Source organism: Streptomyces sp. NBC_00388, assembly GCF_036061255.1.
Lineage (GTDB): Bacteria > Actinomycetota > Actinomycetes > Streptomycetales > Streptomycetaceae > Streptomyces.
In genome coordinates this window covers 6,406,098-6,463,439 of sequence record NZ_CP107948.1, presented here as the reverse complement: position 1 = coordinate 6,463,439, position 57,342 = coordinate 6,406,098, and the positions used below count along the sequence as shown (strand labels likewise).

Annotated in this window: 51 protein-coding genes (2 of these 51 running past the window's edge); 16 read left to right on the top strand and 35 right to left on the bottom strand. The window is 71.0% G+C overall.

Going from position 1 to position 57,342, the window contains the following annotated elements; translation table 11 throughout:
• The 8 genes from hpnC to OG917_RS28725 all read right to left on the bottom strand — a co-directional run.
• Window positions 1–131 carry the start of a squalene synthase HpnC gene (gene hpnC / locus OG917_RS28760; protein WP_328321074.1) on the bottom strand. It extends 790 nt beyond the left edge of the window, so 131 of the gene's 921 nt are visible here — the first part of the coding sequence; it begins with the start codon at window positions 129–131; its stop codon lies beyond the left edge, outside the window.
• Window positions 132–599: 468 nt separating this feature from the next.
• Window positions 600–1,370 carry an ABC transporter ATP-binding protein gene (locus tag OG917_RS28755; protein WP_443059107.1) on the bottom strand — a complete coding sequence of 257 codons (771 nt, stop codon included), beginning with the start codon at window positions 1,368–1,370 and terminating at the stop codon, window positions 600–602.
• A gap of 7 nt (window positions 1,371–1,377) precedes the next feature.
• Window positions 1,378–2,307: an ABC transporter permease gene (locus tag OG917_RS28750; RefSeq protein ID WP_328321070.1), complete on the bottom strand. Its 930-nt coding sequence runs from the start codon at window positions 2,305–2,307 to the stop codon at window positions 1,378–1,380.
• Window positions 2,308–2,401: 94 nt separating this feature from the next.
• Complete coding sequence (locus OG917_RS28745) at window positions 2,402–3,247, bottom strand: glycosyltransferase family 2 protein (RefSeq protein ID WP_328322259.1); 846 nt, start codon at window positions 3,245–3,247, stop codon at window positions 2,402–2,404.
• A 50-nt stretch (window positions 3,248–3,297) separates the two neighbouring features.
• On the bottom strand, window positions 3,298–4,077 hold the full coding sequence (locus OG917_RS28740; RefSeq protein WP_328321068.1) for a CDP-alcohol phosphatidyltransferase family protein: 780 nt from the start codon (window positions 4,075–4,077) through the stop codon (window positions 3,298–3,300).
• Window positions 4,055–5,116, bottom strand: coding sequence for an iron-containing alcohol dehydrogenase family protein (locus OG917_RS28735; RefSeq protein ID WP_328321066.1), 1,062 nt, complete (start codon window positions 5,114–5,116; stop codon window positions 4,055–4,057). Before OG917_RS28735 ends, OG917_RS28740 begins: the two co-directional genes overlap by 23 nt.
• A complete protein-coding gene (locus tag OG917_RS28730; protein WP_328321064.1) occupies window positions 5,104–5,856 on the bottom strand; it encodes a phosphocholine cytidylyltransferase family protein in 753 nt (250 codons plus the stop codon). Before OG917_RS28730 ends, OG917_RS28735 begins: the two co-directional genes overlap by 13 nt.
• Entirely contained in the window at window positions 5,853–7,628 is a 1,776-nt protein-coding gene (locus OG917_RS28725; RefSeq protein WP_328322257.1) for a DUF5941 domain-containing protein, read from the bottom strand. The genes OG917_RS28730 and OG917_RS28725 overlap by 4 nt, the downstream gene beginning before the upstream one ends.
• 253 nt (window positions 7,629–7,881) lie before the next feature.
• Between OG917_RS28725 and galE the strand changes: the two genes are divergently transcribed.
• From galE to idi, 3 genes are all read left to right on the top strand, one after another.
• Window positions 7,882–8,865, top strand: a complete 984-nt coding sequence (gene galE, locus OG917_RS28720; RefSeq protein WP_328321063.1) for a UDP-glucose 4-epimerase GalE — start codon at window positions 7,882–7,884, stop codon at window positions 8,863–8,865.
• 140 nt (window positions 8,866–9,005) lie between these two features.
• Entirely contained in the window at window positions 9,006–9,947 is a 942-nt protein-coding gene (locus OG917_RS28715) for a cation diffusion facilitator family transporter (RefSeq protein ID WP_328321061.1), read from the top strand.
• Between the two features lie 270 nt (window positions 9,948–10,217).
• Window positions 10,218–10,778 (top strand): isopentenyl-diphosphate Delta-isomerase, encoded by a 561-nt coding sequence (gene idi, locus OG917_RS28710; protein WP_328321059.1) that lies wholly within the window; start codon window positions 10,218–10,220, stop codon window positions 10,776–10,778.
• Here idi and OG917_RS28705 read toward each other — a convergent pair.
• Window positions 10,744–11,247 (bottom strand): ATP-binding protein, encoded by a 504-nt coding sequence (locus OG917_RS28705; RefSeq protein WP_328322255.1) that lies wholly within the window; start codon window positions 11,245–11,247, stop codon window positions 10,744–10,746. The two genes, idi and OG917_RS28705, sit on opposite strands and share 35 nt — an antisense overlap.
• Window positions 11,248–11,478: 231 nt before the next feature.
• Here OG917_RS28705 and OG917_RS28700 point away from each other — a divergent pair, with 231 nt between their 5' ends.
• Window positions 11,479–12,258: an enoyl-CoA hydratase/isomerase family protein gene (locus OG917_RS28700; protein WP_328321057.1), complete on the top strand. Its 780-nt coding sequence runs from the start codon at window positions 11,479–11,481 to the stop codon at window positions 12,256–12,258.
• Here OG917_RS28700 and OG917_RS28695 read toward each other — a convergent pair.
• Window positions 12,245–12,880 carry a DJ-1/PfpI family protein gene (locus OG917_RS28695; protein WP_328321055.1) on the bottom strand — a complete coding sequence of 212 codons (636 nt, stop codon included), beginning with the start codon at window positions 12,878–12,880 and terminating at the stop codon, window positions 12,245–12,247. The two genes, OG917_RS28700 and OG917_RS28695, sit on opposite strands and share 14 nt — an antisense overlap.
• An 11-nt stretch (window positions 12,881–12,891) precedes the next feature.
• Window positions 12,892–13,893 carry a GlxA family transcriptional regulator gene (locus tag OG917_RS28690; protein ID WP_328321053.1) on the bottom strand — a complete coding sequence of 334 codons (1,002 nt, stop codon included), beginning with the start codon at window positions 13,891–13,893 and terminating at the stop codon, window positions 12,892–12,894.
• Window positions 13,894–13,997: 104 nt separating this feature from the next.
• On the opposite strand from OG917_RS28690, the gene OG917_RS28685 reads away from it, so the two are divergent.
• Together OG917_RS28685 and OG917_RS28680 are read left to right on the top strand one after the other, a co-directional pair.
• Window positions 13,998–14,855, top strand: coding sequence for an SCO6745 family protein (locus OG917_RS28685; protein ID WP_328321051.1), 858 nt, complete (start codon window positions 13,998–14,000; stop codon window positions 14,853–14,855).
• 173 nt (window positions 14,856–15,028) lie between these two features.
• On the top strand, window positions 15,029–17,443 hold the full coding sequence (locus OG917_RS28680) for a Tex family protein (protein ID WP_328321049.1): 2,415 nt from the start codon (window positions 15,029–15,031) through the stop codon (window positions 17,441–17,443).
• Window positions 17,444–17,539: 96 nt separating this feature from the next.
• On the opposite strand, the gene OG917_RS28675 is transcribed toward OG917_RS28680, so the two are convergent.
• Window positions 17,540–19,177, bottom strand: a complete 1,638-nt coding sequence (locus tag OG917_RS28675; protein ID WP_328321047.1) for an ABC-F family ATP-binding cassette domain-containing protein — start codon at window positions 19,175–19,177, stop codon at window positions 17,540–17,542.
• Between the two features lie 221 nt (window positions 19,178–19,398).
• Here OG917_RS28675 and OG917_RS28670 point away from each other — a divergent pair, with 221 nt between their 5' ends.
• Together OG917_RS28670 and OG917_RS28665 are read left to right on the top strand one after the other, a co-directional pair.
• On the top strand, window positions 19,399–20,889 hold the full coding sequence (locus OG917_RS28670) for a M1 family metallopeptidase (protein ID WP_328321045.1): 1,491 nt from the start codon (window positions 19,399–19,401) through the stop codon (window positions 20,887–20,889).
• A gap of 157 nt (window positions 20,890–21,046) precedes the next feature.
• Window positions 21,047–22,081: a LacI family DNA-binding transcriptional regulator gene (locus OG917_RS28665; protein ID WP_328321043.1), complete on the top strand. Its 1,035-nt coding sequence runs from the start codon at window positions 21,047–21,049 to the stop codon at window positions 22,079–22,081.
• On the opposite strand, the gene OG917_RS28660 is transcribed toward OG917_RS28665, so the two are convergent.
• Window positions 22,044–22,943, bottom strand: coding sequence for an oxygenase MpaB family protein (locus OG917_RS28660; RefSeq protein ID WP_328321041.1), 900 nt, complete (start codon window positions 22,941–22,943; stop codon window positions 22,044–22,046). The two genes, OG917_RS28665 and OG917_RS28660, sit on opposite strands and share 38 nt — an antisense overlap.
• A 276-nt stretch (window positions 22,944–23,219) precedes the next feature.
• Between OG917_RS28660 and sph the strand changes: the two genes are divergently transcribed.
• Window positions 23,220–24,212: a sphingomyelin phosphodiesterase gene (gene sph, locus OG917_RS28655; RefSeq protein WP_328321040.1), complete on the top strand. Its 993-nt coding sequence runs from the start codon at window positions 23,220–23,222 to the stop codon at window positions 24,210–24,212.
• Between the two features lie 137 nt (window positions 24,213–24,349).
• Entirely contained in the window at window positions 24,350–25,111 is a 762-nt protein-coding gene (locus tag OG917_RS28650; protein WP_328321038.1) for a MerR family transcriptional regulator, read from the top strand.
• A gap of 65 nt (window positions 25,112–25,176) precedes the next feature.
• Here OG917_RS28650 and OG917_RS28645 read toward each other — a convergent pair whose 3' ends face one another.
• Genes OG917_RS28645 through OG917_RS28630 form a run of 4 tightly spaced genes read right to left on the bottom strand, consistent with a single transcriptional unit; the run spans window position 25,177 to window position 31,093 of the window.
• Window positions 25,177–27,348, bottom strand: coding sequence for a 3-hydroxyacyl-CoA dehydrogenase NAD-binding domain-containing protein (locus OG917_RS28645; protein WP_328321036.1), 2,172 nt, complete (start codon window positions 27,346–27,348; stop codon window positions 25,177–25,179).
• 46 nt (window positions 27,349–27,394) lie between these two features.
• Window positions 27,395–28,609, bottom strand: a complete 1,215-nt coding sequence (locus OG917_RS28640) for an acetyl-CoA C-acetyltransferase (protein ID WP_328321034.1) — start codon at window positions 28,607–28,609, stop codon at window positions 27,395–27,397.
• Window positions 28,610–28,655: 46 nt separating this feature from the next.
• A complete protein-coding gene (locus OG917_RS28635) occupies window positions 28,656–29,798 on the bottom strand; it encodes an acyl-CoA dehydrogenase family protein (protein ID WP_328321032.1) in 1,143 nt (380 codons plus the stop codon).
• The gene (locus OG917_RS28630) at window positions 29,795–31,093 is read right to left on the bottom strand and encodes a CaiB/BaiF CoA transferase family protein (protein ID WP_328321030.1); all 1,299 of its coding nucleotides are present in this window, start codon (window positions 31,091–31,093) and stop codon (window positions 29,795–29,797) included. The genes OG917_RS28635 and OG917_RS28630 overlap by 4 nt, the downstream gene beginning before the upstream one ends.
• A gap of 131 nt (window positions 31,094–31,224) precedes the next feature.
• On the opposite strand from OG917_RS28630, the gene OG917_RS28625 reads away from it, so the two are divergent.
• From OG917_RS28625 to OG917_RS28610, 4 genes are all read left to right on the top strand, one after another.
• Window positions 31,225–32,463: an ROK family transcriptional regulator gene (locus OG917_RS28625; RefSeq protein WP_328321028.1), complete on the top strand. Its 1,239-nt coding sequence runs from the start codon at window positions 31,225–31,227 to the stop codon at window positions 32,461–32,463.
• 387 nt (window positions 32,464–32,850) lie between these two features.
• Entirely contained in the window at window positions 32,851–33,267 is a 417-nt protein-coding gene (locus tag OG917_RS28620; RefSeq protein ID WP_328321026.1) for an SsgA family sporulation/cell division regulator, read from the top strand.
• Between the two features lie 259 nt (window positions 33,268–33,526).
• Complete coding sequence (locus tag OG917_RS28615; RefSeq protein WP_328321024.1) at window positions 33,527–35,143, top strand: ABC-F family ATP-binding cassette domain-containing protein; 1,617 nt, start codon at window positions 33,527–33,529, stop codon at window positions 35,141–35,143.
• Window positions 35,144–35,297: 154 nt separating this feature from the next.
• Window positions 35,298–36,275, top strand: coding sequence for an acyl-ACP desaturase (locus tag OG917_RS28610; protein WP_328321022.1), 978 nt, complete (start codon window positions 35,298–35,300; stop codon window positions 36,273–36,275).
• 124 nt (window positions 36,276–36,399) lie between these two features.
• On the opposite strand, the gene OG917_RS28605 is transcribed toward OG917_RS28610, so the two are convergent.
• Entirely contained in the window at window positions 36,400–36,645 is a 246-nt protein-coding gene (locus OG917_RS28605) for a WhiB family transcriptional regulator (RefSeq protein WP_328321020.1), read from the bottom strand.
• A 70-nt stretch (window positions 36,646–36,715) separates the two neighbouring features.
• Window positions 36,716–37,495 carry a VOC family protein gene (locus OG917_RS28600; protein WP_328321018.1) on the bottom strand — a complete coding sequence of 260 codons (780 nt, stop codon included), beginning with the start codon at window positions 37,493–37,495 and terminating at the stop codon, window positions 36,716–36,718.
• 218 nt (window positions 37,496–37,713) lie between these two features.
• Between OG917_RS28600 and OG917_RS28595 the strand changes: the two genes are divergently transcribed.
• On the top strand, window positions 37,714–39,954 hold the full coding sequence (locus tag OG917_RS28595) for a DEAD/DEAH box helicase (protein WP_328321016.1): 2,241 nt from the start codon (window positions 37,714–37,716) through the stop codon (window positions 39,952–39,954).
• A gap of 31 nt (window positions 39,955–39,985) precedes the next feature.
• Here OG917_RS28595 and OG917_RS28590 read toward each other — a convergent pair whose 3' ends face one another.
• From OG917_RS28590 to OG917_RS28520, 15 genes are all read right to left on the bottom strand, one after another.
• On the bottom strand, window positions 39,986–41,425 hold the full coding sequence (locus tag OG917_RS28590) for a gamma-aminobutyraldehyde dehydrogenase (RefSeq protein WP_328321014.1): 1,440 nt from the start codon (window positions 41,423–41,425) through the stop codon (window positions 39,986–39,988).
• A 156-nt stretch (window positions 41,426–41,581) separates the two neighbouring features.
• Window positions 41,582–42,817 (bottom strand): lytic transglycosylase domain-containing protein, encoded by a 1,236-nt coding sequence (locus OG917_RS28585; RefSeq protein ID WP_328321012.1) that lies wholly within the window; start codon window positions 42,815–42,817, stop codon window positions 41,582–41,584.
• A 55-nt stretch (window positions 42,818–42,872) separates the two neighbouring features.
• A complete protein-coding gene (locus OG917_RS28580; protein ID WP_328321010.1) occupies window positions 42,873–43,679 on the bottom strand; it encodes a hypothetical protein in 807 nt (268 codons plus the stop codon).
• Between the two features lie 24 nt (window positions 43,680–43,703).
• Window positions 43,704–44,195, bottom strand: coding sequence for a hypothetical protein (locus tag OG917_RS28575; RefSeq protein ID WP_443059106.1), 492 nt, complete (start codon window positions 44,193–44,195; stop codon window positions 43,704–43,706).
• A 53-nt stretch (window positions 44,196–44,248) separates the two neighbouring features.
• Window positions 44,249–44,818, bottom strand: coding sequence for a hypothetical protein (locus OG917_RS28570; protein ID WP_328321006.1), 570 nt, complete (start codon window positions 44,816–44,818; stop codon window positions 44,249–44,251).
• Window positions 44,815–45,327 carry a hypothetical protein gene (locus OG917_RS28565; protein WP_328321004.1) on the bottom strand — a complete coding sequence of 171 codons (513 nt, stop codon included), beginning with the start codon at window positions 45,325–45,327 and terminating at the stop codon, window positions 44,815–44,817. Before OG917_RS28565 ends, OG917_RS28570 begins: the two co-directional genes overlap by 4 nt.
• The gene (locus OG917_RS28560) at window positions 45,324–46,586 is read right to left on the bottom strand and encodes an MlaD family protein (RefSeq protein WP_328321002.1); all 1,263 of its coding nucleotides are present in this window, start codon (window positions 46,584–46,586) and stop codon (window positions 45,324–45,326) included. Before OG917_RS28560 ends, OG917_RS28565 begins: the two co-directional genes overlap by 4 nt.
• On the bottom strand, window positions 46,586–47,806 hold the full coding sequence (locus tag OG917_RS28555; RefSeq protein WP_328321000.1) for an MCE family protein: 1,221 nt from the start codon (window positions 47,804–47,806) through the stop codon (window positions 46,586–46,588). The genes OG917_RS28560 and OG917_RS28555 overlap by 1 nt, the downstream gene beginning before the upstream one ends.
• Complete coding sequence (locus tag OG917_RS28550; protein ID WP_328320998.1) at window positions 47,803–48,966, bottom strand: MCE family protein; 1,164 nt, start codon at window positions 48,964–48,966, stop codon at window positions 47,803–47,805. The genes OG917_RS28555 and OG917_RS28550 overlap by 4 nt, the downstream gene beginning before the upstream one ends.
• On the bottom strand, window positions 48,963–50,012 hold the full coding sequence (locus OG917_RS28545; RefSeq protein WP_328320996.1) for an MCE family protein: 1,050 nt from the start codon (window positions 50,010–50,012) through the stop codon (window positions 48,963–48,965). The genes OG917_RS28550 and OG917_RS28545 overlap by 4 nt, the downstream gene beginning before the upstream one ends.
• Window positions 50,009–51,040 (bottom strand): MCE family protein, encoded by a 1,032-nt coding sequence (locus tag OG917_RS28540; RefSeq protein ID WP_328320994.1) that lies wholly within the window; start codon window positions 51,038–51,040, stop codon window positions 50,009–50,011. Before OG917_RS28540 ends, OG917_RS28545 begins: the two co-directional genes overlap by 4 nt.
• A complete protein-coding gene (locus OG917_RS28535) occupies window positions 51,037–52,278 on the bottom strand; it encodes an MCE family protein (RefSeq protein ID WP_328320992.1) in 1,242 nt (413 codons plus the stop codon). The genes OG917_RS28540 and OG917_RS28535 overlap by 4 nt, the downstream gene beginning before the upstream one ends.
• Window positions 52,275–53,078 carry an MlaE family ABC transporter permease gene (locus OG917_RS28530; RefSeq protein WP_328320990.1) on the bottom strand — a complete coding sequence of 268 codons (804 nt, stop codon included), beginning with the start codon at window positions 53,076–53,078 and terminating at the stop codon, window positions 52,275–52,277. The genes OG917_RS28535 and OG917_RS28530 overlap by 4 nt, the downstream gene beginning before the upstream one ends.
• A 3-nt stretch (window positions 53,079–53,081) precedes the next feature.
• Entirely contained in the window at window positions 53,082–53,936 is an 855-nt protein-coding gene (locus OG917_RS28525) for an MlaE family ABC transporter permease (protein ID WP_328320987.1), read from the bottom strand.
• Window positions 53,933–54,922 (bottom strand): ABC transporter ATP-binding protein, encoded by a 990-nt coding sequence (locus tag OG917_RS28520; protein ID WP_328320985.1) that lies wholly within the window; start codon window positions 54,920–54,922, stop codon window positions 53,933–53,935. The genes OG917_RS28525 and OG917_RS28520 overlap by 4 nt, the downstream gene beginning before the upstream one ends.
• A 745-nt stretch (window positions 54,923–55,667) precedes the next feature.
• Here OG917_RS28520 and OG917_RS28515 point away from each other — a divergent pair.
• Window positions 55,668–56,612: a hypothetical protein gene (locus OG917_RS28515; protein WP_328320983.1), complete on the top strand. Its 945-nt coding sequence runs from the start codon at window positions 55,668–55,670 to the stop codon at window positions 56,610–56,612.
• 257 nt (window positions 56,613–56,869) lie between these two features.
• Here the strand turns inward: OG917_RS28515 and OG917_RS28510 are convergent, their stop codons facing one another.
• Window positions 56,870–57,342 carry the 3' end of a DUF6801 domain-containing protein gene (locus OG917_RS28510; RefSeq protein WP_328320981.1) on the bottom strand. Its footprint extends 1,030 nt past the window's final position, so 473 of the gene's 1,503 nt are visible here — the last part of the coding sequence; its start codon lies off the right edge, out of view; the stop codon is at window positions 56,870–56,872.

Sequence of the window (57,342 nt, the reverse complement as noted above, 5' to 3'; positions counted from 1 at the left end):
TAGACCGCCATCAGGTCGTCGCGCCAGGCGCGCGGCAGGAAGAACGGCGCTACCGGGAAGTTCTCCCCTGAGGCCTTGTCCAGCGTGGTGCGAGCATGGTCGTCGGTGCCCGCGTCCCGGACGCCCGTCACCGCATGCTGCCAGGCGCGGGAACGGAACCATCGCGGAGCTGGGACACGTCCGTTGCCATTGCCGTCACATCTCCCGTTCTACACTGCTGACTCAATACAACCCATTTCGGACACGCCGCGCAGACCTTCAGGCAAGGCGACGCCGGGTTGGCGACGCAGGGTGAGAGCCCCGCTTGCCGTGAATCAGCACCGGTACAGCTTACGTTGTACAACGACTGACACGTCGGCGGGGTACAACGTGCATTACAAGAACACCTCAATCCCCTGCAACCTTCCCCGCAGGCACAGTACTTGACGATCACTTGACTCGCCGGGACCTGTGTGCAACGGGCCGTCACGGGCCTGAACACCCTGATCCGCCCGGCGTGTCGGGAGGCGCCGGGCAGCTGGGTGCCCCCACCGCTGCGGCCCCCGCCGGAAATTCCGGCGGGGGCCGCAGCGGTGATGCGGGAAGGGCGGTCCGGGACGCTACTTGCCCGTCTCCTTCTCGTACGCCTTGACGACCTCCTCGGTCGGGCCGTCCATCAGGAGTTCGCCCTTCTCCAGCCACAGGACGCGGTCGCAGGTGTCCCTGATCGACTTGTTGCTGTGGCTGACGAGGAAGACCGTGCCGGCCTCCTTGCGCAGCTCGCGGATGCGCTGTTCCGAACGGATCTGGAACTTGCGGTCGCCGGTGGCCAGCGCCTCGTCGATCATGAGGACGTCGTGGTTCTTGGCCGCCGCGATGGAGAACCTGAGCCTGGCCGCCATGCCGGACGAGTACGTACGCATCGGCAGGGTGATGAAGTCGCCCTTCTCGTTGATGCCGGAGAAGTCGACGATCCCCTGGTACCGCTCCCGGATCTCCTCGCGCGACATACCCATCGCCAGACCGCCGAGGATGACGTTGCGCTCGCCGGTCAGGTCGTTCATCAGCGCGGCGTTGACCCCGAGCAGGGAGGGCTGGCCGTCGGTGTAGACCTTGCCGCTCTCCGTCGGCAGCAGTCCGGCGATGGCCCGCAGCAGGGTGGACTTGCCTGACCCGTTGGAGCCGATGAGGCCGATGGCCTCGCCGCGGTAGGCCGTGAAGGTCACCCCGCGTACGGCGTGCACCTTGCGGACACCGCGCGCGGCGCTCTTGTCCCTGCCGACGATCCGGCTGAGCGCCGCGGTGGCCGCGCCCTTGCCGCCACCGCCGGCGTTCACGCGGTACACGATGTGCACATCGTCCGCGATGACCGTGGGGATGCGCTCCTGCATGATTTCCTCAGCCACGGCCGTACCGCTCCTCAGCCTTCCAGAAGTACACGAAGCCCACGAGGCCCAGCAGGACCGCCCAGGCCGCTGCCGCCGCCCACACATGGGGCGGCAGATTCTCGGCGCCGTACCCGTCGATCATGGAGAACCGGACCAGGTCCATGTAGACGGTGGCCGGATTCCACTGCAGCACATGCGCGATCCACGACGGTTTGCCCTTGAGCATCACCGAGATGGAGAACATCACGCCCGACGCGTACATCCACGTGCGCATCACGAACGGCATCAGCTGCGCGAGGTCCGGCGTTTTGCTCCCGAGCCTGGCCATGATCAGGGCGAGGCCCGTGTTGAACACGAACTGCAGCGCCAGGATGGGGATGACGAGCAGCCAGGACAGCGAGGGATAGCTGTGGAAGCAGACGGCGACCACGATCAGCACGATCATCGAGTACAGCAGCTGCTGGAGCTGCTGGAGCGCGAACGACACGGGCAGTGACGCCCGCGGGAAGTGCAGCGCCCTCACCAGACCGAGGTTGCCCGAGATCGCCCGGACCCCTGCCATCACCGAGCTCTGCGTGAAGGTGAAGACGAAGACCCCCGTCACCAGGAAGGGGATGAAGACGTCGTGCGACAACCCGCGCTTGGTGTTGAGGAGCAGGCCGAAGATGAAGTAGTAGACCGCCGCGTTGAGCAGCGGTGTCGCCACCTGCCAGACCTGGCCCAGCTTGGCCTGGCTGTACTGGGCCGACAGCTTCGCGGACGAGAAGGCCAGGATGAAGTGGCGGCGTCCCCAGATCTGGCGGACGTACTCCATGAGCCCAGGCCGGGCACCGCTCACCGACAGGCCGTACTTCCCGGCCAGCTCGGCCGAGGACAGACCGTCGTCGGGAGACGGGCGGTCGCTCAGTGCGACCGCACCGTCATGGGTTGTGTCACTCACAAGTTGAAACTTTCGTGTTCAAGATGCGCTGCCGGATCGGGGCCGGGCTCGGATGCCGGGTCCCGAAGTACGTCCGATGCTCTCAGAGAGCTTCTCAGATCACCGGAGGCCGGCCCAGTCGGGTCAGCCGCCAGACCGTACGCCATTTCATCGGCCGGCGTGGTCCGCAAGGAGTGGTCCACCCCTCCTTGAACCCGCCGAACCAGGCCTTGAGCGCGGCTCCCGAGGGGCGGCGGACCAGCGTGAGCAGCATCCACACCCCCAGGTAGACCGGCACCAGCGGTGCGGGCAGGTTCCGGCGGGCCAGCCAGACCCGGTTGCGGGCCACCATGCGGTGGTAGACCGCGTGCCGGGACGGGGCCGTGGTCGGGTGGTGGAGCACCATGTCGGACCGGTAGTCGATCATCCAGCCGGCGTCGAGGGCCCGCCATGCCAGGTCCGTCTCCTCGTGCGCGTAGAAGAACTCGCCGGGGAGCGGTCCGGCCTCGTCGATGACCTTGGTCCGTACGGCGTTGGCCCCGCCCAGGAAGGTCGTGACCCGCGAGGAGTGCATGGGGTCGGACGCGCGCAGCCGCGGAACGTGGCGGCGCGCGGTGACCCCGGTGTCCGGGTCGGCGATCCGGAAGCTGATGATGCCCAGCTCGGGGTCGGAGGCGAAGGCCTGCCGGCACAGCTCGGCGGTGTCGGTGTTCGGCAGCAGTCCGTCGTCGTCCAGGAAGAGCAGGATGTCGACGTCGGTGCCGGCCGGGCCGAAGGCCTCGATGCCGACGTTGCGGCCGCCGGGGATGCCCAGGTTCTCGGGCAGCTCGACGGTCCGTACGCCCGCGGGGACATCCGGCACGGGTGCGCCGTTGCCGACCACGACCGTCTCGACCGGGTCGCCGTCCTGCTTGGCGACGGAGTCCAGCAGCGCGCGCAGCTCGTCGGGGCGGTTGCCCATCGTGATGATGACCGCGCCGACCGTGAGGGAGCCGCCCACCGCGCCGGCCGTCACTTGAGCCTGCTGGAGGCGAGGATGGACACGAGATGGAGCACGCTCTGCAGGAGCGCGATGCCGGCCAGTACGGCGACGCCGAGCCGGGAGAAGAACAGGTCGCCCCTGATCTGGTCCGCTATCGCCAGGACCAGGACCAGCAGGGACGCCTCGATGCCGAGCACGAGCCGGTGGAACCTGAGCGCCCCGGCCGCCCTGCGGGCCAGCGCCATGCCGGAGGAGCGCGGCTCGGACGCCGTCTCCTTCACCGGCGGCAGTCCCTGCTGGTGACGGGCGACGCCGACCAGGTCGGTCTCGGACTTGATCATGACGGCGCCGAGGGCGGCGAGGGTGCCGAGGAAGGCCCACAGCCAGTCGATCCGCCCGGAGCCCCAGATGTCGGCCGCACGCAGGCCGAAGCCGACGAGGACCGCGGCGTCGAGCACATAGGCGGCCACCCGGTCCACGTAGACGCCGACCATCGAGTACTGCTTCTTCCAGCGCGCGACCTCACCGTCGACGCAGTCGAGAAGCAGATAGAGCTGAGCCATCAGCACACCGAGCACCGCGCCCCAGATCCCCGGTACGAGGAGGGCAGGGGCGGCGAAGGCGGCGGCAACGGTCATCACGTAGGTCAGCTGGTTGGGCGTGATCCGCGTGTTCACGAGGTGCCGGTCGATGCGCAGCGATACCTCGCGCATGTAGAGCCGGCCGCCCCAGTGCTCGCCACTCCGCCGGTCCTTGACGCCCGGAGGGTGGACGACCGGGCGGAGTTCAGCTACCGATGGCTTTTGCATAGTCGGCGTAAGCGTCCTTGATCTGGTCTGCGGACAGGTTGAGGTGTTCGAGGATCGTGAAGCGCCCGGGGCGCGTCTGCGGGGCGTACTCGACGGCCTGGACGAACTCGTCCACGCCGAAGCCCAGCTCCCCGGGCAGGACGGGCAGGCCGTGCCTGCGCAGGACGTCCGCGAAGAGCCCGGCCTCGTCGGCCGCGCCGCGCAGATGCATCGCGAAGGCCGCGCCGAGACCGACCTGCTCGCCGTGGCTGCCGGCGCGCTGGGGGAAGAGCAGGTCGAAGGCGTGGCAGATCTCGTGGCAGGCGCCGGACGAGGGCCTGGTGTCGCCGCTGATCGACATCGCGATGCCGGAGAGGACGAGACCTTCGGCGAGCACCGTGAGGAACTCGTCGTCGCCGACTGTGCCGGGATGGCGCAGTACGGCTTCGCCTGCCGTACGGGCCATGGCCGCGGCCAGTCCGTCGACGGCCTCGCCGGTGACCTTGTGCGAGAGCTCCCAGTCGGCGATGGCCGAGATGTTGGAGATCGCGTCGCCGATGCCGGAGCGGACGAAACGGGACGGCGCCTCACGGATCACGTCGAGGTCGATGACCATGGCGATCGGGGTCGGGACCCCGTAGGAGCCGCGGCCGTTGTCGTTGTCCAGCGTCGAGACCGGCGAGCAGAGGCCGTCGTGCGAGAGGTTCGTCGCGACGGCGACCATCGGCAGGCCCACCCGCGCGGCCGCGTACTTCGCCACGTCGATGATCTTGCCGCCGCCGAGGCCGACCACGGCGTCGTACCGCTTGCCCTTGATGTCGTCGGCGAGCTGTACGGCGGCGTCGAGGGTGCCCCCCGCCACCGAGTACCAGTCCGCCCCGGGCAGCACCGGCGCGAGCCGCTCGCGCAGTGCCTGGCCCGAGCCCGCGCTGACGGCCAGGGCCAGCTTGCCGGAGGCCGAGATCCGCTGATCGGCGAGGAGGCCCGCCAAGCCGTCGAGGGCGCCGCTGCCGATGTCGACGACGACCGGGGACGGGATGAGCCTCGTCAGTACTGGCACGCGATGCCACGGCCCTTCGCGAGGTCGTCGTGGTTGTCGATCTCCACCCAGGCGACGTCGCCGATCGGGGCCACGTCGATACGGAAGCCGCGGTTCACCAGCTCCTGGTAGCCGTCCTCGTAGTAGAGGTCCGGGTCCCGCTCGAAGGTCACCTTGAGCGCGTCCGCCAGCTCCCCGGCCGCCTCGGGCTCGATGAGGGTGACGCCGATGTACTCGCCGGTGGCAGTCGCCGGGTCCATCAGCTTGGTGATCCGGGTCACGGCGTCGGAGCCGTCCGTGATGACCTTCATCTCCTCGTCGGCGAGGTGCTTCACCGTGTCGAGGGCGAGCACGATCCGCCTGCCGTCGCCGCGCGCGGCGAGCAGCGTCCTCTCCACCGAGACGGGGTGCACGGTGTCTCCGTTGGCGAGGATCACGCCCTGCTTGAGCACGTCACGGGCGCACCAGAGGGAGTACGCGTTGTTCCACTCCTCGGCCTTGTCGTTGTCGATCAGCGTGATCGTGACGCCGTACCTGGCCTCGAACTCCGCCCGGCGCGCGTAAACGGCTTCCTTGCGGTAGCCGACCACGACGGCGACCTCGGTGAGTCCGACCTCGGCGAAGTTGCTCAGCGCGATGTCGAGAACGGTCGTCGGCTCGCCCTCCCCCTCGGGGCCGACGGGCACGAGGGCCTTGGGCAGCGTGTCGGTGTAGGGGCGCAGACGCCTGCCTGCGCCGGCCGCCAGTACGAGGCCGATCATGCGGGTTCTCCTTCGTCATGTACAGCGGGTGCTCCGGCGGACACCCAGAAGCGGATGCTCTCCGCGAGCACCACGATCGCCACGGCCACGGCGAGCACCGTGAGCGCGACAGCGAAGCCGTTGCCTGTGGTGTGCCCTGCCGTCAGTACGGCGGCGAGCACGGCCACCACGAGCGTCCGGCCGTCGTGGCCGCCGATCGTACGCACCAGCCACCGGGGGGGCGCGCCGGTGCCGCCCTTGATGCGGTACACCGTGTCGTAGTGATGGTAGGCGACGGCCGCGACCAGACCGAAGGCCGCGGGCAGCGCCTCGTGGACGTCGGAGCGGGCCGCGAGCGCGAGGACCGTGACGTACTCCGCCGCCCGGAAGACCGGGGGCACCAGCCAGTCGAGCGCGCCCTTGAGGGGGCGGGAGACGGCCACACCGGAGAGTACGCAGTACACGGCGGCGGCCGCGGCGGGCCACCAGCTGCCGACGGGCGCGAAGACCGACGCGGCCACCACGAGCGCTCCGCCCAGGAACGCGATCACCGGCAGCGCACCGCGCGGTCCCCTGAGGAACCGGGCGACGAGCTGGGCGAGCGGCCCGGAGTCGGCGAGGTCGGCCAGTGCCTGCGCCGCGCGGTCGGTGCGGGTGGCCCGGCGGGTCAGCGAGCGCAGGACCCGGCCGGCCGTGGTGTAGCAGGCGGCGAGGGCGCAGCCGACGAGGAGCGCGTAGAAGACGATCCGCGGGGTGGTCACCGCGGTGAGGACGGCGATCATCGCCCAGCGCTCACCGATCGGGAGCACGATCATGCGGCGCACCCACACCGTCCAGCCGACGCTGTCGAGCTTGTCGGAGAGGGCGGCGGTGGGGCTGTTGTTGCCGGTCGCGTCGTGATTGGCCTCGTTGAACGAGAAGTCCACTACATGGCGGCAGGTCTGGAGGACCATCGCGCCCAGGGCCAGCACCCAGATGTCGTCGCCGTTGCGGGCCGCGCCCAGGGCCAGCCCCGCGTAGTAGGCGTACTCCTTGGCCCGGTCGAAGGTCGCGTCGAGCCAGGCGCCGAGGGTCGAGTACTGGAGCGAGTAGCGGGCGAGCTGGCCGTCCGTGCAGTCGAGCACGAAGGAGCAGAGCAGCAGGACACCCGCCGCGACATAGCCGCCGCGGGTACCGGTCGCCGCGCAGGCCGCCGCTATGAGCGCGGTGATCAGCGAGGCGGTGGTGACCTGGTTCGGGGTCAGTCCGTGGCGGGCGCACCAGCGGGCGATGTACCGCGAGTAGGGGCTGATGCAGTACGTCGTGAAGAAGCCGTCGCGGGACTTCACGGCCGTACGGAGGCGGACGGCCTCGTCGTCGACGGCGGCGACGGCGGCCCTGGCCTCGTGGCGGCTCTGCGGGTCGTGCGGGATCTCGGCGACCAGGGTGCCCAGCTCGGGCCGGTGCACGGGGGTCCCGGCTCCGGCCAGCGCCGCGGCCAGGGCGTCGGGCCCCGGCCCGGCATCCGCCCGTACGCGGTCGAGGGCCGGGCGGGCCTCGGGCTGGACGGTGAGCGCGCCGGGGATGGCCGCCGCCGCGAAGCGGGGGTCGGTCAGCGCCAGGCGGAGCGAGTGCAGGTGACCGACGAAGCGGGTGTCGACCACCGCCACGCGCTCGTCGGCGGGTGCGGCGGTGAGCAGCTTCGCGGTCTCGGCCGCGTCGGCTGCGGTGCGTACGTCGAAGCCCAGCGACCTCAGATCGCCCTCCAGCGACGATCCGGGTACCGGCACACCGGCGAGGATGGCGGTCGACAGACGAACTCACTCCTTGGAGCTGGCGTGACACACGCGGAGACGGCCCGTTCCCGGCAGGGGCGGGCGGCATGTCGGCAGAGGCTATCGGATGGACCGAAGCAGGAGTTCACGGGCTGTTTACGTCCCGATCCGGCCGGGCATGACCCCGCGCCACCTGCCGCGGTCATCATGATCGATCGATGCCTCGCCCCACAAACCGCGGCCGGGTCCGCAGGCCGGGGAGGCCGCCGGTGGTGTCGATAGGGTGGCCGGTATGAGTTGGCTGATCACAGGCGGGGCGGGTTACATCGGGGCGCATGTGGCGCGGGCGATGGTGGAGGCCGGGGAGCGCGTGGTCGTCCTCGACGACCTGTCGAGCGGGATCGCCGAGCGCCTGCCGGCCGGGGTCGGGCTGGTGCGCGGCTCGGTGCTGGACCGCGGGCTCCTCGACGCGACGCTGGCCGGCCACGAGGTCACCGGTGTGGTGCACCTCGCGGGCCGGAAGCAGGTCGGGGAGTCCGTCGCACAACCGCTGGGCTACTACCGGGACAACGTGCACGGCCTGACCGTGGTCCTGGAGGCCGTGGTCGCCGCCGGGGTGCGGCGCTTCCTGTTCTCCTCGTCGGCCGCCGTCTACGGCGTCCCCGACGCGGAGCTGATCACCGAGTCGACCCCGTGCGCCCCGATCAATCCGTACGGCGAGACGAAGCTGGCCGGTGAGTGGCTGGTACGGGCGGCGGGCCGGGCCCACGGGCTCTCCACCGCCTGCCTGCGTTACTTCAATGTGGCGGGTGCGGCCGCGCCCGAGCTGGCCGACACCGGGGTCTTCAACGTCATCCCGATGTTCTTCGACCGGCTGACCCGCGGCGACGACCCGCGGATCTTCGGTGACGACTACGCCACACCCGACGGCACCTGCATCCGTGACTACATCCATGTCTCGGATCTCGCCGACGCCCACCTCGCGGTGGTCCGCAAGCTGTCCGCGGAGGGCGGTACGGGGGACCTCACGGTCAACGTCGGCCGCGGAGCGGGCGTGTCGGTACGCGAGCTGGCGGACCTCGTGGCCTCGGTCACCGGGCTGCCGATGACGCCCGTGGTCGAGCCGCGCCGTCCCGGCGACGCGGCGAAGGCCGTCGCGTCGGGCGAGCTGATCGCCAGGGAGCTCGGCTGGAAGGCCTCGCGCGGAGTCCGCGACATGGTCGAGTCGGCGTGGGCCGGCTGGTGCCTGCGACACCCCGGCGCGCGCCGCAAATGATCTCGCGCCCCGCGTTGACCTGCCATTATTTCTGCAGGTCAGCGTAGGTGACAATGGTGTTCGGTCTCGTGTTGCCCGATACCCCCGCCCGTAGTCGCTGACCTCTCGGACCGGCACGCTCACGATCGGGAGGCGCTCTCATGGGGGCAGGGCACGACCACGGGCACGCGCACGGCGGGCCACCGCCGACCGGGACCGCGGGCGCCGCTCACCGGGTGCGGCTGCGGATCGCGCTCTGCATCACGCTGACCGTGATGGCCGTGGAGATCGCCGGCGGCCTGCTGGCCGACTCACTGGCCCTGCTCGCGGACGCCACGCACATGGCCACGGACGCGCTGGGGCTGGCTCTGGCCCTGCTGGCGATCCACTTCGCCAACCGGCCGGCCGGCGAGAACCGCACCTTCGGCTACGCCAGGGCGGAGATCCTGGCGGCGCTCGCCAACTGCCTTCTGCTGCTGGGCGTGGGCGGTTACGTGCTGTACGAGGCGATCCAGCGGTTCATCACGCCCGCCGACACCGCGGGCGGCCTGACCATCGTCTTCGGCCTCATCGGGCTGGCCGCCAACATGATCTCGCTCTCCGTCCTGGTCCGGGGACAGCAGGAGAGCATCAATGTCCGAGGGGCGTATCTGGAGGTACTGGCAGACGCGCTCGGCTCGGTCGCCGTGCTGATCTCGGCGGCCCTGATCCTGACCACCGGCTGGCAGGCGGCCGACCCGGTGGCCTCGATCGTCATCGGCCTCATGATCGTCCCGCGGACGGTCAAGCTGTTGCGCGAGACACTCGACGTCCTGCTCGAAGCGGCCCCGAAGAACGTCGACATGGGCGAGGTCAGGACGCACATCCTGGGCCTTCCCGGAGTCGAGGACGTCCACGATCTGCATGCGTGGACCATCACTTCGGGGATGCCTGTCCTCTCCGCGCACGTGGTCGTCAGCCCCGGCACGCTGGACGCGACCGGACACGAGAAGATGCTCCACGATCTGCAGGGCTGTCTCGGCGACCACTTCGACGTCGCGCACTGCACCTTCCAGCTGGAGCCGGGCGGTCACGCGGAACACGAGGCGAAGCTCTGCCACTGAGCCCCCGCGGACCGCGCGTTGCCGTGTCCGGGGTGCACGGGTGGCCCGGATACACCCTGATACAACCGGGACGAGTAACTCCGCAGCATATGTTCTGCGCCCCGCGGACGGGGCCGGTTTCCCGGGGAACACAGAATTCTGATATTCCGGTCGGTGCCCCTGCCATGCAGTGTGGCGCCGGCACCGACACGTCCTGCGCTCCGAAGTGCGGACAAGCCGCTTTTGTACGGCAGACTGAGGAGCCGGTGACGCCCGATACGAAGGATGGTTATGTCGAACGGCGCAGCAGAAGCGATCATGCTCGAACTGGTCGATGAGAGCGGCAGGACCATCGGAACGGCGGAGAAGCTCGCCGCGCATCAGGCCCCCGGCCAGCTGCACCGGGCCTTCTCGGTGTTCCTCTTCGACGGGGCGGGGCGGCTGCTGATCCAGCGTCGGGCGCTCGGCAAGTACCACTCCCCCGGCGTGTGGTCCAACACCTGCTGCGGACACCCGTATCCGGGTGAATCCCCCTTCGCGGCCGCGGCCCGCCGCACCTACGAGGAGCTGGGCGTCTCGCCGACGCTGCTCGCCGAGGCCGGCACGGTGCGATACAACCACCCGGACCCCGACTCGGGCCTGGTGGAGCAGGAGTTCAACCATCTGTTCGTCGGACTTGCCCAGGCGGACCTGCGGCCGGACCCGGACGAGGTGGACGACACGGCGTTCGTCACCGCCGGCGAACTGGCCGAGCGGCACTCCTCCGCGCCGTTCTCCTCCTGGTTCATGACGGTGCTCGACGCCGCGCGCCCGGCGGTCAGAGAGCTGACGGGGCCGAACGGGGGCTGGTGACCGTGGGGGCGAGCGGCAGTGCGGACCAGATGACCTTGCCGCCGCTCGCCGTCTGTTCGACACCGCAGGTCCCGCCCGCCTCCGCGGTGATCTCCCGTACGAGCATCAGCCCGCGCCCTCCTGTCTGCCCCTGGTCCGCGTCCAGCGCCCGCGGGCGGTAGGGGTGGTTGTCCTCGACGGACACCCTGATCCAGGAAGCGCCGACGGCGACCTCCACCGCCACCTCGGGGGAGAGCAGCGCGGCATGGCGTACGGCGTTGGTGACGAGCTCGGAGACGATCAGCAGCAGTCCCTGCACCGTGTCGCCGCCGACCGGGACCTGCTGACGCGCCAGCAGGTCCCGTACGGCGTGCCGGGCCTGCGGTACGGAGACGTCGACCGACGGGGCAGTGAACCGCCAGACACCTTCGTAGGGCAGGGAGTCGGCCACCGCCGGGTCGGGCGGGCTGTTGCTCCCGCGGCTCTCCATATCCCGGCTCCCGCCCTCGCGCTCGATGGTGACCACGCAATGAGTGTTGGGAATGAGCTGGTCCGTACCGAGCAGCTGAACAGAAGTCAGCACTAATCGGCGCTATTCGATGAAATGCGACCGCCTCTGTTAAAAGCCTGTCTCATTCTGCTCTCCAATGGCAGTTTGACGAGACCGGCCTTGCGCCCCCTTGTCGATCACGTTCCGGGCCGCCCCGATAACATCCCGGCCATGGAGCCGCAGCTGCAGCACAGCGTCGCCGATGGGGTCGCCACCGTCGTGATCAGCCACACCGCCAAGCGCAATGCCATGACAGCGGCCATGTGGCGGTCCCTGCCGGTGCTCCTCGACCGGCTGGCGGCCGACGCCGGTGTCCGGGTACTGGTCCTGACGGGCGCCGGGAACACCTTCTGCGCCGGCGCCGACATATCGACACTGCGGGACCCCGGAGAAGATCCCCAGCTGCTCGCCGTCCGGGCCGAGGAGGCGCTCGCGGCCTTCCCCAAACCGACTCTCGCCGCCGTGCGCGGCCACTGCGTGGGCGGCGGCTGCCAGCTGGCGGCCGCCTGCGACCTGAGGTTCGCCGAGGAGGGGTCCCTCTTCGGAGTGACTCCGGCGAAGCTCGGCATCGTCTATCCGGCGGCGTCCACCGCACGGCTGGTCTCCCTGGTGGGTCCTGCGACCGCCAAGTACCTGTTGTTCTCGGCCGAATTGATCGGTACGGATCACGCGCTGCGGACCGGTCTGCTGGACGAGGTACTGCCCGTGGACATGCTCGGCCCGCGGGTCGCGGAGTTCAGCCGGGTACTGGTGTCCCGCTCGCAGCTGACGCAGACGGCGGCCAAGGAATTCGCCGCGGGCCGGGACGACCGGGGCGCGTACTGGCGGGCGGTGGCGCGGGACTCCGGCGACCCTGCGGAGGGGGTCGCGGCTTTCCTGGAGCGCCGGGAGCCCCGGTTCACCTGGACCCCGCGTCCCGGCGCCGTCCCGCGGGGCGCTACCGGAGGATAAAGCGGCTCCGCCCGCGCAGCTCCGCGACCAGATCGGCCGGGGCCTTCTGCGGCGACCCCGCGTCGTACGGCGGCTGCGGGTCGTACTCGGCGCCCAGCTGGACCGCCTGCGCATGCCGGTCCCCCGCGACCCGGCCGACCAGGGTGAGCCCCATGTCGATGCCGGACGAGACTCCGGCCGCGGTGATGAACTTGCCGTCGGTGACGACCCGTTCACCTGTCGGTTCTGCGCCGTACTCGGTCAGGCCGTCCAGCGCGAGCCAGTGGGACGTGGCCCGGCGGCCCCTGAGCAGGCCCGCCGCTGCCAGCAGCAGCGATCCGGTACAGACGGAAGTGGTCCAGGTGCTGGCCGCGTCGGCCGCGCGCAGCCAGCCGAGCAGGGTCTCGTTCTCCATCTGGGCCGTCTGTCCCGGACCGCCGGGCACCACGACGATGTCGGGGCGCGGCACCTCGTCGAGCGTCCGGTCCGCGACCAGGGCGAGGCTCCCGCTGTCGTTGCGTACCGGTCCGGTGTGCTCGGCGGCGAAGACGGTCTCGGCGCCCGGGATGTGGGAGAGCATTTCGTACGGGCCGACCGCGTCCAGCGCGGTGAAGCGGTCGAAGAGGACAATCACGATCTGCACGGGGATGCCTTTCAGAGGGGTTGCGGCGGGGAGGCGGCCGACGGGGTCGCCGAACGCGGGGCGGTCGGTGCGTGGAAGCGGCGTCGGTACTCGGCCGGGGCCGTGGCCAGCGCCTTCAGGAAGGCGCGGCGCATGGCCTCCGGTGTGCCGTAGCCGCAGGTGCGGGAGATCGCCGCGACCGGGTCCGCGGTGTCCTCAAGGAGCCGTCTGGCGTGTTCCAGCCGGACGCGTTCGACGTAGCGGCCCGGCGTGGTGCCGGTCTCGGCGCGGAAGGCGCGGGCGAAGTGGCGGGGCGACAGGCGGGCACGGTCCGCGAGGTTTTCGACCGACAGGTCGCCGCCCGGGTGCTCGCTGATCCACTGCTGGACATCGCGCAGCGGGTCGCGCCGGGCGGTCTGGGCGGCGAGCTGGACGCTGAACTGGGCCTGGTTTCCCGGGCGCCGGAGGAAGACGACGAGATGGCGGGCGATGGTGAGCGCGATGTCCCGGCCCAGATCCTCCTCGACCAGGGCGAGTGCCAGATCGATGCCCGCCGTGACTCCCGCGGAGGTGGCGAGCTTCCCGTCCCGCACGAAGATCGGCTCGGGGTCGACCTCCACGGCCGGGTAGGTGCGCGCCAGATGGTCGCAGACCGACCAGTGCGTGGTGGCCCGGTGGCCGTCCAGCAGGCCGGCCCCGGCGAGCAGCAGCGCACCGCTGCACACCGAGACGATGCGTTCGGCGCGCGGGGCGTGCTCACGCAGCCAGCCGGTCAGCCGGGGGTCGGGCTCACGGGTGCCCTGGCCGCCGGGCACCAGGAGGGTATGCGGGTCCCCGGCATCGGCAAGCGCGCCGTCCGGTACGAGGGTGAGGCCGCTCGACGTACGCACCGCGGAGCCGTCGAGCGAGGCCGTGCGCAGGGTGTAGGCATCCGGGTCGATCCGGCAGGCGCCCGCGAACACCTCCAGGGGGCCGGTCACGTCGAGGCTCTGCAGTCCGTCGAAGACGACGATCAGTAACGATCTCTGCGGCATACCGCTCATCATGGGCGGCGGGCGGCGGTGGCCGCAATGACGAATATCCCACCTTTCCTGCCATCCCTTTCCTCCCGTACCGACCAGTCGGTAACCTTCGGGCCATGACTTCGCTCCAGCCGCGTGCCGGCCGTCGCTGCCACAACTCCGTCAACCCGCTGCACTCGACGCTCTACTTCTCCCCCGACTTCACCGAGGAGCTCGCCGGGGTGGGCATCAAGGACGCGGGCGCCGCCTACTTCGCCGGGCGCGGCGCGGCCATGGGAGCCGTGGGCCCGGGCACCATCGCCGCCACGTTCTACAACTTCAGCCCCGAGCTGATCGCCCGCCACGTCCCCGCGGTGTGGGAGGCGGCCTCGCCGCAGACCGTGCTCGACGCCCGGCTGCGCGCCGCCGACTCGACACTGCGGCGGCTGCTCGGCGAGGACGCGCTGGCCTCGGACGAGATGGCCGAGGCCGCGCGCCTCGCGCTGCGCGCCGCGGAGGCCTGCACCCGCCACGCCCGGCCGCTGTACGCGGCCCACGCCGACCTGCCGGTCCCCGGGCAGCCGCACCTCGCCCTCTGGCACGCGGCGACGCTGCTGCGCGAGCACCGGGGCGACGGCCACCTCGCCGTGCTGCTCTCCGCCGGACTCGACCCGCTGGAGGCGCTGGTGAGCCACACCGCGACCGGCAAGGGCATGGCGCCGCGCTGGATCCTCGCCACGCGCGGGTGGCACAGGACCGACTGGGACGCCGCCGCCGAGCGGCTGCGCGGGCGCGGGCTGCTGGACGCGGACGGCGGACTCACCGACGCGGGGACGCAGCTGCGCCAGGACGTGGAGTCGGACACCGACCGCCTCGACATCGCCCCGTACGAGCACCTGGGCGCCGAGGGCGTGGAGCGCCTCACCGAGCTGGCGCGCGGCTTCCTCGCCACCGCGGCCGCCGCGGGCGCCTTCCCCGCCAGCCTCGGCGGCTGAGCCGGCGGGCGGGGCGTGATCCCCGCTCTGCCCGCGCCGCCTGCCACAATGCTGATGCACTGTTTCCCCGCACGGCGACGGCCCGGCCCCCACCGGCGGACCGTCCGCCCTGCGGGGTCCGGAGGGTGCTCCGGAGGAATGCGGCAAGCTCAGCGAGAAGGCGGTACGGGATCGTGACCACGACCACCCCAGGTTCCATCGAAAGCAGGATCGCGGAGGAGCTCGGCGTCAGGGAGCGGCAGGTGAAGGCCGCTGTCGAGCTGCTCGACGGCGGCTCGACCGTGCCGTTCATCGCGCGCTACCGCAAGGAAGCGACCGAGATGCTCGACGACGCCCAGCTGCGCACCCTGGAGGAGCGCCTGCGCTATCTGCGGGAGCTGGAGGAGCGGCGGACGGCCGTTCTGGAGTCCGTGCGCGAACAGGGCAAGCTCGATGCGACTCTGGAGGCGCAGATCCGCGCCGCCGGGACGAAGGCCCGGCTTGAGGACATCTACCTGCCCTTCAAGCCGAAGCGCCGCACCAAGGCGCAGATCGCGCGGGAGGCCGGTCTCGGCCCGCTCGCCGACGGCCTGCTGGCCGACCCCTCGGTGGACCCGCTCGCCAGCGCGGCGGCGTTCGCCGACCCGGCCAGGGGCGTCGCCGACCCGGCCGCGGCGCTGGACGGCGCACGCGCCATCCTCGCCGAGCGGTTCGGCGAGGACGCCGACCTCATCGGTGAGCTGCGTGAGCGCATGTGGACGCGCGGGCGGCTGACGGCGAAGGTGCGGGCCGGCAAGGAGGAGCAGGGCGCCAAGTTCGCCGACTACTTCGAGTTCGCGGAGGCGTTCAGCGCGCTGCCCTCGCACCGGGTGCTGGCGATGCTGCGGGGCGAGAAGGAGGACGTACTCGATCTGGTGCTGGAGCCGGAGGAGCCGTCGGACACCGCAGGGCCCTCGGCCTACGAGTCGATGATCGCCCGGCGCTTCGGGGTGTCCGACCGCGGCAGGCCGGGCGACAAGTGGCTTGCCGAGACGGTCCGCTGGTCCTGGCGCACCCGTGTCCTGGTCCATCTGGGGATCGACCTGCGGCTGCGGCTGCGGACGGCCGCCGAGGACGACGCGGTCAAGGTCTTCGCTTCCAACCTGCGCGACCTGCTACTGGCCGCGCCCGCCGGGACCCGTGCCACGCTCGGTCTCGACCCCGGATTCCGTACGGGCGTGAAGGTCGCCGTCGTGGACGCGACCGGCAAGGTCGTGGCCACCGATGTGATCCACCCGCATGTCCCCGCGAACCGCTGGGACGAGGCGCTGGCCAAGCTGGCCGGGCTGGCGAAGGCGCACGCGGTCGACCTGATCGCGATCGGCAACGGCACCGCGTCGCGCGAGACGGACAAGCTCGCCGGTGAACTGTGCGCGAAGCACCCCGAGCTGAATCTGACGAAGGTGATGGTCTCCGAGGCCGGGGCTTCGGTCTACTCGGCGTCCGCGTTCGCCTCGCAGGAGCTGCCGGACATGGATGTGACGCTCCGGGGCGCGGTGTCGATCGCCCGCAGGCTCCAGGACCCGCTCGCCGAACTCGTCAAGATCGACCCCAAGTCGATCGGGGTCGGGCAGTACCAGCACGACCTCTCCGAGGTGAAGCTCTCCCGCTCCCTCGACGCGGTCGTCGAGGACTGTGTGAACGGTGTCGGGGTGGACGTCAACACCGCGTCGGCGCCGCTGCTCTCCCGGGTCTCCGGTATCGGTTCGGGGCTCGCCGAGAACATCGTGGCGCACCGTGACACCAACGGCCCGTTCCGGTCGCGCAAGGCGCTCAAGGACGTGGCGCGGCTGGGCCCGAAGGCGTACGAGCAGTGCGCGGGGTTCCTCCGTATCCGGGACGGCGACGACCCGCTGGACGCGTCGAGCGTGCACCCGGAGGCGTATCCGGTGGTGCGGACGATGGCCAGGAAGGCGGGTGGCGGCTCGCTCGTCGGGAACGCGGCGCTGCTGCGCTCGCTGGATCCCGCGGAGTTCGTGAACGACACGTTCGGGCTGCCGACGGTGACGGACATCCTGCGGGAGCTGGAGAAGCCGGGCCGTGACCCGCGTCCCGCCTTCCGGACGGCCACCTTCAAGGAGGGTGTCGAGAAGCTCGGCGATCTGGCGCCCGGAATGATCCTGGAGGGTGTGGTCACCAATGTCGCCGCCTTCGGCGCGTTCGTGGACATCGGGGTCCACCAGGACGGTCTGGTGCATGTGTCCGCGCTCTCCAGGACGTTCGTCAAGGACCCGCGTGACGTGGTCAAGCCCGGTGACATCGTCAAGGTGAAGGTGATGGACGTCGACATCCCGCGCAAGCGGATCTCGCTGACGCTGCGGCTCGACGACGAGGCCGGGGCCAGGCAGGGCGGCGGGGAGCGGCAGGACCGGGGCAGCAGGCGGGCGCAGAGCGGTCAGGGCGGCGGTCGGCCTCCGCAGCAGCGGCAGGGCGGTGGTGAGCGGCGCGGTGGCGGCGGCCGGACCCCGTCGGCCCCCGCGCCGGCCAACAGCGCGATGGCGGACGCCCTGCGGCGGGCCGGGCTCACCGACCCGGGCCAGGGCAAGGGCCGGGGCCCGGGGCGCGGCTGATCCGGCCGGGCTCCGCGGCTCCGCCGCGCGAAGGCCCCGTACGCCGGGCGGGCCCGCAGTGGCCCGCCCGGCGCGGGTGGGCGGGCCCGCCGCGACTCAGACTTCCGTGACCTTGCCGCCTGCCACCTCGATGCGGCGCGTCGTACGGACGGCGTCCAGCATCCGGCGGTCGTGGGTGACCAGCAGCAGGGTCCCCTCGTACGAGTCGAGCGCCGACTCCAGCTGCTCGATGGCTTCCAGGTCCAGATGGTTCGTGGGCTCGTCGAGCACCAGGAGATTGACGCCCCGGCCCTGCAGGAGCGCCAGCGCGGCCCGGGTCCGCTCGCCCGGCGACAGGGTGGTCGCGGGCCGCAGGACATGCGCCGCTTTCAGGCCGAACTTGGCCAGCAGCGTGCGGACTTCGGCGGGCTCCGTGTCGGGGACCGCCGCGCAGAACGCGGCCAGCAGCGTCTCCGTACCGTAGAAGAGCCCGCGGGCCTGGTCGACCTCGCCGACGACGACCCCGGGGCCGAGCGCCGCGTGCCCCGAGTCCAGCGGGACACGGCCCAGCACCGCGCCCAGCAGGGTGGACTTGCCCGCCCCGTTGGCTCCGGTGATGGCCACCCGGTCCGCCCAGTCGATCTGCAGGTGCGCCGGGCCGAAGGTGAAGTCCCCGCGGACGACGGTGGCGTCCCGCAGGGTGGCGACGACCGAGCCGGAGCGCGGAGCCGCGGCGATCTCCATGCGCAGCTCCCACTCCTTGCGGGGTTCGTCCACGACGTCGAGCCGCTCGATCATGCGCTGTGTCTGCCGGGCCTTGGCCGCCTGCTTCTCGCTCGCCTCACTGCGGAACTTCCGGCCGATCTTGTCGTTGTCGGTGGCCTTGCGGCGGGCGTTCTTGACGCCCTTGTCCATCCAGCCGCGCTGCATCTGGGCCCGTCCTTCGAGCGCCGCCTTCTTGTCGGCGAACTCGTCGAACTCCTCCCTGGCGTGCCGGCGGGCGGTCTCCCGCTCCTCCAGGTATCCCGCGTATCCGCCGCCGTACAGGGTGATCTGCTGCTGGGCGAGGTCGAGTTCGAGGACCTTGGTGACGGTGCGGGTCAGGAACTCACGGTCGTGACTGATCACGACGGTCCCGGCGCGCAGTCCGCCCACGAAGCGCTCCAGCCGCTCCAGGCCGTCGAGGTCGAGGTCGTTGGTCGGCTCGTCGAGCAGGAACACGTCGTACCGCGAGAGCAGCAGCGAGGCGAGTCCGGCCCGGGCGGCCTGGCCGCCGGAGAGCGAGGTCATCGGCTGGTCGAGCCCGACGGTCAGCCCCAGTGAAGCGGCCACTTCTCCGGCGCGTTCGTCCAGGTCGGCCCCGCCGAGGTCGAGCCACCGCTCCAGCGTGGTGGAGTACGCGTCGTCCGCGCCCGCCACCCCGTCGACCAGGCCCTGAGTCGCCTCGTCCATGGCGCTCTGGGCGGCGGCCACGCCTGTGCGGCGGGCGAGGAAGCCGCGCACGGTCTCGTCCTCCCGGCGTTCCGGCTCCTGCGGGAGGTGACCGACGGTGGCCGTGGGCGGTGAGAGCCTCAGCTCGCCATCCTCCGGGGTGTCGAGCCCGGCGAGGAGGCGCAGCAGGGTCGATTTGCCCGCGCCGTTCACACCGACGAGACCGATCACGTCCCCCGGCGCCACGACGAGGTCGAGGCCGGAGAAGAGCGAGCGGTCGCCGTGGCCCGCGGCGAGGTCTTTGGCGACAAGGGTTGCAGTCATGAGGGAACCGATCCTAATCGGGGTGCGGCGCGCACTCAGGACCAGGCCGCGGACCGGGGGCGGGCGGTACGGCGGGGCGGGCGCCGCGGGGTGCGGCGGTGCGGCAGGGTCCATGTCGGCCGAATGGCGATCCTGTGACAGCTGCGACCGTGGACATGACCAGTGACGGTTGGGCTGAATAGGGTCGAACGCAACGACGACCCCCACGACTTGGAGCTTCAGTGCACCGCAGACTCATCGTCCCGAGCGTGCTCGCGGCCTCGCTCCTGCTGGCGATCCCGGCATCGGCGGCCGGCTTCACGCCCGGGGCACCGGGCATCGGCGACTCGTACTACCCGGCGTACGGCAACGGCGGCTACGACGTCTCGCACTACGACCTCAAGCTGAAGTACCAGCCGTCGACCGACCGGCTGGACGGGACGGCGACCATCCTGGCCACCGCGACCCAGGATCTCTCCCGGTTCGATCTGGACTTCCTGCTGGATGTGAGCGAGGTGCGCGTCAACGGCGCCAAGGCCTCCTTCGCCACATCGGGCCAGCACGAGCTGGTCGTCACCCCGGCCGGGGGCCTCGCCAAGGGCTCCGCCGTCACCATCGTGGTCCGCTACAGCGGGGTGCCGTCGACCAAGTCGGCGTACGGCTTCTCCACCTGGCACCGCACGCCCGACGGCGCCGTCGCCGCGGACGAGCCCGAGTCGGCGTGGTGGTGGTTCCCGAGCAATGACCACCCGCTCGACAAGGCCACGTACGACGTCTCGGTCTCGGTGCCCGACGGCACCCAGGCGATCAGCAACGGTGTGCTCCAGTCGCAGCGCTCGCAGCTCGGCCGGACCACGTACAACTGGCGCTCCGACAAGCCGCAGGCCACGTACCTGACCACGCTCGCCGTCGGCAGGTTCGACATCACGACCGGGACCACCGCGGCCGGTGTGCCGGTCGTCAACGCGTACAGCAAGGACCTGGGCAACAACGACGGTGCGGCGCGCGCCAGTGTGGAGCGGACAGGTGAGGTCGCCGACTGGCTGAGCGGGTACTTCGGGCCCTACCCCTTCAGCGCGCTCGGCGGCTATGTGCCGAACACCACCACCGGGTACGCGCTGGAGACCCAGACCCGGCCGTTCTACAGCCCCAAGCAGTTCGCGAGCGGCGCCAACGTCCCGGTGGTCGTCCATGAGCTGGCGCACCAGTGGTACGGCGACGACGTGTCCCTCAAGGGCTGGAAGGACATCTGGATCAACGAGGGCTTCGCCTCCTACGCCGAGTGGCTCTGGTCGGAGCACGAGGGCGACGGCACCGCACAGCAGCTGGCCGACTACGTGTACGCCTCCCACCCGGCGGACGACGCGTTCTGGACGGTGAAGCCGGGCGACCCCGGCGCGGCGAACCAGTTCGACGACGCCGTCTACGACCGGGGCGCGCTGGCCATCCAGGCGCTGCGCGACAAGGTCGGTGACACCGCGTTCTTCAAGATCCTCAAGGGGTGGCCCGCCAAGCACGCCTATGGCAACGCGTCGGTGGCCGACTTCGAGACGTACGCCGAGCAGGTCTCGGGGAAGCCGCTGGCCGCGTTCTTCGACACCTGGCTCTTCACCGCGGCCAGGCCCGCCGCTCCTGCGGCGCAGCAGGCGCGGATCACGCACTCGGACACCCGGCCCGTGGCGCCGAAGTCCTGGCGGCAGATCGAGCGGACGCACACCGTCCACGACCGCTGACCTCCGGCCGGGAAGCCGCGCGGCCCCGCCGGCCGGGGCGGCGCGGCTTCCTGGGTACGGCCGCCGGTGGTTAGGCTGCTCCGGACCGCGGCACGAGAGCACCGTCGCGGAGCGAGTACCCGCACGCCCTGCGGCCGCGCCCCACGAGGAGCACCCGTTGCCCGACCCGACCCACGGCTCCCGGCCGACCCTGGAGGCCGTCGCAGCCCGCGCGGGTGTGTCGCGGGCGACGGCCTCGCGTGTCGTCAACGGCGGCGCCGGTGTGCGGCAGCCGCTGGTGGACCGGGTCCAGGAGGCCGTCGACGAGCTCGGCTACGTGCCGAACCACGCGGCCAGGACGCTGGTCACCCGGCGCAACGGGGCGGTCGCCGTGATTATCGCGGAGCCGGAGATCCGGATCTTCTCGGATCCCTTCTTCTCTCAGCAGCTGCGTGGCATCAGCCGCGAACTGACCTTGCACGACTCGCAGTTGGTGCTGCTGCTGGTCGAGGGCAGGAAGGACTACGACCGGATCGGCCGCTATCTGGCCGGGGGCCATGTGGACGGCGCGCTGGCCTTCTCCCTGCACACCGAGGACCCGCTGCCCGCAGTGATCCACCGGGTGGGGATCCCCACGGTCTTCGGCGGCCGTCCGGTGTGGGCGGGGCCGGAGTCCGGTCTCGCGCTGCCCTACGCCGACTGCGACAACCGCGGCGGCGCCCGCGCCGCCGTCCAGCACCTGGTCTCCCTGGGGCGCGGACGCATCGCCCACATCGCGGGCCCGCAGGACCAGACATCGGGGATCGACCGGCTGGACGGCTACCGGGATGTGCTCCTGGACGTCGACCCCGCGCTCACCGCACAGGGGGCGTTCACGGTGGAGAGCGGCGCCGCCGCGATGGCGGAGCTGCTGGAGCGGCGGCCCGGGCTCGACGCGGTGTTCGCGGCGAACGATCTGATGGCCTCGGGGGCACTGCAGGTCCTGCGGGAGCAGGGCAAACGTGTACCGGACGACGTGGCGGTGGTGGGGTTCGACGACATGGAGAAGGTCGCCGAGTGCACCGACCCACCACTGACGACGGTCCGCCAGGACATCGAGGGGATGGGCAGGTTGATGGTCCGCATGCTGCTGCGCGGGCTGGACGGGAAGAGCGTCGCCAGGCCCGACTCCGTGATCATGCCGACGGATCTGGTCCGCCGGGTCTCCGCGTGAGCCCCCGGGCCGCGGCGGCCCGGTGGTCCGCCCTGGCAGCGCGGGCCGACGGCAGATAACGCACCCGCTCGGGCAGCGCGGGCACCACGGCCCGGACGCACCGGCCGAGTCGGCGCAGCGCCCGCTCCTGGGAGTCCGTCCACTCCAGGCCGATCGCCTGCCGCGCCTCCGGCGGCATCAGCCCCACGGTGACGAAGTGCCTGAAGCGTGCCAGGGGCGGCAGCAGGACCGGCCAGGCAACCCGGAGCAGCAGCCGCAGGGCTCGGGGGCCGCGGTCGGGGGGCGGCACGGGGCCGGCGGGGGCGGTCAGCTCCCGCACCAGGGGGGTGGCCTCGATCTCGTCGGCCAGCATCTTCCGGTAGTAGGGCCAGAACTCCTCGATGGTCTGCGGCATGTCCCGGTCGGCGATCCCGAGGATCCGCCCGACCTGGAGCCACTCCGCGTACAACTGCCGCTCCTGCGCGTCGGTGTACGGCCGTCCGAGGTACTTGCGGCCGTGCAGGAAGACCGGGAAGCCGGTGGCGTGCACCCAGGAGAAGGTGGCGGGTTCGAGGGCGTGGTAGCGGCGGCCGCGGGTGTCGGTGCCCCGGATGGTGCGGTGCAGCGCGCGCAGCCTGCGGCCCTCCTCGGCGGCGGCTTCCCCGCCGTACACCCAGAGCTGCATCGAGCGCAGGGAGCGCTCGCCCCGGCCCCACGGGTCGGTGCGGAAGACGGAGTACGCGTCGACGCCGGCGCCGACGGCCGGGTGGGCCACCTGCATGGTCAGCGCGGCCGGGAGCGTGAGCAGCACCCGGATGTCTCCGACCTCGCTCCACAGCACCCCGCCCGGGGGTGGCGGTGCGGGTGCGGCGCGGCGGCTCATGCGTACTCCCTCGCTCCCCCGTCATCGTCCTCGGCGGGCCCCGGCGGGCTGCCCGCTCTCTCCCTCGTTCCAGTATGCGGCCGACGGGGCCGATGGGGACGATGGGGACAGACGGGCAGGGCGGCCCGGATGTGGCGGGCCCGGCGCACGGGCGGGCGGTGCGCCGGGCCCGCCACATCCGGGACAGGTGGCCGACGCACGGTGGTTACCCCGAGGTAACCCCAGCTGATTTGATGGGCGGGCCACTCTGTCCCCGCCCCAGGAACGGGAGTTCCAGTGCCGCATCCCTCGCTCCGCCGCCTCCCCCGCGCAGGACTTGCCGCCGCCCTCGTGGCCGCCGCGCTGGCCGCGGTGGCCCCGGCCGCCTCAGCGGCGACCGCAGCGCCCGTGGCCCCGCCCCGGCTCCGGGTACTGACGTACAACACCTTCCTGATGAGCAAGAACCTCTACCCCAACTGGGGCCAGGACCACCGCGCCGCAGCGATACCCGCCGCCTCCTTCTTCCAGGGGAACGACGTCGTGGTGCTGGAGGAAGCCTTCGACAACTCCGCGTCCGACGCGCTGAAGCGCAACGCCTCCGCCCAGTACCCGTACCAGACACCGGTCGTGGGCCGGGGCAAGGACGGCTGGGACGCCACCGGCGGCTCGTACTCGGCGCTCAGCCCGGAGGACGGCGGGGTGACCCTGCTCAGCAAGTGGCCGGTGCTGCACCGGGAGCAGTTCATCTACCAGGACGCGTGCGGCTCGGACGCCCTCTCCGACAAGGGATTCCTGTACGCCGTGCTCGATGTGAACGGCACCCGGGTGCACGTCGTCGGCACCCACACCCAGTCGGACGACACGGCGTGCGGGGCGGGCGAGGCGGCCGGGGACCGGAGCCTCCAGCTGAAGCAGATCGACGCGTTCCTGGCGGCCAAGAACATTCCCGCGGACGAGGAGGTCATGGTCGCGGGCGATCTCAACATCGACTCACGCAGCGCCGAGTACACGTCCATGCTGCGGGACGGGGGGCTGGTCGCGGCGGACTCGCGCACCGGTCACCCCTACTCCTTCGACACCCAGGAGAACTCGGTGGCCAGCTACCGCTACCCCGGCGACCCGCGCCAGGACCTGGACTACGTACTGCACCGTGCCGGTCACGCCCGGCCCTCCGGCTGGCGGAACGAGGTGGTCAAGGAGGAGAGCGCGCCCTGGACCGTGCGCAGCTGGGGCACCGACTACACCTACACGAATCTGAGCGACCACTACCCGCTGATCGCCGGAGGCTGAGGGCCCGGCTTCCGACGGCGTCCCGGCCGGCGGTCCCGGGCTTTCACACAGCTGGTGCGACAGCAATACTGTTGCACCGGATCAACCGAGTGATCGACCCAGTGATCGACCGGGTATCCGGGAAACGAGGCACAGCCATGGCGACCGGGAGCGACGACGCGACCACGGCCCTCACGGTCGACGAGCTGGCCGCGCGCGCCGGGGTGACCGTACGCACGGTCCGGTTCTACAGCGCGCGCGGCCTGCTCCCCCCTCCGGTGATCGGGCCGCGCCGCGTCGGACTGTACGGCGCCGCCCACCTGTCCCGTCTCGCACTCGTCGAGGAGCTCCAGCACCACGGGATGACGCTGGCGGCGATCGAACGCTATCTCCGCCAGCTCCCCGACGGCCTGAGCGCACACGATCTGGCGATCCACCGTGCCGTGGTGGCCTCGTGGGCGCCGGAGGGGGCCGACGACGCGACCCGTGCGGAGCTGGAGCGGCGCGCCGGGCGTGCGCTGCCCGAGCGGGACATCGACCGGCTCGCGGCGATGAACGTACTGGAGCGGGTGGAGGGCGAGAGTGACGCCTTCCGGGTGGATCCGGGACTGCTCGCGCTGGGCGTGCAGCTGCTCGACGTGCCCATCGCCCACGAGACGATCCTGGCCGCGCGCACGGTGGTGCTGGAGCACACCCGGGCCGCGGCGAAGGAGCTGACCCGGCTCTTCCAGGACGAGGTGTGGGGGCCCTACCGGGAGCGGGAGAGCGACCCCGATGCGGTGGAGGCGATGAAGTCCCTCTCCGCCGACATGCAGCCGATGGTCGTGCAGGCTCTGGTGACCGCCTTCCAGCGGTCGCTCAAGGAGGAGCTGCGGGCCCGTTACGTGGACGGGCCCGCAGCTCCCGAGCCGCCGCGCTGACCCGGAGCCCTGCGGGGCCCCGGGCGCGGCCGGCAGCCGCTCCGGCCGCGGCGCCGGGCACCGTCTCAGCTGTCGCGGAACGTCAGGCCCTGCTCCGCCTTCGCGACCAGCAGCGCCGGCGGCGCGAACCGCTCGCCGTACTTTTCGGCGAGTTCACGGGCGCGCGCCACGAATCCGGGCAGCCCGCCCTCGTAGCCGTTGATGTACTGGAGCACACCGCCGGTCCAGCCCGGGAAGCCGATGCCGAGGATCGACCCGATGTTGGCGTCGGCGACCGAGGTCAGGACGCCCTCCTCCAGGCAGCGGACGCTGTCCAGCGCCTCGGAGAAGAGCATCCGCTCCTTCATGTCGGTGAACGGGATGTCCGCCCCGGGCTTCGTGAAGTGCTCGCGCAGCCCGGGCCAGAGCCCGGTCCGCTTGCCGTCCTCGTACGCGTAGAACCCGGCTCCCCCGCTGCGGCCCGTACGGCCGAACTCGTCCACCATCCGGTCGATCACCGCGTCGGAAGGGTGGCCGGCCCAGGTGCCGCCTGCCTCCTCCGTGGCGCGCTTCGCCTCGTTGCGGATCTTGCGCGGCAGGGTGAGCGTCAGTTCGTCCATCAGCGAGAGCACCTTGGCCGGGTAGCCGGCCTGCGCGGCGGCCTGCTCGACCGACGCGGGCTCGACGCCCTCACCGATCATCGCCACGCCCTCATTGATGAACTGGCCGATGACGCGCGACGTGAAGAAGCCCCGTGAGTCGTTGACGACGATCGGGGTCTTGTTGATCCGGCGTACCAGGTCGAAGGCGCGCGCCAGCGCCTCGTCGCCGGTCCGCTCACCCTTGATGATCTCGACCAGCGGCATCTTGTCCACGGGCGAGAAGAAGTGCAGCCCGATGAAGTCGCTCTGCCGCTCCACCCCTTCGGAGAGCAGGGTGATGGGGAGCGTGGAGGTGTTGGAGCAGAGCAGCGCGCCGGGCTCGATGACGCCCTCGATCTCCTGGAACACCTTGTGCTTGAGCCCCACGTCCTCGAAGACCGCCTCGATCACCGCGTCGCACCCGGCGAGGTCGGCCGGGTCGCCGGTCGGGGTGATCCGGGCCAGCAGCTCGTCCCGCTGCGCCTCCGTGGTCCGGCCGCGCGAGAGCGCCTTCGCGAGCAGCTTCTCCGAGTACGCCTTGCCCTTCTGCGCGGCCTCGGCCGAAACGTCCTTGAGCACGACGTCGATCCCGGCGCGGGCGCAGGAGTAGGCGATCCCCGCGCCCATCATCCCGGCGCCGAGCACGGCGACCTTGCGGACCTGGCGGGGCTCGATCCCCTGGGGGCGGTTGGCTCCCGAGTTGACGGCCTGCAGGTCGAAGAAGAACGCCTGGATCATGTTCTTCGCGGTCTGGCCGGTGACCAGCTCGGTGAAGTACCTGGCCTCGATGGTCAGCGCCGTCTCGAAGTCGACCTGGGAGCCCTCGACGGCCGCGGCGAGGATGTTGCGCGGCGCGGGATAGGGGGCGCCCTGCAGCTGCTTCTTCAGGTTGGCGGGGAAGGCGGGCAGGTTGGCCGCGAACTTCGGGTGGGCCGGGGTGCCGCCGGGGATCCGGTACCCCTTCACGTCCCAGGGCTGCTGCGACTCGGGGTGGGCGTCGATGAAGGCGTGCGCCTGCGCCAGCATCTCCCCGGCGCTCCCGGCCACTTCGTGGACGAGGCCGTTCTCCAGGGCGCGCCGCGGGTTGTACCGGTTGCCCTGCAGGAGCACCTTCAGCAGCGCGTCGGCGATGCCCATCAGCCGTACGGTCCTGGTGACACCGCCTCCGGCGGGCAGCAGACCGAGGGTCACCTCGGGCAGGCCGATCCGGGAGCCCGGTGCGTCGAGCGCGACGCGGTGGTGGCTGGCGAGAGCGATCTCGTAACCGCCGCCGAGGGCCGAGCCGTTGATGGCGGCGACGACCGGCTTGCCCAGCGTCTCGATGCGGCGCAGCGAGTTCTTGATGGCCGTACCGGTGTCGAAGGCCTGCTGGGCCTGGCCGGGCCCGACCTGGATCATGTCCTTGAGGTCACCGCCGGCGAAGAAGGTCTTCTTGGCCGAGGTGTAGATGATGCCGCGGATGGAGTCCTTCTCGGCCTCGGCGCGGTCGGCGACGGCCGCGATCGACTCCTTGAAGGCCTGGTTCATGGTGTTCGCGGACTGGTCGGGGTCGTCAAGGACGAGGGTGACGACGCCGGTCCCGTCCTGTTCCCAGCGGATGGTGGTGTTCTCGCTCATGGTGTGGCTGCTCCGTGAGGGCCGTGGATCGTGGGAGGGGACGCGGTCAGAGCCGTTCGATGACGGTGGCGATGCCCATGCCGCCGCCTACGCAGAGCGTGGCGAGGCCGTACCGCTGGTCGCGGCGCTCCAGTTCGTCGATGAGGGTGCCGAGGATCATCGCTCCGGTGGCGCCCAGCGGGTGTCCCAGGGCGATGGCCCCGCCGTTGACGTTGATCTTGTCCAGCGGGAGGTCCATGTCCCGGGCGAAGCGCAGGACGACCCCGGCGAAGGCCTCGTTGATCTCCACGAGGTCGATGTCGCCGATGGCCAGACCGGCCTTGGCGAGCGCCTTGCGGGTGGCGGGGGCGGGGCCGGTCAGCATGATCGTCGGCTCCGACCCGGAGACCGCGGCCGAGACGATACGGGCCCGGGGGGTCAGTCCGTAGCGTTCCCCGACCTCGCCGGAGCCGATGGCGACCAGCGAGGCGCCGTCCACGATGCCCGACGAGTTGCCCGCGTGGTGGACGTGGTCGATCTTCTCGACCCAGTGGTACTTCTGCAGTGCGACGGCGTCGAAACCGCCCATCTCACCGATGGCGGCGAAGGACGGCTTGAGGGCGGCGAGCGAGTCCGCGGTCGTGCCCGGCCGCAGATGCTCGTCGTGGTCCAGGACGACCAGGCCGTTGCGGTCGGTGACGGGGACGACGGAGCGGGCGAACCGGCCGTCCTTCCACGCCTCGGCGGCCCGCTCCTGCGAGAGCGCGGCGTAGGAGTCGACATCGCGCCGAGTGAAGCCCTCGATGGTGGCGATGAGGTCGGCGCCGATGCCCTGGGGCGCGAAGCCGGTGTCCCAGTTGGTCATCGGGTCCATCGCCCAGGCTCCGCCGTCGGAGGCCATCGGGACACGGGACATCGATTCGACGCCGCCCGCCAGGATGAGGTCCTCCCAGCCGGAACGGACTTTCGCGGCCGCCAGGTTGACCGCTTCGAGCCCCGAGGCACAGAAGCGGTTCTCCTGGACGCCGGCGACGGTGTCGGGGAGCCCGGCCGCTACGGCCGCCGTACGGGCGATGTCGGAGCCCTGGTCGCCGACCGGGCTGACCACTCCGAGCACGATGTCGTCGATGGCCGCCGGGTCGAGGCCGGGGAACCTGCGGCGCAGTTCGTGGATCAGTCCGACGACCAGGTCGATCGGCTTGGTGCCGTGCAGGGCGCCATTGGCCTTCCCGCGCCCCCGCGGGGTGCGGATCGCGTCGTACACAAACGCTTCGGTACTCAAGACAGCAGCCTTTCGGAATACGGAATACGGATCGGGGTGCGGCGGGTCAGGCGAGCAGCGAGCGGCCGATGATCTCCTTCATGATCTCGGTGGTTCCCCCGTAGATCGTCTGGATACGGCCGTCGGTGAAGGCCCTGGCGACCGGGTACTCGGACATGTAGCCGTAGCCGCCGTGCAGTTGCAGGCAGCGGTCGGCGACCCGCTTCTGGAGTTCGGTGGCCCACCACTTGGCCATCGAGGCGTGTACGGCGTCGAGAGCGCCCTCCGTGTGATCGACGATGCAGCGGTCGATGAACGTACGGGTGACGGCACACTCGGTGGCCATCTCGGCGATCTCGAAGCGGATGTGCTGGAGCTTCGCGAGCGGCCGGCCGAACGCCTCCCGTTCCTTCACGTACGCGGTGGTGATCTCCAGGAGGTGTTCGGCGGCGGCGATCCCGGCGACGGCGATGGCCAGGCGCTCCTGGGCGAGGTTGGTCATCAGATGGATGAAGGCCCCGTCGAGCTCCCCGAGCAGGTTCTCCTTGGGGACCCGGACGCCGTCGAAGAACAGTTCCGCGGTGTCCTGGGACTTCTGGCCGATCTTGTCCAGGTTGCGGCCCCGCTCGAAGCCGGGCGTTCCCCGCTCGACGACCAGCAGCGACAGCCCTTTCGCGCCGCCCTCCGGTGAGGTCCTGGCGACCACGACCACGAGGTCGGCGAGGATCCCGTTGGAGATGAACGTCTTGGAACCGTTGAGGATCCAGTGGTCTCCGCGGTCGTCGGCGCTCGTGCGGATGGCCTGGAGGTCGGACCCCGCGCCCGGCTCGGTCATCGCGATCGCCGTGACGGTCCGGCCGCTGCAGAAGCCGGGCAGCCAGCGCTGCCGCTGTTCAGCGGTGGCCAGAGTGCTGAGATACGGTCCGACGATGTCGTTGTGCAGCCCGAGCGCGAGCCCGGACGCCCCGGCGCGGGTGAACTCCTCGGCGAGGACGGCGCTGTAGCGGAAGTCGGTGTTCCCGCCGCCGCCGTACTCCTCGGGAACCGCGATCCCGAGGAGCCCCTGCCGGCCGGCCGCGAGCCAGGCCTCCCGGGAGACGATTCCGTCCTTCTCCCACTGCTCGTAGTACGGGAGCACCTCCTTGCTGAGGAAGGTACGGACGGTCTCCCGGAACGCTTCGTGCCCGGCGGTGAAGATCTGGCGTTTCAACGGTCTCCCCCTGCTGTGGTGTCCTGCGCTGAGACGGTTTGCGCCGAGGTGTCCTGCACGGCGATGCCCTGCGTTGTGGTGTCCGGTGCTTTGGTGTCCGGTGCTTTGGTGTCCTGCGCTGCCGTGTCCGGTGCTGCGGTGTCCGGTGCTGCGGTGTCCGGTGCTGCGGTGTCCTGCACGGCGAGGCCGGGTACCTCCCAGTCCCTGGCGACCTCGGCCGTATCGGCGCCGGGGCGGGCCGGGCCGAGCCGCACGGAACCGGGGGTGGCCGAGAAGCGCGGTGCCGGGGCGGGCTGGGTGATCCCGCTGTGCTCGACGAACGTCCCGCGGGCGGCGAGATGCGGGTGTTCCGGCGCCTCACGCAGCGAGAGGACCGGCGCCACACACGCGTCGGTCCCCTCGAACACGGCCGTCCACTCCGCCCGGGTCCTGGTCAGGAAGCGGGCGGCGATCGTCTCGCGCAGCCCGTCCCAGCGTGCGACGTCCTTGCGCTCCGGGGCTTCGGATCCGATGCCGAGCAGCCGCACGAACTCGTCGTAGAACTGCGGTTCCAGGGCGCCCACGGCCATGTACGCGCCGTCCGCTGTCTCATAACTGCCGTAGAACGGACAGCCCCCGTCGAGCAGGTTCGCCCCGCGCCGGTCCTGCCAGCCACCCGCCGCCAGCATGCCGTGGATCATGGAGGAGAGGTGTGCGGCGCCGTCCACGATCGCCGCGTCGACCACCTGCCCCGCTCCGCCGCCGGTGCGCGCGTGCTGGAGCGCGGCGAGGATCCCGATCACCAGGTAGAGCGAGCCGCCCGCGTAGTCGCCGAGCAGGTTGGCGGGGACAGCGGGCGGTTCGCCGGCGCTGCCGATCATCCCGAGGGTGCCGGTGACGGCGATGTACGCGATGTCGTGTCCGGCGCGTCCGGCGAGCGGCCCCTCCTGCCCCCAGCCGGTCATCCGCCCGTACACGAGCTTCGGGTTCCGGGCGTGGCACTCACGCGGTCCGACACCGAGACGCTCGGCGACACCCGGCCGGTATCCCTCGATCAGGATGTCGGCGCGCTCCACGAGACCGAGGACGCGGGCGGGGCCGTCGCCGGCCTTGAGGTCGATGAGCACCGAGCGTTTGTTGCGGTTGGTCAGGTCGTACGCCGGGTCGATCGCGAGCCCCTGGCCGCCCGGCCGGTCGACCCGTACGACGTCGGCGCCCAGATCGGCGAGGACCATCGCGGCGAACGGCCCGGGGCCGATCCCCGCCAGCTCCACCACCCGGACCCCTGTCAGCGGGCCGTTCCCTGCCTCTGCCATCACGCCCCCAGCACTGTGACACAACCGATGTGACATCGATGATGTTAAGAACGTGTTCCACTCCGCACAAGCCTTTTGGCTGAGCATCCGCTTAGGAAGGGGGTGGGCGGTCGCATAGGCTCAGCGGCGATATGACCAACAACCTCACTCCGCTCGGCGCCAAGGCCGACAAGGACACCGTACGGCGGCACAATCTCAGTCTCGTGCTGCGCGCCGTGCGGGAGCAGGGCGAGGCCACCCGGGCCGGTGTCGCGGCGCGGGTCGGGCTGACGCGTGCGGCCGTCTCCTCGCTGGTCGAGCAGTTGCTGGAGAGCGGCTTCCTCGCCGAGTCGGGCAAGACGTTCAGCGGACAGGCAGGCCGGCCCGGCACGGTGCTCAAGCCCGCCCGCACCGGGGCCGCGGGCGTCGGTGTCGAGATCAACATCGACTATGTGTCGGTGTGCGTGGTGGACCTGGCGGGCACCGGCCGGGTGCGTCTCACCGAGCACCTCGACAACCGGGGCGCGCCGCCGGCCGGTGTGCTGGCCCGCGCCGCCCGGATCGCGGCGCGGGCGCTGGACTCGGCCCGTGAGCAGGAGCTGCGGCCCGTCGGTGTCCAGCTGGCGCTGCCCGGTCTGGTCTCCGGGGGGACGGTCAGGCAGGCGCCCAACCTCGGCTGGAACCGGGTGTCGGCCGAAGTGCTCTTCGCCCATTCGCTCTCGGCGCTGCGCCCGGACTGCCGGCCGCTGCCGGTCGGTTCGGAGAACGAGGCCAATCTGGCCGCGCTGGCCGAGCTGTGGTTCGGCGGGCTCGGCACGATACGGAGCTTCCTCTATCTGACCGGCGAGATCGGGGTGGGTGGCGCGCTGGTGCTCGACGGCGAACTGCTGCGCGGCGCGCACGGCTTCGCCGGCGAGATCGGCCATGTGGTGGTGGACCCGGCGGGCCCGGAGTGCCGTTGCGGCTCACGCGGCTGCCTGGAGCAGTACGCGGGCCAGTCGGCGCTGTTGTGGGCCGCCGGGATCGACGAGCGAGCCGGGGTGTCCGGGGTCGCGGAGCTTGAGCGGCGGGCGCACGCGGGCGACGAGCGCACCCTGACGGCCATCGGCGACGCCGGGATAATGCTGGGCCGGGTGCTGTCGGGAGCGGTGAACCTCTTCGATCCGGACGCGGTGGTGCTCGGCGGGATCTACCGGGGCCTGATGCCCTGGCTGTCACCGGGTGCCGACCGGGAACTGACCGGCCGGGTGGTCTCCGGCCTCTGGCCGTGCGGCAGCGGCAGGCTGCGTGCCTCCTCCGTGGCGGGCGACGCCGCCCGGGGCGCGGCGGCGCAGATCGTCCAGGAGGTCCTCGCCGATCCGGTCGCGTACGCGGAGCAGCGGGCAGGCTGACCCGCTCGCCGTACCGGGCGCGCTCCGCCGTCCTGCGCGGAGCGGGGCCGCCGGGAGGAACAGCGCGAGGCCCTCGACGAGTGGTGCGAACAGGCGCCCCGCGAACGGGCCGTGCTGTGGTCCGGCCGGATCTTTGCGGAACATCGACGATCCTCCGCGGTTCGGCACCGGCCCCTGAACGGAGCCGTGGAGGACGCGACCACTCGGCTCATGGAGTGTCAATGATGCGCGCAGGAAGAGGTTTCCGAGCAGTTGCGCGCATCCGCGCGACCGCGTCGCCGAGGGTGACGGACGTCACCCGGTCCGCCGGTGCACGGAATGGTCCCACCGGACGTCTGACCCTTCGAGGAAGCACCGCCGGCCGAACCGCGAGAAGGGAGCGAGACCTTGCCCGATGTCGTCGAACAGGCTGTCCAGGCTCGCCTGGTCACACCCGCACCCCGGATGGAGACCGTCCCGACCACGTTGCGCTACGACCGTGCGGACCCGTTCGCCGTCAGCGTGGGTTTCCCGCCGCAGGCCACGCTGGCGGGCGTGGCGGTCTCCTGGGCGTTCGCGCGTGACCTGCTGGCCGCGGGCGTCCGTGCGCCCGCCGGCGTGGGTGACGTACGGGTGCGGCCCTTCGGCTACGACCGGACCGTCCTGGAGTTCCACTCCCGCGAGGGCGTCGCGATGGTCCACATCCACACCACGGAGCTGCGTCGCTTCCTCAAGCGGACCGAGGCGCTCGTACCCGCCGGGCGTGAGCACCGGTACCTCGACGTGGACCAGGACGTCCTCGAACTGCTCCGCGACGCCTGCTGAGGGTCGCGCCCTCATCGCTTATTGCTTTGCGGCCGGACCTGATCGGCCGTAACGTTCTCCTCGGCCCTGTCGTCGCCGATCGGAGCAGGACATTGCGCTACTGAGGTCTTGAGACACCGTGCCGTGCAGTGAACACACCTGCGCGCACCGCGTGTGACCTCGGTATTCGAGCTGTCCTCCCGGAACAGGGCCTTCTCCGTGCCCTGCGGTGTCTCCACCCGTTGCCCCCACCCCTTTTCGCAGCAACCGGGAGACCCGTATGTCAACCCACTCGTCCACCCATATCTCCTGCACCGCGCTCTCCTTCTCCTGGCCGGACGGCACCTCGGTCCTCGACCGGTTCCAGCTGGCTGTAGGTCCCGGCAGGACGGGCCTCATCGGCGTCAACGGCTCGGGGAAGTCGACTCTGCTCCGGCTGATCGCCGGTGAGCTGACCCCGGCGGACGGAGCCGTCCGCGTCACCGGGGACATCGGCTACCTCCCGCAGGATCTCGTCCTCGACACCGCGCTGCGCGTGGACCAGGCGCTGGGCATCGACGTCCGGCGTGCCGCGCTGCACGCCATCGAGGCGGGAGACGCGAGCGAGGAGCACTTCGCGGCGATCGGCGACGACTGGGACGTCGAGGAGCGCGCCCACGCGGTGCTCGGCCAGCTCGGGATGGGATCGATCGGCCTCGACCGGACCATCGGCGAGGTGTCGGGCGGCGAGTCCGTCCTGCTGAGGCTGGCCGCGCTGCTGCTGCGCAGGCCGGACGTACTGCTGCTCGACGAGCCGACCAACAACCTCGACCGGCAGGCCAGGCAGCGGCTGTACACGGCGGTCGACGCATGGCCCGGCGTGATGGTCGTGGTCAGCCACGACCGTGAGCTCCTGGAGCGCGTCGACCAGATCGCCGACCTGCGGGACGGCGAGGTCCACTGGTACGGCGGAGCCCTGTCCGCGTACGAGGAGGCGCTGGCCGTGGAGCAGGACGCGGCCGAGCGCATGGTGCGCGTCGCGGAGGCCGACGTGCAGAAGCAGAAGCGTGAACTGGCAGACGCACAGGTCAAGTTGGCGCGCCGCAAGCGGTACGGCCAGAAGATGATGGAGAACAAGCGTGAGCCGAAGATCGTGATGGGTGCGCGGAAACGCGCGGCCCAGGAGTCGGCGGGCAAGCACCGCATCATGCACGCCGGGAGGCTGGACGACGCGAGGGAGCGCCTCAGCGAGGCGGCGGACGCGGTGCGCGACGACGACGAGATCCGTATCGAGCTGCCGGACACGAAGGTGCACCCCGGCCGGGGCGTGCTGACCCTGCGGGATCTCCGCCTGCCGTACGGAAGCGGCGTCGAAGGCGAGTTCACCGCGCACGGACCCGAGCGGATCGCCCTGGTAGGACGGAACGGAGCGGGGAAGACCACGCTGCTGCGGACCATCGCGGGACTGCTGGAGCCGGTCTCCGGAGAGGCGACGGCGCATGTCCCGCTCCGGTTCCTGCCGCAGCGGCTCGACGTGCTGGACGACAGGCTGACCGTCGTGGAGAACGTGGCGCGCAACGCGCCGGACGCCGGCAACAACCTGATCCGGGCCCGTCTCGCCCGGTTCCTGTTCAAGGGGGCGCGCGCCGACCAGCCGGCCGGTACGCTCTCGGGCGGCGAACGCTTCCGGGCGGCGCTGGCCGCGCTGCTGCTGGCCGAGCCGGCCCCGCAGCTGCTGATGCTCGACGAGCCGACCAACAACCTCGACATGGCCAGCGTGCGCCGGCTGACGGTCGCACTGGAGTCCTACGAGGGAGCGCTGATCGTGGCCAGTCACGACCAGCCCTTCCTGGAGTCGGTCGGCATCACCCGTTGGCTAACACTGGGCGGGAGCGAACAGCCCGGGCCGGAGGCGTGACATGGCTCTCCGAAACCGGGGCTGACCTGGCGGCATAGCTGACGGTAACGGGACATATCGGATACGGGGGTTGGCTGAGGCTTACTGCCGCCTTAACCTACGGATACGTAACCTACGAATCCGTAGGTAACTACTCCCGTCCCCAGGAGCCCCCGTGACGATCACCTCTCCCCACCTCGGCAGTACGGACGCGTGGACAGACGCCCGGCTGCTGTATGCGCTGGAGGAGGTGGTGGAGAAGGAACTCAACCGCCATCTCTCCGTGGCCAAGGACTGGATGCCCCACGAGTACGTACCGTTCTCCGACGCCCGGAACTTCCCCGGCTTCTTCGAGGACGGGAAGGCGTGGGAGCCCGAGCAGTCCAAGGTCACGGACATCGGCAGGACCGCGCTCGTGGTGAACCTGCTGACCGAGGACAACCTCCCCAGCTACCACCACGAGATCGCCTCGCTCTTCGGGCGCGACGGCGCCTGGGGCACCTGGGTGCACCGCTGGACCGCCGAGGAGGGCCGGCACGGCATCGTGATGCGCGACTACCTGCTGGCCTCCCGCGCCGTCGACCCGGACAAGCTGGAGCAGTTCCGGATGGCGCACATGGCCGAGGGGTTCGAGTCCGACAACCGGCACTCGATGCTCCACTCGGTCGCCTACGTCGCGTTCCAGGAGCTCGCCACGCGGGTCTCGCACCGCAATACGGGCCACCAGTCGGGCGACCCGGTCTGCGACCGGATGCTGGCGCGGATCGCGACCGACGAGAACCTGCACATGGTCTTCTACCGCAACCTGCTGGGCGCGGCCTTCGAGATCGCCCCGGATCTCACCATGCAGTCCGTGCGTGACGTCGTCGTCGACTTCCGGATGCCCGGACACGGCATGCCGGGCTTCGAGCGGGCCGCCGCGCAGATGGCGATCGGCGAGATCTACAACATGCGGATCCACCACGACGACGTGCTCCAGCCCGTCCTGCGCTACCTGAAGGTCCTGGACATCGACGGGCTCGGCCCGGAGGGACTGAAGGCGCAGGAGGAGCTCGGGATGTACATGGGCGGCCTGGACAGCGAGGCAGCCAAGTTCGACGCGAAGCTGGCGGCCCGCAAGGCCCGGATGGCCGCCCGCGCCCAGGCCTCGTAGGTCTCCGGGGCCCGCATCCGCCCCGTCCCTGTCCGGAGCGCCGCCGCCCCGGCCGGCACCGCACACGCGGCCGCCGGGTGGCGGCGCTCCGGTGTTCCCGGTGCCGCGCCCGGAGCGGCCGGGGTCAGCTCGCGGCGCGTCTCAGGCCGTGCCGCTCCTTCTCGGAGAGCCCGCCCCAGACTCCGAACCGCTCGTCGTGGTCGAGTGCGTACTCCAGGCAGGCCACTCGCTCCTCGCAGATTCCGCAGAGCCGCTTGGCCTCCCGCGTGGAGCTCCCGGGGTCGGGAAAGAAGAACTCCGGCCCCGTCTGGGCGCACAGCGCCCGCTCCTGCCAGGCGAGCTCAGGCTCTTTGCTGGTGGTGATCGACATGACGGCCACAGTGCCCGGCAGCGATCAATGTCCGTTCAACAAACGATGAACGAGCGCTCCCGGCAGGGGCTCACGCAGCGGCCGAAACGCTCGTGATCAGTGAGAACCGCGCCCCGTGGGGATCGGTCGCCCTGGCCAGCCGGCCCACACCCGGCAGATCGACCGGCTCCATCTCGACGGAGCCGCCCAGCCGCCGCGCCGAGGCCGCCACCGCATCCGTGTCGGACACCTCGAAGTACGGCAGCCAGTGTCCCGCTCCGGCCCCGGCGATCCGGACGAAACCCCCGGTGTTCGCCTCGGGGCCGCGCCCCGCAGGCGCGGCCATCGTGTACGTACCCCCGGGGTACGGCGCGGAGTTGATCTCCCAGCCGAACACCGAGCGGTAGAAGGCCGCCGCAGCGGGGACATCCGTGGTGTGGAGCTCGGTCCAGCAGAGCGTGCCCGGGTCGTTCACCACCTCCATGCCCGGCCGGTCCCCCGGCTCCCGGACCGAGAAGGGCGCACCTGTCGAGTCCCGGAATCCGGACAGGCGGCCCAGCGAGCCCACTTCGTGCGGTCCTGACATCGCGCTCCCGCCCGCCGCCACGACGGCCCGCCCGGTCGCCCCGGTGTCCGCGGAGTGGAAGCAGACCGACCAGGACGGCCCGCCCGGCCGCTCCTGTGTCCCCTGCACCGACCCTGCGACCGTCCTCCCGTCCAGGAGATACCTGCCGTGCCCGCCGGATCCGGGTCCCGCGGGCCGGAATTCCCAGCCGAAGAGCGCGCCGTAGAAAGCGTTGGCCGCCTCCTGGTCCGGGGTCGCCAGAGCGATCCAGCTGGGTGAGCCTGCGACGGACGGGATGCTCAGCATGGTGCGCTCCTCGGTTCGTGGCCTCCGCCGGACTGCGTTCCCGAGTCTGGCACCGGGCACCGGCCATCCGGTGCGGACGGGTGTCGCGGTACCGCCGGGCGGGTAGCGCGGCTACCCCGATGGCGTACCGGGTCCACGCCCGGGAGCCGGGCTCCCGCCTCTCCGGCACAGCCGCGGTCCGGCCGGAATGCGCCGCAACGCGTGAGATCATCCCTCCGGTGAGCGGCGTGAAGCACCAGCCGGCCCGGGCCGGCAGAAGAGCCCGGGCCATCCTCCTGGACGCGGAGCGGCTGCTCGGCGCGGCGCGGGCGGTCGTCGCCGACCGGGCATCGGCCGCCGACGCCGTACGGAGCGCGCTCGCCCCGCTCCAGCAGGAACTGGCCAGGGGCGAGCTGGAACCGATCCCGCTGTCACGGCTGCGGGACGTCACCGAGGGCCGGCTCCGGCTGGGCGCCCTGGAACAGGCCGGTTTCACCACGGTCGCCCAGGTGCACGACGCCGGCCGCTACGCGCTGCGGCAGCTGCCCGGCGTGGGGGCCCAGACCGCCGACCAGGCCGTGGCGGCCGCCGGCCAGATCGCCAGGGCTGTCGAGGAGACCGTCACCGTACGGATCGACATCGACCGTCCCGAACCTCGCACGACGGCGCTCGTCAGAGCCCTGCACGCGCTGGCGCAGGCCGGTCCCGAGCTGCGCCGCGCCCACGACGCCGCGCAGCGGCTCGGCGCCGGGCTCGACCGGCTGCTCCCCGGGGCCCGTCCGGCGCGTGGCAGGCTCAGGACCGCGCTGGCCGGCCGGGCGCGGCGTGCGGAGATCCTCGCCGCGCTCGGCGCCCTCGGGGAACTCACCCGGCAGTCGGCGGCGGACGGGGAGCCGCTGCTGTTCGCCCAGGTCTCGGCGGATCTGCTGCGGGTGCCCGCCTCCGACGCCGAGGCGTGGGTCGGCTTCGAGCTGCGCTCCGCCGAGTACTACAGCCTGCTCGCGGAGTTCGCGGGCCGGGGCGCCGACCCGGCCGCAGCGGAGGGCTTCGTACCCTCGGGCATCGCGGAGCGGGTCCGCGCCCAGGAACTGGACGACAGCCGGCTGCGGGTGTCCCTGCGCGGCTACCAGTCCTTCGGGGCACGGTTCGCGCTGGTGCAGCGCCGGGTGATCATCGGCGACGAGATGGGGCTCGGCAAGACGGTGCAGGCGATCGCCGCGATGGCCCACCTCGCGGCGGGCGGCACGACGCACTTCCTGGTCGTCTGTCCGGCCGGTGTACTGATCAACTGGACCCGCGAGGTGAGCGCGCGCAGCACTCTGACCGCGCGGCCGGTGCACGGTCCGGCCCGCCGGACGGCCTTCGCCGACTGGTGCGAACAGGGCGGCGTGGCCGTCACGACCTTCGACGTACTGCATCTCCTCGCCGTCCCTGGCGGCGTACACCCCGGCATGCTCGTCGTCGACGAGGCCCACTTCGTCAAGAACCCGCTCACCCGGCGGGCCCGGGCCGTGGCGGACTGGAGCGCCCCGTCGGCACGGGTGCTCTTCCTGACCGGCACTCCGATGGAGAACCGGGTCGAGGAGTTCCGCAGTCTGGTCCACAGGCTCCAGCCCGAGCTTGCGCCCATGGTCCGGGACGGTGACGCGGCAGCCGGCTCCCAGGTGTTCCGCAGGGCGGTCGCCCCTGCCTATCTGCGCCGCAACCAGGAGGACGTCCTCCCGGAGCTTCCCGCGCTGGTCCACGTGGACGAGTGGGAGGCGTTCAGCGCGGGGGATCTGGCCGCCTACCGCGAGGCCGTGGCGGACGGGCACTTCCTGCGCATGCGCAGGGCCGCGTACGCCCGTCCGGAGAGCTCGGCGAAGCTGCGGCGGCTGCGCGAGCTGGTCGGTGACGCCGCCGCCAACGGGCTGAAGGTCGTCGTGTTCTCGTACTTCCGCGATGTGCTGGCCACGGTGGCGGCGGCGCTCGGCGGGACCGCCATCGGCCCGGTCGAGGGGGGTGTGCCGGCCGCCCGCCGCCAGGAACTGGTCGACGCGTTCTCCGCCGCCCCCGGCCACGCGGTGCTGCTGAGCCAGTTCCAGGCGGGCGGGGTGGGCCTCAACATGCAGGCGGCGTCCGTCGTCATTCTGTGCGAGCCGCAGATCAAGCCCAGCACGGAGCACCAGGCCGTCGCCCGCGCCCACCGGATGGGCCAGGTCAGGACGGTGCGGGTGCACCGGCTGCTGGCCGCCGACAGCGTGGATACCCGGATACTCGGCGTGCTGGCAGACAAGACGCGACTGTTCGACGCGTACGCCCGGCGCAGCGAGGTGGCCGAGGCGGCCCCCGAAGCCGTCGATGTGTCCGACGGGAACCTCGCCCGGCGGATCGTGGAGGAGGAGCAGCTGCGACTGTTCCTGGCGAAGCGCGAGATCCCCGGACAGGGAGCTCCCGGGCAGGAGACCCGGGAGCGGAGCAGCCCGGCCCGGGAGGGGTGAGGGCCCGCGTCCCCGCGGACCCTCACCGGTGTCAGAGCGCGGTCATGACGTGCTTGATCCGCGTGTAGTCCTCGAACCCGTACGCGGAGAGGTCCTTGCCGTAGCCGGAGAGCTTGAACCCTCCGTGCGGCATCTCCGCGGCGAGCGCACCGTGGTTGTTGATCCACACGCAGCCGAAGTCCAGGCTCCTGGACATCCGCATCGCGCGCTGGTGGTCCTTGGTCCATACCGACGAGGCGAGCGCGAAGTCGACGCCGTTGGCGTAGGCCACGGCCTGGTCCTCGGTGCTGAACGACTGGACGGTGATGACCGGCCCGAAGACCTCGTTCTGGATGATCTCGTCCTCCTGGCGCAGCCCGGAGACGACGGTGGGGGCGTAGAAGTACCCCTGGTCACCGACCCGGTGGCCGCCCGCCTCGACCGTGGCGTGGGAGGGGAGCCGGTCGATGAACCCGGCCACCTGGGCCAGCTGGTTCGCGTTGTTCAGCGGGCCGAAGAACGCGTCGGTGTCGTCCGGGCCACCGGTCCTGGTGGCGGTCGCGGCCTTGGCGAGCGCCTCGACGAAGGCGTCGTGGACGGACTCGTGCACGATCACCCGGGTCGCCGCCGTGCAGTCCTGGCCCGCGTTGAAGTAACCGGCCACCGCGATGTCCCCGGCGGCCTTGGTGAGCGCCGCGGCGTCGAGGTCGCCGAAGACCACGACCGGTGCCTTGCCGCCCAGCTCCAGGTGGACCCGCTTGACGTCCTTGGCCGCCGAAGCGGCGACCTGCATGCCCGCCCGCACCGAGCCGGTGATGGCGGCCATCGCCGGGGTGGGGTGTTCGACCATCAGCCGGCCGGTCTCCCGGTCTCCGCAGACGACGTTGAACACGCCCTGGCTGTGGCCGAGTTCCGCCAGCACCCCGCCGATGATCTCCGCGACCAGCACGGTCGATGCGGGCGTGGTGTCGGAGGGCTTGATGACGACCGCGTTGCCGGCCGCGAGCGCCGGGGCGAACTTCCAGACGGCCATCATCAGCGGGTAGTTCCAGGGCGCGACCTGCGCGACGACACCGACGGGCTCGCGCCGGACGATGGAGGTCAGCCCCTCCATGTACTCGCCCGCCGACCGGCCCTCCAGCAGCCGGGCAGCGCCCGCGAAGAAGCGGATCTGGTCCACGACCGGCGGGAGCTCGTCGTCCGTGAGCTGCGCGAGCGGCTTGCCGGTGTCACGGGCCTCGGCGGCGATCAGCTCGGCCGCCCGCTCCTCGAAGACGTCGGCGACACGCAGCAGCACCTTCTGGCGGGCCCCGGGGGTCGCGTCGCGCCACGCGGGGAACGCGGCGGCCGCGGCCTCCATGGCGGCGTCGACATCGGCGGCCCCCGACAGCGCGGAGGTCTCGTACACCTCGCCCGTGCAGGGGTCGATCACATCGAGAGTGCGGCCGTCGGCCGCCTCCTTGAACTCACCGTTGATGTAGTTGCGCAGCATGCACACCAGCCTCACGGAATCCGCAGCCCGCGTGACCGGACAATGTGGAGCACCCGACTGCGCCGCGCTGTACAGAGCGGCGCAGTCGGTGGGCGGGCCGGCCGTGCGCCGGGGCCGGACCCGGCCACGCACGGCGGGAGCCGCATCGGGGAGACATCAGGGAGAGGTGGGCCCCGCGGTCGGGGTGCCCGGGCCGCCCTCCCCCGTTCCCGGCTCACCTGGACCGGAGGGGCAGCCGTCGCCCGGGGTCCCCGTCGGGCTCGGCTCCGCCGTGGGCGGGCCGGACGGTGACGGCGACGGGCAGCCCGGGGGTGTGCTGCCGCCGGGGTCGGGCGATGAGCTGTCCGGCGGCCCCGGTGTCGGCGAGCCGCTGCCGCCCGGGACACCCGTCGGGCTGCCGGACGGCGTCGGTGTGCCGCCACCGCCCGGAGTCCCCGACGGGCTCGCGGACGGTGAGCGGGAGGGCGCGGGACCGATGACGATCCCGCCCCCGCCGTGCCCGCCACCGCTGTGTCCGCCGCGCCCGTGCGCCTTGCCCGGCGGTGTGCCCCCGCCGGACGCGCCGCCCGCCCCGGGGCTCTCCGGCAGGACCCCTTCGCCGTCCGGGACCTCGTGCGTGCCGTTCCGGTAGAAGGACAGCCAGGACCGCACCAGCCTCAGATAGGCGCCGGAGTGGTTGTAGCTGAGGATCGCGCTGTCCAGCCCGGCGCTCTCCGCCAGGTCGCGGTGGCCCGCGCAGAGGTAGCGCCCGGCGGCGAGCGCGGCGTCGAAGACGTTGTTCGGGTCCTTCTTGCCGTCGTGGTTCCCGTCCTGCCCCCAGGCCGCCCAGGTGGACGGGATGAACTGCATCGGGCCCACCGCCCGGTCGTACGTCACGTCCCCGTCGTACGCGCCGTGGTCGGTGTCGGGGATGTGCGCGAAGCCCGCGCCGTCGAGCACCGGCCCGAGGATCGGCGCGAGGGTGGTCCCGTGCTTGTCGACCGCGCCGCCCCGCGCCTGCCCCGACTCGACCTTGCCGATCGCGGCCAGCAGCTGCCAGGGCAGCCCGCAGGCGCGGTCGCTGCGGCGCAACTGCGCCTCTGCGGACCGGTAGGCGGCCAGTACGGTCGCCGGGATCCCCGACTGCTCGAACACCGGCCCCACGCCGCCTGCGCCGACCGGATCGCCCGGCGGGGGCGGCGTGACGAGCGGCGGGATCTCGGTGTGGAACGAGTTGTCCGTGGGCCCTTCGACCTCTGCGGTCGCCTCGCCCACCGGTACGGTCGCTCTCTTCGGCTGCGGCAGCTGGTGGTGGACGAGCCCCGGCGCCTGCGAGGCGGTGAGCGCGGCCATGGCGACCGCGGCCACCGCGCTTCCCCCCAGTCCCCGCCGCATCCGCCGCACGTGCCTCATACGCCGCTCCCTCATCGGAATTCCGGAATCTTCGGGGTGTCCGTGCTGTGCGCTGTCACCGGGTGAAGGTGTCGATGTTCGCGATCCGCCATGTGCCGCCCGCGCGGACCGCGTCGACGGCGAACATCGCGGCGGCATAGGTCGTCCGGTCCTTCTTCGCCGCGGTGCCGGTGTTGCTCTGATCGGCGTAGAGCAACACCCGTGCGCGGTCGCCGTCGATCAGCTCCACGCCGCTCTCGGTGACGGTGGTGGTCAGCACGAGCTTCTGCTTCGCTGCCTGTGCGCGGACGGCCGCCAGCATGTCCTTATGCTGTGTGACCGCCTTGCCGGTGAGGAGGGTCGCCGCGGCCCGGTCGGCCTTGGCCTTGTTGGTGTAGTCGTACGAGAAGAGGGCGTCGACGGCGCTGGTCACCTGGCCCTTCACCTCGGTCGTCCGGGCGACGTCGGTCAGCGCGCCGTTGCTGGTCGCGGCGGAGTCGTGGAGGGCGGACGCCCGCGTCGCCGCGTAGGCGGCGAACCCGCCGAGCAGTACGGTGAGGGCCGCCAGCACCAGCGGAAGCCGGGCCCAGGCACGCAGTGACGCACGTGCGGGCGCGGCCTCTCCGCCTGCGGCCCCGGACTCGGACTCGGACTCGGACTCGGACTCGGACTCGGCGGTGGGAGACCGGTTCGTGTCCGGTGCGGCTGCCGCGTCAGAGGTATCAGGGGTGTCCGGCAGACCGGGGGCGCCGGGCTCCCGGCCCGCGGGCGGCTCGTCCCGCTCCTCCGGCGGGTGCGCGTCCGTGCCCTGCGGCCTGACGCGCACCGGGGCCACGGCCGCCAGTCGCCGCTGCCGGTTGATGAGATGACGGGTGGTAGACATGTCGTCCTCAGCTCCTCTCCTGGGTCAGCCGGCGGTGTTGCCGACGGGCGCCTGGCCCAGGGCGCTGAGCTTCCAGCCCCCGGACGTACGCGTCAGTTCGCCGAGCAGCCGGCTCTCCTTCTCCGCCGGCTTGCCCTTCGGCGCGGTCACCGTGATCCGCAGGGCCACCATCACGCTCGCCCTGCCCGCCCGGTCGTCCAGTTCGGTCACCGCCCCGGAGAGCACCTTGGCCGTGGAGACGGTCTGAGCCTGCTGGATCTGCTTCTCGAACTGCGTCCGCCCATCGGTGAGTTGCTTGTGCAGATCGCCCGTGGTCGATGCCTCCCACGCGTCGAGCCCGGCCGTGAGCTTCCGGTGGTCCAGCGTGTTCATGTTCTGTACGGCCTGTTCCCCCGCGGCCAGCACCCCGTCCCGCGACTGTGCGTACGCGGCGGAGTCGTCGTGCGCGGCCGCGTACCAGGACCAGCCGCCCCAGCCCGCCGCGCCCGCGGCCAGCAGCGCCGGCGCGAGTGCCATGACCGTCAGCGGATTCCTTGCCGTCCTGAGCTTCCTGAGCATGTACGTCTCCCTCAGCGGGCCGTGATATCGGTGATCAGCCAGGTGCCGCCCCGCAGTTCGGCGGTGACCGACAGCTGTGCGGCCACCGCCCCCGCCGGCTTCCCCTTGCGCTGGGCGGTCTGGTCGAGGAAGACCAGCAGCCGCGCCTGCCTGCCGGTCAGCCGGGTCACTCCGGCCCGTACCACCTGGGTGGTGAGCGTCAGCTTCTGTTCCTTCGCCCGCTTGCCGACCTGGCCGAAGAGGGCGGTGTACTGCTTCGCCGCCTTGCCTGCGAGCAGTTCGCGCGCCGACTGGGCGGTGACGTCGGTGGCCTGCGGTGTGTAGGAGAGGACCTTGCCGAGCGTGGCACTGACATCCCCGGTGACCTGCGAGGTGGCCTCCGTGTCGGTGAGGGCGTGGTTCCCGGCGGCCGGCGCCGTCCTCAACTGGTGGGCGCGGAAGAGCATTCCGGCCCCGCCGAGTACCAGCAGCAGCACGGCCAGGCACGCCGCGACCAGGGCCGGACGGTGACCGCGGCCCTGCGCCACGGGCTTCTCCTCGTCCGGGGCTTCCACCCCGGCGTCCTCGACGGTGCTGCTCACGCGCCCTCCTTACCGACCGGCACTGCGCTGAGTGCGGTGACTTTCCAGCCGTCCGGAGTGCGGGCGAGCGTGGCCGTGAAGCGTTTGCGGTCGGTCGTGGCCACCCCGCCCCTGGGGGTGATGGCGACCTTGACGGTGGCGATCAGCGCCGCCGTGCCCGCCCGGTCGTCGAGCGCGGTGAGCGCGGCGCCGGTGACGGTGCCCCGGGCGGATGTCCCTGCCTTGGTGAGGGTGGTCCGGTCGGTGGCGCGCGTGGAGGCCAGCCTGTCGTGCAGCGCACCGGTCGAGGCGTCCAGCCAGCGTTCCAGGCCGGTGTCGGTGTGCTTCACATCGAGGGTGTTGAGCTCGGCGACCCGCTCACGGCCGGCCGCGAGCGCGGCGTCCCGGGAGGCCGAGTACCGCAGCGAGGTGTCCTGGTGCGCCTGCCAGTACACCCACCCGGAGACGGCACAGAAGACGACGGCCACCGCGACGGCGGCCCAGCACACTACCCGGATGCGGGCGGTCACGCGCCGCCTCCGAGACCGAGCAGGCCGCCCAGGCCGGTGGGGCCTCCGGCGGGCAGTGCGGGCGAGCCGAGGGCTCCGGGGAGCGATCCTGACCCTCCCGCGTCGGTCCCCAGGAGCAGCGACCCCGGCTTCGCGGGCGCCGGCAGCGGCCCGCCGCCCGGCGCGTGGGCGGATCCGCGGACCTCCTTGCCGCTGCCGGCGGGCGCGGTGCAGCGTGCGGCGGTGTTGAGCTGTGAAGTGGCGCTGGTGTCCAGGCCGTTGCGGTACGTCGTCCCGCCGTACCCGGCGGTGCAGGGCAACGGTGAGAAGAAGGTGACGGCCATACCGAAACGTGCTCCCTTCGCGTTGATCGCTGTCGACCCCGCAGCGGCCACCGCAGGTAGCTTCACCAGCAGTTCCTCCGTACCGCGCTGCCGGGTGACCGCCACATCCGATGTCGTCAGCAGATTGGCGACGACCACGCTCAGGTCGGGGTTCAGATCCCTGAGCAGTCCACTGACCTGGGTGGCCGCCTCCGGGGTGGCCGCGATGAGCGCGCGCAGATCCGTGTCCGAGTCCACCAGCTGTCCGGCCAGGCCCTTGGCCCCCCTGGCGAAGGACTTCAGCGCTTCGCCCTCCTGCGTCTGGGTGCGCAGCACCGTCTCGCCGTCGGTCATCAGCCTGGTGTCGGTGGGCAGGGCCTTGTCCGCGGCCTTGAGGAAGTCGCTGCTGCTGTCCATCAGGACCTGGAGGTCCTCGCCGCGCCCGTCGAGCGCGGCGCCGGACTCGTCCACGACCGTGCGCAACGCGTCCAGGTCCACCGACGACGTCAGATCGTCGACGCTGGTGAGGACGTCGGTCACCGGGGCCGGGATGCTGGCGTCCGCCCGGGCGATCCGGGAGCCGTCCTCCAGGTACGGGCTGCCGGTGGCGGCCGGCCGCAGGTCGATGTACTCCTCGCCGACCGCCGACAGGTTGGCGACGGACGCCTTGAGGTCGGCCGGGATGGGGGGCGCGGAGTCACTGATCCGCAGATCGGCCTCCACGCCGCCCGCGGTCAGCCTGATCGGTCCGACCCGCCCGACCGACACGCCCCGGTAGGTGACGTTGGCGTGGGTGAAGAGCCCCCCGGTCTCGGGGAGTTCGACCTTCACGACGTAGTACCCGCGCAGCCCGACCAGATGCCCGAGGTCGGCGTAGCGCGCGCCGAGGTAGCCGAGGACGAGCACCGTGATGAGCAGGAAGGCGATGTTCTTCAGCCGGGTGGCCCGGGTGACCATCAGTGGCCGCCTTCCGTTGACGGGGCGGACGGAACAGACGAGGTGGACGGAGCGGATGGAGTGGACGGAGCGGTGAGGGAAGGCAGCGGCAGCGGGGGCGCACCGGCGGCGCCCTGCTTCTTTTTCGCCGCGGTGTCCCCCGACTGGCTTCCTCCCCCGGTGAGGGTGATCGGCGGAATGATCTGCGTCCCCGGCACGGCCGTCACATCCAGATAGACGTTGAGGTAGTCGCCCTTCACACCGCGCAGGACCTCGTCGGTGAAGGGGTAGGTGAGGAGCACCTGCAGCGAGTCGGGCAGATCCTTGCCGGAGTCGGCGAGTTGCTGGAGTGTCGGGGCGAGGGCCTTGAGGTCGGCCACCATGTCGGCCTTGCTCTTGTTCACCGTGTCGACGGCGACCCCGGAGAGGGTGTCGAGCGCCTTGAGCATGGTGATCAGGGAGCCGCGCTGCTTCTCCAGCACCTTCAGCCCGGGGCTGAGCCCGGTCAGCGCCTTGCCGATCTCCTGTTTGCGGGTGGCGAGCGTCGCGGAGAGACGGTTCACGCCGTCGAGGGCTTCGGTGATGTCGCTCTTGTGGCCGTCCAGACTGGTCACCAGGGTGTTGACCGACTGGAGCGTGGAGCGGATCTGCGGCTCACGGCCGCCCAGTGTCTTGTTAAGTTCGGTGCTGATGGTCCTGAGCTGCTGGACGCCGCCGCCGTTGAGCAGCAGCGAGAGCGCGCCGAAGACCTCCTCCACCTCGGGGTTGCGGTTGGTGCGCGAGATCGGGATGGTCTGGCCGTCGGTGAGCCGGTCCGCCGATGCGTCCTTCTCGGGCGCGGTGAGCTGGATGAACTTCTCGCCCAGCAGGCTGGACTGTTCGAGATGGGCGTAGGCGTTCCGCGGCAGGCGCACCTTGCCGTTGACGCGCATGGTGACCCGCGCCGACCAGTTCCCGGGCGAGAGCGTGATCCTGGAGACCCTGCCGACGGCCACGTCGTTCACCTTGACCGCTGCCTGCGGGACCAGGTTCAGCACGTCGGCGAAGTCCGCGGTGATCTCGTACGGGTGGGAGCCGAGGTCCGCGCCGCCGGGCAGCGGCAGGCTCTCGATGCCGGAGAACGACGGTGCGGCGCACCCGCCGAGGGTGACGGTGCAGCCGATCGCCAGGACGACCGCGACGGCGACGCCGGTGCGGGAGCGGGAGGGGCGGGGTGTGCGGGAGTCCGCGGTCCGGCTCATCGGGCGCTCCCCTTCTGCGCCGTGGTCCCGGTGGCAGGCCCGTACACGTCGCCGACCGCGGGAAGCGGCAGCGCGGGCAGCGCCTCGCGCTGCGACGGCCGGACGGGTACCAGACCGTCCAGCCCCGCACCGGCCGGGACCCCGCCGGCTGCCCCGCCCGCCGGTGTGCCGGGGGCCGCTGCGGTGAGTGCGCCGTTCATGCTGAGCTCGTTGAGGTTGCCGCGGCCGTCGATGGTGCGGTGCACGGGATCGTAGGCGTTGAGCAGGTTGCCGGCGGCGAGTGGCGCGTCGTCCAGCATCTCGGCGAGCGAGGCCCGCTGTTTGACCAGGGTGTCGGTGATCGGCCGCAGCTGGCTGACGCTCTTCTTGAGGGAGCCGCGGTTCTCCTCGATGAAGGTCTTCACCTGGCCGAGCGCGGTTCCCAGCTCCTTGAGGGCGGTGCCCAGATCGTCCTTGTCGTCGTCCAGGAACCCGGTCACCGTGGCCAGTTGCTGCTCCGCGGTGTGCACCTTTCCGTCGTTCCCCTTGAGCATCGCGGTGAAGGACTGGAGATAGGAAAGCGTGTCGAAGAGGTTGCCGCTGCTCTTGTCGAGCGTCTTGGCCGCCTTGCCGAACTGCTCGATCGAGTCCCCGATCGCCTTGCCGTTGCCGTCCAGGTTGGCCGCGCCGGTCTTGAGCAGATCGTTCAGCGCGCCCTGGGAGTTGGCCCCCTTGGGGCCGAGTGCGGTGGCCAGCTCTGTGACGCTGGCGTACAGCTGGTCGACCTCGACGGGGGTGGCGTTGCGGGCCGCCGCGAGCGTCGCCCGGTCCTTGAGCTGCGGGCCGCTGGTGTACGCGGGCGACAGCTGGACGTACCGGTCGGCGACGATGCTCGGCGCGACGATGAGGGCGCGGGCGTCAGCCGGGACCTTCACGCCCTCGTCGAGGACGAGGACGACCCGTACCTCGCGGCCCTCCGGCCGCACGGAGTCGACCTTGCCCACCTTCACTCCGAGGATCCGCAGGTCGGAACCGGCGTAGAGGCCGGTGGCCCGGTCGAAGTAGGCGGTGACCCGGTGGCCTCCCGCACTGTCGAGGGCGAGCACACCGGTGGTGGCCACGCCCGCGATCAGCACGAGTCCGGTTCCGATTCCCACCGCGCGCCTGGTGGTGCGGTTCATCGGCTGCCCCCCTGGTTCTGCCGGGGCGACATGCATCCGGTGGCCGGAGGTGTGCCCGCTGGCAGGTAGTTCTTCGGGACGAGCCCGCAGATGTAGCTGTCGAACCAGCGGCCGTTGCCGAGGGTGTTGCCGACGAGCCGGTAGTAGGGGCCGGCCAGCGACAGGGCCTTGTCCAGGCTCTTGCGGTTCTTCAGCAGGATGGTGGTGACCTTGTCGAGAGCGGTCAGTGTCGGCTTCAGCTGCTTGTTGTTGTCCTTGACCAGGCCGGTCAGTTCCGTACCGAGGTCGGTGGTCCCGGTGAGCAGCAGGTGTATGGAGTCGCGGCGGTTCTGGATCTCGCCGAGCAGCAGATTGCCGTCCTTCAGCAGGGCGTCGAAGCTGCTGTTCTTCGCGGAGAGCGTCTTGGTGAGCTGCTTGCTGCCCTTGAGCAGCCTGGCCAGCTCGGCGTCGCGTTCCGAGACCGTCCTGGACAGCGCCGAGAGGCCGGTCGCCGCGTTCCGTACGTCGGGCGGCGAGTCCTTGAACGTCTCCGAGATCGTCTCGAAACTCTTGGCCAGCTGCTTGGTGTCGAGGTCGCCGATGGTGTCGCTCAGCCCGCTGAACGCCTGGGTCACGTCGTACGGCGATGTGGTGCGGCTCAGCGGGATCCGGGCCGCCGGATTCTGCGCTCCCGCACCGACCGGGTCGAGCGCCAGGTACTTGTCGCCCAGCAGGGTCTTGATGGCGATGGCCACCGTGCTGGAGTCACCGACCCAGGCGCCCTTGACCTTGAAGGACACCTTCACCCTGGCACCGTCGAGTGCCACCGCCTTCACCTGGCCGACCCGGACCCCGGCTATCCGTACCTCGTCACCGGGGCTGAGCCCCGCCGACTCGGTGAAGTCGGCGGTGTACGTCGTGCCGCCGCCGATGAAGGGGAGCGAGTCGGCGCGGTAGGCGGCCAGCCCGATCAGTGCGAGGACCAGCAGCCCGGCAAGGCTCACGGCGACCGGGTTGCGCTCCCGGACGGGCTTGAACCGCGGGAGCCGCAGGCGGGGTGCGTTCATCCCTGGCACCTCGCTTCGGTGACGGCGATACCGGTGGGCGGCTTGCTGCCGTCCGATGTGGTGACGCCCGACACCCGGGCCTCGCAGAGGTAGAGATTGAGCCACGACCCGTAGGAGGCGAGCCGGGTGACGGCCTGCATCTTGGCAGGTGTCTTCTGCAGGAAGTCCTGGAGCTGCGGCGCGGCGTCACCGAGCTGTTCCGACACCCTGCCGAGTTCGCTGATGTCCTTCTTGAGCGGTGCGCGCCCGTCCTGGAGCAGTCCGGCGGTCGAGGTCGTCAGCGCTCCCATGGCCGTGATCGCGTCCCCGAGGGGCTTGCGGTCCCCGGCGAAGCCGGAGACGAGCTGCTGGAGGGTGACGACGAGGTCGTTGAAGCCCGACTCCCGGTCGTTGACCGTGGTCAGTACCGTGTTGAGGTTCTTGATGACCTGGCCGATGACCTTGTCCTTGGCCGCGACCGTGGTGGTCAGTGATCCGACGTGCTGGAGCAGGCTGTCGACGGTGCCGCCCTCGCCCTGGAGCACCTGCACGATGGAGTTGGCGAGCTGGTTCATCTCGGCCGGGGCCAGACCCTGCAGGAGCGGCTGGAATCCGTTGAACAGCTGGGTGAGGTCGAGGGCCGGTGTGGTGTGCGAGAGCTGGATGGTGTGCCCCGGCGGGAAGAGCTTCCCGACGGGACCGGTGCCCTGCTCCAGGTCGATGTACCGCTGGCCGACCATGTTCAGGTACTTGATCGACGCGGTGACCGAAGCGGGCAGGGTCCGCCCCTTCTTCACGGCGAAACGCACCTCGGCCAGCCGCCGGTCGGCGACCTTCACCGATTCGACCTGCCCCACCTTCACCCCGGCGATCCGTACGCTGTCGCCCTCCATCAGCCCGGTGGCGTCGGTGAAGCGCGCCCGGTAGGAGACGGTGTCGCCGACATCCGTGTTGGCGATGCTCAGCCCGAGTACCACGGTGGCCAGAGAGGTCACCAGGACGAAGACCAGGGACTTGACGAGTGGAGCCGTCAGGCTGCGGCGCTTCACTTGAGCCTCACCTCCGCACCGCGGAAGACCGGGCCGGCCAGCAGGCTGCTCCAGTCGGGAAGGGACTGCGCCGATGTCTTCGCGCCGGGGGCCAGCAGTTCGTTGACGAGCTGGTTCTCCTGGGGCGAGTTGGGCAGCCCGAGGCTGTCCGGCTTGCCCGCCCCGGTGGCGGCGGTCGGCACGGTCTTGCCGATGTAGGGAACGGAGTAGCAGTGCGGCCCGCCGCTCGCGGTGTAGGACGGGGTGTCCTTGCCCGGTGTGTACTTCCCCAGCGAGGGGACGGAGGCCAGGCTGACGTGCAGCCCCGGCTCGTCCGTGCCCTTGCCGAGCGCCTTGTCCATGGCGGGGACGAAGCCCGCCAGGGTGCTCAGGGTGCAGGGGAACTCGGGGGCGTACTCGGCGAGGAGTTCCAGGGTGGGCCGACCGGTCGCGGAGAGCCGGATGATGTTGTCCTTGTTCTGCTGGAGGAAGGCCGTGATGTCCTGGGCCGTCCTGGTGGTGGTGCCGTACAGGCCCGCCAGTTCTGCCTGCTTCTCGGCGAGGGTCGAGCTGGTGGTGGTGAAGTCGTCGAGCGCGGTGAGAATGTCGGGCGCCGCGTCCGAGTAGACCTTGGTCACCTTCACCAGCTCCGCGATGTCCCGGTTGAGCACGGGGAGTTGGGGGTTGAGTTTCTTCAGGTACGCGTCGAGGGTGACGAAGGTGTCGCCGAGCTGCTGCCCCCGCCCGCTGAGGGCCTGCGAGACGGCGGTCAGGGTGGCGGAGAGCTTCTGCGGCTCGACCGCGGTGAGCAGCGGCATGACGTGGTCGAGCACCTGCTCCAGCTCGATCGCGTTGCGCGAGCGGTCCTGCGGGATGGTGTCGCCTGCCCTGAGCGCCCGGCCGGACGTGTGGGCCGGGGGCACGAGGGCGACGTAGCGCTCGCCGAACAGCGTCGTCGGCAGCATCTGAGCGGTGACGTCCGAGGGGACCTGGCCCAGCTTGTCCGGCTGGATGGCAAGGGTGAGCCGGGCGCCGCTCCCCTCGGAACTGATGTCGCGCACCTGCCCGATGACCACCCCGCGCAGCTTCACATCGGCGTTGAGGTGCATCTCGCTGCCGACGGTGTCCGTGTCCACCCGCACCGTCGCCGAGTCGGTGAAGTCCTTGCGGTACACCGCGATCGACAGCCAGATCAGCAGCGCGGGCACCACGATGAAGACCACACCGGCGAGCCTGCGCCGTACGGTCAGCGCGTTCATCCCGCCACCTTCACGGTCGTCGTCGCACCCCAGATGGCGAGGGAGAGGAAGAAGTCGGTGACGCTGATGAGCACGATGGCGTTGCGAACGGACCGGCCGACCGCCACACCGACCCCGGCGGGACCTCCGGTGGCGCGGAAGCCGTAGTAGCAGTGGGCCAGGATCACCAGCACGCTGAAGATCAGCACTTTGAGCACCGAGAGCAGGACGTCGTCCGGGGAGAGGAAGAGATTGAAGTAGTGGTCGTAGGTGCCGGACGACTGCCCCTTGAAGAGGACGGTCACCAGGCGGGAGGCGACATACGAGCTGAGCAGCCCCATCGCGTACAGCGGGATGATCGCGACGACACCGGCGATGATCCGGGTGGTCACGAGGTACGGCATGGAGCGGATGCCCATCGCTTCGAGGGCATCCACCTCCTCGTTGATACGCATCGCGCCGAGCTGGGCGGTGAAGCCTGCGCCGACGGTCGCGGAGAGGGCCAGGCCGGCGACCAGCGGGGCGATCTCCCGGGTGTTGAAGTACGCGGAGATGAATCCGGTGAAGGCGGCGGTGCCGATCTGGTTGAGCGCGGCGTACCCCTGGAGGCCCACGACCGTCCCCGTGAAGAGGGTCATGCCGATCATCACGCCGATCGTTCCGCCGATCACCCCGAGGCCACCGCTGCCGAAGGCGACCTCGGCGAGCAGCCGCTGGACCTCCCTGGTGTAGCGGCGCAGGGTGCGCGGGATCCAGAGGAGCGCCCGGACGTAGAAGACGAGTTGGTCGCCTGAGCGGTCGAGCCAGCCGAGCATGGACATCTCTCAGCTCCCCTTCGCGGGGACGATCTGGAGATAGACCGCCGTGAGGACCATGTTCACGAAGAACAGCAGCATGAAGGTGATGACGACGGACTGGTTGACCGCGTCACCGACGCCCTTCGGGCCGCCCCTGGGGTTCAGGCCCCGGTAGGCGGCCACGATCCCGGCGATGAAGCCGAAGATCAGTGCCTTGACCTCGCTGATGTAGAGGTCGGGCAGCTGGGCCAGTGCGGAGAAGCTGGAGAGGTAGGCGCCCGGGGTGCCGTGCTGCATGATCACGTTGAAGAAGTACCCGCCGAGCGTGCCGACGACCGAGACCAGTCCGTTCAGCAGGACCGCCACGAACATGGTGGCGAGCACCCGGGGCACGACGAGGCGCTGGACGGGCGAGACCCCCATGACCTCCATCGCGTCCAGCTCCTCGCGGATCTTCCGCGAGCCGAGGTCGGCGCAGATGGCCGAGCCGCCGGCCCCCGCGATCAGCAGCGCGACGATCAGCGGGCTGGCCTGCTGGATGACGGCGAGCACACTCGCCCCGCCGGTGAAGGACTGGGCGCCGAGCTGCTGGGTGAGCGATCCGACCTGGAGGGCGATGACCGCTCCGAAGGGGATCGAGACCAGGGCGGCCGGCAGGATGGTGACACTCGCGACGAACCAGAACTGCTCGATGAACTCCCTTACCTGGAAAGGTCTTCGGAAGACGGCCCGGGTCACGGTGGCCCCGAGGGCGAAGAGCTTCCCGGTCTCGCGCAGCGGTGCGAGCGCACGCAGCGGCGGACGGGGCTCACGGTGCCCCGCGGCCGTGCCGGGGGCGGTCGCGGACGGCTCGGACCCGCGGACCGGAATCGGTGCGGTCATGGCTGCACACCGCCGGACGCCGGGGCCGCGTAACTCTTGAGGATGGCGGTGCGAGCCGCCTCGGGCAGCTCCGCCATCATGCCCAGCACCCGCTCCCTGCGCCGCAGCACGGCCTGGCGCTCGGGCAGCCCTTCGGACGGTTCGAGCTGCGGGACGATCGGCCGTGGAGCCTGCGGACGTGAGCCGGCCGCGCTGCGCTGTTCGGCGGCGAGGGTCGCCGCGTCCTTCTCCTCCGACATGCCGATCGGACCCTCGCGACGGCCGCTCAGGAACTGCGCGACCACCGGCTCCTGGCTGGTGAGAAGCAGTTCACGGGGCCCGAAGGTGACGAGGTTGCGCAGGAAGAGCATCCCCATGTTGTCGGGGACGGTCGCCGCGATGTCGAGGTTGTGGGTGACGATCAGCATCGTCGCGTCGAACTGCGCGTTCAGGTCGATGAGGAGCTGCGAGATGTACGAGGTACGGACCGGGTCGAGTCCGGAGTCCGGTTCGTCGATGAGGATGATCTGGGGGTCGAGCACGAGTGCGCGGGCCAGCCCGGCCCGCTTGCGCATCCCGCCGGATATCTCGCCGGGGAGCTTCTCCTCCGCACCCAGGAGCCCCACCATGTCCATCCGCTCCATGACGATGCGGCGGATCTCCGACTCCTTCTTCCTGGTGTGTTCCCGGAGCGGAAAGGCCACATTGTCGAAGAGCGTCATCGATCCGAAGAGTGCACCGTCCTGGAACATCAGGCCGAAGAGCTTACGGGTCTCGTAGATGTCGCGCTCGGGGCTGTTCACCATGTCGACGCCGTTGATGAGCACACTGCCCCGCTCGGGTTTCAGCAGCCCGATCAGGGACTTGAGGAACACGGTCTTTCCGGTGCCGGAAGGTCCGAGCATCACGCTGACTTCACCGGCAGGGAGCGTGAGTGTCACGTCCTGCCAGATTTTCTGCTTGCCGAAAGACTTGGTGAGCCCTTCAACAACAACTTCGATTCCCATCTCACCTCCTGCATGCACTCACGAAGTGACAGAAGTGCGCCGAGAGGCGCACGTTAAGTTCACCAGCACCGTGGGGACAAGCCCTTGAACAGGTAACTCCCCAAGAAATCGCGCTACTTGTCGTGGGGTGACAAGCCCGTACGGAAACCTTGTCGAAAAGTGCTTATTCACAGCAGGGACGCAGGTGAGGGGCTTACGTCCCGGCCCCAACCGGCCAAGTGGCTTGCGAAGAGCGACGTTACGGCCGAGTAACCTGGGCCGCAATACCAGTTCCGCAAGTTTCGCCAGGCCGTCGCACGACCACCCTCTTCTTTGCGGTGATTGAGCAGCGACACAGGAAAAGTCATCCAGAAGTGATAAATTCCGCCGCCCGGCAGTCCCATCGCGCACACGGATCACGCCGCCGGCGCCGCGGTGGACCCGCCACTCCTGCACGGCCGAATGCCCGCCCCGTGCCCGGCTGCGCACCAACTGACAAGCGATGTTGCGCCCTTGCTCACCCCCGCACAAGAAGTACGGGGCAGGAGAAGTTCATCAAACCGCAGGATTGTGCAGCGGTGTTTCCCGCCAGTAACCTCACGGCTCGGTGAATTCCGAGGCGAATCCGGCCTCGCGCACCTCGACTCGCCTTTCGCTCCTCGCACCCGGTCCGGGTATCACGTCACCCCTGTTCCGGTGCGCCGCAGACCCATCTGGTCCGAGTACGGCGCCACCTCCTGGGCGGTCGCCGAAAAAAGGGGAAGACATGAGATCCGTTTCCACCCGGTTCCGCCTGGGGCTGCTCGCCGGCTCCACCGCCCTCACCGCTTTCGTGTCCGTGGGCTCCGCCACCGCGGCCACCGGGGCCGTCAGCCTGAACGGCAGCTGGGCGCCGTTCTCCCGGTGCCCTGTGGACGCTCCGGCGATGCTGGCCGCCGACGGACAGAACGACACCGCGCTCTGTGTCTCCTCGCACTCGGCGAACGGCTCCATCAAGCTAGGCAACTCCGTCGTCCCCACCGGGGCGAGCGATCTGCAGCTCGGCGTGATCACCCACTCCGACGGCTCGTCGACCCTGGTCTCCCCCGCCGACGGCGCCCTGGTGGCCGACTCGGCACAGCTCCCGGGCGGCCTGCTGGGCCTGATGTGCCCGAGCAACGTCCCCGTGGTCAGCGGTGTCTGCAAACAGCTCACCGACAACAGCCTGAACCGGGTCACCGCCACCATCGAATCGGTGAACAACCCCAGCGGATTCACCCTGCTGGCCGGAGCCACCACCGGCAAGCCGATCGTGACGCTGCCGGTCCGCATCCACCTGCAGAACCCGTTCCTGGGCGACAAGTGCTACATCGGCTCGTCGGCCGACCCCATCCTGCTGCGCCCGCAGAACCTCACCGCCCCCACCCCCGGGACCGAGGCGTTCGACGCCGACGGCACCTCCGACCCGGACGGCGCTCTCGGCAGGATCAACCTCATCGGCGCGAACCAGGGCGACACCACCTACGCGGTCCCCGGCGCCGAGGGCTGCGGGCTGAACCTGCTGAACTGGGCGGTGAACCTCAAGACGGCCCTGCCCTCCGCCTCCGGCAAGAACAACGTGACGCTGAACAGCGCGTCGACCTACGTCGCCACACTCAACGACCCGGCGAGCGCGGCCCCCAGCGAGGGCAAGGCGCTCTCCGACGCCTGGCACTCGGCCGTGCGGCACTGACCCTGCCCCGTACGGGCCCGCCGTCCGCCACGCCCCGTCCCGGTGAGCCGGACGGGCCCGGCGGGCCCCTCACCCTCCCGCCCGGTGGGGCCGCCTTCCACGCGAAGGCGGCCCCACCGGCATGCCGGTGGGGCCGGTGCACCGCGGCCGGCGCACCACACGGCGGGGCCCGGCGAACGGCACGGTGCCGACAACCGGCCATTCATGGCCGGTCGCCGGCACGGCGGAACGCGACGCCGGGGGGAGGCCCTGCCTGCCTACTGCTTGGCGGCCGTGGTGCCCGGCAGCTCGGGGACATCGGGCGGGCAGAGGTTGTCGGGCGAGTCAGGAATGCACGTCGTCCCCTGGTTCATCTCGATACTGTTTCCCGGCCCGGAGATGGAGGCGGTGAAGAGCGGATCCAGGTCCTCACCGTTCGTACCGCAACCCGAGAACTTCGGAATGTCGATGGTGCCGTCGAGCGTGCCCCCGTAGAAGACATTGGTGTATTTGGCCCCGCCGTTGAGAACCACCTTGTACGGCGTCGCTGTCCTGCAGGAGTCCCCGACATCGAGCGGAGTTCCGTTCACCTTCACGTCGTACAACCGCAAGGACTGCTTGAACGAGATCACCGAGAAAATACTGGTCCCGACATTTCCGGTGGATATGGTGACCGGGCCGGTCTCGAATCGCACCTTCGCCGTCACCGGTTCGAACCCGAACGTCAGGAAGGTCGATTCGGCGTCCGGGA

Coding starts and splice junctions, on each gene's coding strand:
- OG917_RS28755 (WP_443059107.1), bottom strand. CDS start 1,370: ATGCAGGAGCGCATCCCCACGGTCATCGCGGACGATGTGCACATCGTG.
- OG917_RS28745 (WP_328322259.1), bottom strand. CDS start 3,247: ATGGGCAACCGCCCCGACGAGCTGCGCGCGCTGCTGGACTCCGTCGCC.
- OG917_RS28740 (WP_328321068.1), bottom strand. CDS start 4,077: ATGCAAAAGCCATCGGTAGCTGAACTCCGCCCGGTCGTCCACCCTCCG.
- OG917_RS28730 (WP_328321064.1), bottom strand. CDS start 5,856: ATGATCGGCCTCGTACTGGCGGCCGGCGCAGGCAGGCGTCTGCGCCCC.
- galE (WP_328321063.1), top strand. CDS start 7,882: ATGAGTTGGCTGATCACAGGCGGGGCGGGTTACATCGGGGCGCATGTG.
- OG917_RS28715 (WP_328321061.1), top strand. CDS start 9,006: ATGGGGGCAGGGCACGACCACGGGCACGCGCACGGCGGGCCACCGCCG.
- idi (WP_328321059.1), top strand. CDS start 10,218: ATGTCGAACGGCGCAGCAGAAGCGATCATGCTCGAACTGGTCGATGAG.
- OG917_RS28705 (WP_328322255.1), bottom strand. CDS start 11,247: ATGGAGAGCCGCGGGAGCAACAGCCCGCCCGACCCGGCGGTGGCCGAC.
- OG917_RS28700 (WP_328321057.1), top strand. CDS start 11,479: ATGGAGCCGCAGCTGCAGCACAGCGTCGCCGATGGGGTCGCCACCGTC.
- OG917_RS28690 (WP_328321053.1), bottom strand. CDS start 13,893: ATGCCGCAGAGATCGTTACTGATCGTCGTCTTCGACGGACTGCAGAGC.
- OG917_RS28685 (WP_328321051.1), top strand. CDS start 13,998: ATGACTTCGCTCCAGCCGCGTGCCGGCCGTCGCTGCCACAACTCCGTC.
- OG917_RS28675 (WP_328321047.1), bottom strand. CDS start 19,177: ATGACTGCAACCCTTGTCGCCAAAGACCTCGCCGCGGGCCACGGCGAC.
- OG917_RS28660 (WP_328321041.1), bottom strand. CDS start 22,943: ATGAGCCGCCGCGCCGCACCCGCACCGCCACCCCCGGGCGGGGTGCTG.
- OG917_RS28650 (WP_328321038.1), top strand. CDS start 24,350: ATGGCGACCGGGAGCGACGACGCGACCACGGCCCTCACGGTCGACGAG.
- OG917_RS28645 (WP_328321036.1), bottom strand. CDS start 27,348: ATGAGCGAGAACACCACCATCCGCTGGGAACAGGACGGGACCGGCGTC.
- OG917_RS28630 (WP_328321030.1), bottom strand. CDS start 31,093: ATGGCAGAGGCAGGGAACGGCCCGCTGACAGGGGTCCGGGTGGTGGAG.
- OG917_RS28625 (WP_328321028.1), top strand. CDS start 31,225: ATGACCAACAACCTCACTCCGCTCGGCGCCAAGGCCGACAAGGACACC.
- OG917_RS28615 (WP_328321024.1), top strand. CDS start 33,527: ATGTCAACCCACTCGTCCACCCATATCTCCTGCACCGCGCTCTCCTTC.
- OG917_RS28605 (WP_328321020.1), bottom strand. CDS start 36,645: ATGTCGATCACCACCAGCAAAGAGCCTGAGCTCGCCTGGCAGGAGCGG.
- OG917_RS28600 (WP_328321018.1), bottom strand. CDS start 37,495: ATGCTGAGCATCCCGTCCGTCGCAGGCTCACCCAGCTGGATCGCTCTG.
- OG917_RS28590 (WP_328321014.1), bottom strand. CDS start 41,425: ATGCTGCGCAACTACATCAACGGTGAGTTCAAGGAGGCGGCCGACGGC.
- OG917_RS28585 (WP_328321012.1), bottom strand. CDS start 42,817: ATGAGGCACGTGCGGCGGATGCGGCGGGGACTGGGGGGAAGCGCGGTG.
- OG917_RS28580 (WP_328321010.1), bottom strand. CDS start 43,679: ATGTCTACCACCCGTCATCTCATCAACCGGCAGCGGCGACTGGCGGCC.
- OG917_RS28575 (WP_443059106.1), bottom strand. CDS start 44,195: ATGGCACTCGCGCCGGCGCTGCTGGCCGCGGGCGCGGCGGGCTGGGGC.
- OG917_RS28560 (WP_328321002.1), bottom strand. CDS start 46,586: ATGGTCACCCGGGCCACCCGGCTGAAGAACATCGCCTTCCTGCTCATC.
- OG917_RS28555 (WP_328321000.1), bottom strand. CDS start 47,806: ATGAGCCGGACCGCGGACTCCCGCACACCCCGCCCCTCCCGCTCCCGC.
- OG917_RS28550 (WP_328320998.1), bottom strand. CDS start 48,966: ATGAACCGCACCACCAGGCGCGCGGTGGGAATCGGAACCGGACTCGTG.
- OG917_RS28545 (WP_328320996.1), bottom strand. CDS start 50,012: ATGAACGCACCCCGCCTGCGGCTCCCGCGGTTCAAGCCCGTCCGGGAG.
- OG917_RS28535 (WP_328320992.1), bottom strand. CDS start 52,278: ATGAACGCGCTGACCGTACGGCGCAGGCTCGCCGGTGTGGTCTTCATC.
- OG917_RS28530 (WP_328320990.1), bottom strand. CDS start 53,078: ATGTCCATGCTCGGCTGGCTCGACCGCTCAGGCGACCAACTCGTCTTC.
- OG917_RS28525 (WP_328320987.1), bottom strand. CDS start 53,936: ATGACCGCACCGATTCCGGTCCGCGGGTCCGAGCCGTCCGCGACCGCC.
- OG917_RS28520 (WP_328320985.1), bottom strand. CDS start 54,922: ATGGGAATCGAAGTTGTTGTTGAAGGGCTCACCAAGTCTTTCGGCAAG.
- OG917_RS28515 (WP_328320983.1), top strand. CDS start 55,668: ATGAGATCCGTTTCCACCCGGTTCCGCCTGGGGCTGCTCGCCGGCTCC.